This is a genomic window from Ruegeria sp. BHSC037 (genome assembly GCF_059613045.1).
Genome location: NZ_JBXWRT010000009.1, coordinates 1 through 53,725, shown reverse-complemented (window position 1 = coordinate 53,725; position 53,725 = coordinate 1). Strand labels below are relative to the sequence as shown.

Here is a 53,725-nt window from a genome sequence, read left to right as displayed (position 1 = left end):
CAAAAACCTTCTTCCGGTAAGAAAACCCTTTAATTTTGCCCGTTGGACACCCCTATAACGATCCAATCGTAGTCAGACGGGACAGTTTCGATGAACATTCACGAATATCAGGCCAAGGCCCTTCTTCGCAGCTATGGCGCGCCGGTTTCGGACGGTCGCGCGGTACTGCGTGCGGAAGAGGCGAAAACCGCAGCCGGTGAACTGGACGGCCCGCTTTGGGTGGTCAAGGCGCAGATCCATGCCGGGGGCCGCGGCAAGGGTCACTTCAAGGAACCCGACGCCGGCGACAAGGGCGGCGTGCGTCTGACCAAATCGGTAGAGGAAGCCGCCGAAGAAGCCAAGAAGATGCTGGGCCGCACGCTGGTCACGCACCAGACCGGCCCCGAAGGTAAGCAGGTCAACCGCGTGTATATCGAGGCCGGATCGGGCATCGAGCGCGAGCTGTACCTAGCCCTGCTGGTCGATCGCCAGACCAGCCGCATCTCGTTCGTGTGCTCGACCGAAGGCGGCATGGACATCGAGGAAGTGGCCGCCGCGACGCCCGAGAAAATCCTGTCCTTCTCGGTTGACCCGGCCACCGGCTATCAGCCGTTCCACGGCCGCCGCATCGCTTTCTCGCTGGGTCTGGAAGGCGGGCAGGTCAAGCAGTGCGTGCGCCTGATGGGCATCCTGTACAAAGCCTTCGTCGAGAAGGACATGGAGATGCTGGAAATCAATCCGCTGATCGTGGCCGAGGGCGGCGACCTCAAGGTGCTGGACGCCAAGCTGAGCTTTGACGGCAACGCGATCTATCGCCACCCCGACATCGCCGAACTGCGCGACACCACCGAGGAAGACCCCAAGGAGTTGGAAGCCAGCAAATACGACCTGAACTACATCGCGCTGGATGGCGAGATCGGCTGCATGGTCAACGGCGCGGGCCTGGCCATGGCCACGATGGACATCATCAAGCTTTACGGAGCCGAGCCGGCCAACTTCCTGGACGTGGGCGGCGGCGCCACCAAAGAGAAAGTGACCGAGGCGTTCAAGATCATCACCAGCGACCCGAATGTCAAAGGCATCCTGGTCAACATCTTCGGCGGCATCATGCGCTGCGACGTCATCGCCGAAGGCGTCGTCGCCGCGGTGAAAGAGGTGGGCCTGAAGGTTCCGCTGGTGGTGCGTCTGGAAGGCACCAATGTCGAGAAGGGCAAGGAGATCATCAACACCTCTGGCCTGGACGTGATCGCCGCAGACAACCTGGACGACGCCGCGCAGAAGATCGTGAAGGCGGTCAAGGGCTGAACCCGTTAACGCAGGGCGGGTCACGGCCCGCCATTCCGATGAATGCTGGCGGGTCGGACCCCGCCGAAAACAGGAGAACGCCAAATGGCAGTCCTCATCGACGAAAATACCAAAGTGATCTGTCAGGGCTTTACCGGCTCGCAGGGCACGTTCCACTCTGAACAGGCCATCGCCTATGGCACCAAGATGGTCGGCGGTGTGACGCCGGGCAAAGGCGGCATGACCCATCTGGGTCTGCCCGTGTTCAACTCGGTCCACGAGGCCAAGCACCAGACCGAGGCCAACGCCACCGTGATCTACGTGCCGCCGCCCTTTGCCGCGGATTCGATCCTCGAGGCGATCGACGCCGAGATGGAAGTGATCGTCTGCATCACCGAAGGCATTCCGGTGCTGGACATGATGAAGGTGAAGCGCGCGCTGGAAGGCAGCAAATCGCGCCTGATCGGCCCGAACTGCCCCGGTGTCATCACGCCCGACGCCTGCAAGATCGGCATCATGCCCGGCCACATCCACAAGCGTGGCTCGGTCGGCGTCGTGTCGCGTTCCGGCACGCTGACCTACGAGGCGGTCAAGCAGACCACCGATGTGGGTCTGGGCCAGTCCACCTGCGTGGGCATCGGCGGCGACCCGATCAAGGGCACCGAGCATATCGACGTGCTGGAGTGGTTCCTAGCCGATGACGAGACCGAGTCGATCATCATGATCGGCGAGATCGGCGGCTCGGCCGAGGAAGAAGCCGCGCAGTTCCTGGCGGATGAGGCCAAGAAAGGCCGCAAGAAGCCGGTCGCCGGGTTCATCGCTGGCCGCACGGCGCCTCCGGGCCGCCGCATGGGTCACGCGGGCGCCATCGTCGCCGGCGGCAAGGGCGGTGCCGAAGACAAGATCGAAGCCATGCGCAGCGCCGGCATCGTCGTGGCCGAAAGCCCCGCCAAGCTGGGCGAGGCCGTGCTGGAAGCGATCGGCAAGTAACCTGCCGGCCCGACTTGCGGGCCGGCCCCAGCGGAGCGAAACACATGACCTTCACCGAAGCCGTCAGAACGTGTTTCTCCAAGTATTTCACCTTCTCGGGGCGGGCCTCTCGCCCCGAGTATTGGTATTTTTTGCTGTTCATCGTGATCTGGAACGCGATCGCCGCGGTCATCGACTGGCAGTTCTTCACCCAGGTTACGACCATCCAGACCGAGGCCGGAACCTCGGTCACCGCGGTATCCAGCCAGCCGGTTCAGACGATTGTCGGCCTGATCGTGTTTTTCCCGCATCTGGCCGTGGCCTGGCGGCGGATGCACGATACCGGGCGCAGTGGGCTTTATGCCCTGCTACCGGTCCTTCTGATCCTTGGGGCTGCGGCCGTTCTGGTCTTTGGCATCGGCCTCGCCTCGAGCTTCCAGCATGGCGGAAACCTCGACATCCTGTTTACCCGCGCCACGCTGCTGATCGTGATCCCGACGCTGCTGGTTCTTTTCGTGTCGCCCCTGCTGGTGCTGTGGTGGCTGTCCCGCCCCAGCCAGCCGGGCACCAACAAATACGGTCCCAACCCATATGAGGTAGCCCAATGACCGAACACTCGCCCAATTCCGCCTTCCATGCCTCGAGCTTCATGCAGGGGCACAATGCCGAGTATCTGGAGCAGCTTTACGCCCAGTACACCAAGGACCCCGGCGCCATCGACGCGGCCTGGGCCGAGTTCTTCCGGCAGATGGGAGACGCAGCACCCGACGTCCAGAAAGAGGCGCAGGGCCCCTCCTGGGCGCGCCCCGACTGGCCGCCGATGCCCAATGATGACCTGACCGGCGCCCTGACCGGCGAATGGGCCGAGACCGATGCCAAGGCGGCCGGCGACAAGATCAAGGAAAAGGCCGCCAAGGCGGGCGTCGAGGTCAGCGACGAGCAGGTCAAGCGCGCAGTGCTGGACTCGATCCGCGCTCTGATGCTGATCCGGGCCTACCGCATCCGCGGGCACCTGGTTGCCGATCTCGACCCGCTCGGCATGCGCTCGACCGAGCCCCACCCCGAGCTGGACCCCAAGACCTATGGCTTCACAGACGCCGACATGGACCGGCCGATCTTCATCGACAACGTGCTGGGTCTGCAAGTCGCCAGCATGCGCCAGATCGTCGAGATCGTGAAGCGTACCTATTGCGGCACCTTCGCACTGCAGTACATGCATATTTCCGACCCGGAACAGGCCGCCTGGCTGAAGGAACGGATCGAGGGCTACGGCAAGGAAATCGCCTTTACCAAGGAAGGCCGCAAGGCGATCCTGAACAAGATGGTCGAGGCCGAAGGCTTCGAGAAGTTCCTGCACGTGAAATACATGGGCACCAAGCGGTTCGGCCTGGACGGGGGCGAGGCGCTGATCCCGGCGATGGAGCAGATCATCAAGCGCGGTGGCGCGCTGGGTCTGAAGGAAATCGTCATCGGCATGCCGCACCGCGGCCGTCTGAACATCCTGGCCAACGTGATGGGCAAGCCTTACCGCGCCATCTTCAACGAATTCCAGGGCGGCAGCTTCAAGCCCGAGGACGTGGACGGCTCGGGCGACGTGAAATACCACCTGGGCGCCTCGAGCGACCGCGAGTTCGACGGCAACACCGTGCACCTGTCGCTGACGGCGAACCCCTCGCACCTGGAGGCGGTGAACCCGGTTGTTCTGGGCAAGGTCCGCGCCAAGCAGGACCAGCACAGCGACACCGAGCGCACCCAGGTCATGGGCGTTCTGCTGCACGGAGACGCGGCCTTTGCCGGTCAGGGCGTGGTGGCCGAGGGCTTTGGCCTGTCGGGTCTGCGCGGCCACCGCACCGGCGGCACCATGCATATCGTGGTGAACAACCAGATCGGCTTTACCACCGCGCCGCATTTCTCGCGTTCGAGCCCCTATCCGACCGACATCGCGCTGATGGTCGAGGCTCCGATCTTCCACGTCAACGGCGACGACCCCGAGGCGGTGGTGCATGCGGCCAAGGTGGCGACCGAGTTCCGGCAGAAGTTCCACAAGGACGTGGTCATCGACATGTTCTGCTATCGCCGGTTCGGTCACAACGAGGGCGACGAGCCCATGTTCACCAACCCGATCATGTACAAGAAGATCAAGACCCACAAGACCACGCTGTCGCTGTACACCGAGCGGCTGGTCAAGGACGGACTGATCCCCGAGGGCGAGATCGAGGACATGAAGGCCGCGTTCCAGGCGCATCTGAACGACGAGTTCGAGGCCGCCAAGGAATACAAGCCCAACAAGGCCGACTGGCTGGACGGGCGCTGGTCGCATCTGGACAAGAACAAGGAAGAATATGTCCGCGGCGAAACCGCGATTTCGCCCGACACCCTGGCCGAGGTCGGCAAGGCGCTGGTGAAGGTGCCCGAAGGCTTTGCCCTGCACAAGACGGTGGGCCGCCTGCTGGAACACAAGAAGCAGATGTTCGAAACCGGTCAGGGCTTTGACTGGGCCACCGGCGAGGCGCTGGCCTTCGGGTCGCTGCTGACCGAGGGCTACCCGGTGCGCCTGTCGGGGCAGGACGCTACCCGCGGCACCTTCAGCCAGCGCCATTCGGGCTTTATCAACCAGGAAACCGAAGAGCGCTACTATCCCCTGAACCACATCCGCTCCGGACAGGCCCAGTACGAGGTAATCGACTCGATGCTGTCGGAATACGCGGTTCTGGGCTTCGAATACGGCTATTCGCTGGCCGAGCCCAACGCGCTGGTTCTGTGGGAGGCCCAGTTCGGCGATTTCGCCAATGGCGCGCAGATCATGTTCGACCAGTTCATCAGCTCGGGCGAAAGCAAATGGCTGCGCATGTCCGGCCTTGTCTGCCTGCTGCCGCACGGGTTCGAGGGGCAAGGCCCCGAGCACTCGTCGGCGCGACTGGAGCGGTTCCTGCAGATGTGCGGCCAGGACAACTGGATCGTGGCCAACTGCACCACGCCCGCGAACTATTTCCACATCCTGCGCCGTCAGCTGCACCGCACCTTCCGCAAGCCGCTGATCCTGATGACGCCGAAATCGCTGCTGCGCCACAAGCTGGCGATCAGCAATGCCGAGGACTTCACCACCGGGTCCAGCTTCCACCGGGTGCTGTGGGACGACGCGCAAAAGGGCAATTCGGACACGCAACTGGTGCCCGACGACAAGATCAAGCGCGTGGTGATGTGTTCGGGCAAGGTCTACTACGACCTGCTCGAGGAGCGCGACGCGCGCGGGATCGACGACATCTATCTGCTGCGGATCGAGCAATACTATCCGTTCCCGGCCCATTCGCTGATCAACGAGCTTGAGCGGTTCAAACAGGCCGAGATGGTCTGGTGCCAGGAAGAGCCCAAGAACCAGGGCGCCTGGAGCTTCATCGAACCCAACATCGAATGGGTCCTGACCCGGATCGGCGCCAAGCATACCCGGCCCAGCTATGTGGGCCGCGCCACCTCGGCCTCGCCCGCGACGGGTCTGGCCAGCCAACACAAAGCCCAACAAGAGGCGCTCGTGAACGAAGCGCTGAGCATTGAAGGATAAGAAACGATGACGATTGAAGTTCGTGTTCCAACGCTTGGCGAGTCGGTGACCGAAGCCACCGTTGCGACCTGGTTCAAGAAGCCCGGCGACACCGTGGCGGTCGATGAAATGCTGTGCGAGCTCGAGACCGACAAGGTCACGGTCGAGGTGCCTTCGCCCGCCGCCGGCGTGCTGGGCGAGATCGTCGCGGCCGAAGGCGAGACCGTGGGTGTCGATGCGCTGCTGGCCACGATCCAGGCCGGCGAGGGTGCCGCCCCCGCCCCGGCCAAGGCCGAAGCCGCCCCGGCGGCTGCCCCTGCGGCCTCGGGCGGCAGCGTTGACGTGATGGTGCCCACGCTGGGCGAATCCGTGACCGAAGCCACCGTTTCGACCTGGTTCAAGAAGGTGGGCGACACCGTCGCGCAGGACGAAATGCTGTGCGAGCTGGAGACCGACAAGGTCTCGGTCGAGGTTCCCGCCCCCGCCGCCGGCGTTCTGGCCGAAATCCTGGCCCCCGAAGGCGCAACCGTCGAGGCCAACGGCAAACTGGCGGTGATCTCGGGCGCTGAAGCAGGCGCCGCACCTGCTGCACCGGCCGCGGCTGCCCCTGCCCCTGCAGCAGCCGCCACCGGCAAGGACGTGGCCAATGCGCCGTCGGCCGAAAAGGCCATGGCCGAGGCCGGCCTGTCGGCCGATCAGGTCACCGGCACTGGCCGCGATGGCCGCATCATGAAGGAAGACGTGGCCCGCGCCGTCGCAACCGCCGCAGCCCCTGCCGCGGCCGCCCCGGCACCGGCCGCAGCCCCGCGCGCACCCGTGGCCGCCGAGGATGCCGCGCGCGAGGAACGCGTGCGCATGACGCGCCTGCGCCAGACCATCGCCAAGCGCCTGAAGGACGCGCAGAACACCGCCGCGATCCTGACCACCTACAACGAGGTGGATATGACCGAGGTGATGGCCATCCGCAACCAGTACAAGGACCAGTTCGAGAAGAAGCACGGCGTGCGCCTGGGCTTCATGTCCTTCTTCACCAAGGCCTGCTGCCACGCTTTGAAAGAAGTGCCCGAGGTCAATGCCGAGATCGACGGCAATGACATCGTCTACAAGAACTACGTCCACATGGGCGTGGCCGCCGGCACCCCGCAGGGTCTGGTGGTTCCGGTGATCCGCGACGCCGACCGGATGTCGTTCGCCGAGATCGAGAAGGCCATCGCCGAGAAGGGCAAGCGCGCCCGCGAAGGCAAGCTGAGCATGGCCGAGATGCAGGGCGGCACCTTCACCATCTCCAACGGTGGCGTTTACGGCTCGCTGATGTCCTCGCCGATCCTGAACCCCCCGCAGTCGGGCATTCTGGGCATGCACAAGATCCAGGAACGCCCGATGGTCATCAATGGAGAGATCAAGATTCGCCCGATGATGTATCTGGCCCTGTCCTATGACCACCGGATCGTCGACGGCAAGGGCGCCGTCACCTTCCTGGTGCGCGTGAAAGAGGCGCTGGAAGATCCGCGCCGCCTGCTGATGGACCTGTAATCGCATGGCAACGCACGTACTCTGGCAGGCCGACGTGGCCGATTTCGACGCCTGGCTGAAGGTGTTCCGCGAGGATCAGCCCATGCGCAAGGCGGCCGGGATCGTCGACCTGCATGTGTGGAAAGACCCCGATCAGCGTGACCAAGCGGTGGCGCTGTTCGCAGTCGCCGACCTGGACAAGGCCCGGGCGTTCTTCGACTCGGAAGAACTGGCCATGCATCACGAACGCGGTGGCGTGGCACATATCCAGGTCAAGCTGCTGACACCGGTCTAGGCCGAAACACCGGCGGCCCGCACTTCGGGTCGCCGTTCAAAATACACTCCGCGGATTTGGGAGAACAAAATGGCTAACTATGACGTCATCGTAATCGGCGCCGGTCCCGGCGGCTATGTCTGCGCCATCCGCTGCGCGCAGCTGGGCCTGAAAACCGCCGTCGTCGAAGGGCGCGAGACGCTGGGCGGCACCTGTCTGAACGTGGGCTGCATCCCCTCGAAGGCGCTGTTGCATGCCAGCCACCAACTGCACGAGGCCGAGCACAACTTTGCCAAGATGGGCCTCAAGGGCAAAAGCCCCTCGGTCGACTGGAAACAGATGCAGGCCTACAAGCAGGACGTGATCGACACCAACACCAAGGGCGTCGAGTTCCTGTTCAAGAAGAACAAGATCGACTGGCTCAAGGGCTGGGGCTCGATCCCCGCGCCCGGCAAGGTCAAGGTCGGTGACGACGTGCACGAGGCCAAGAACATCATCATCGCCACCGGGTCCGAGGCGGCCTCGCTGCCCGGCGTCGAGGTGGACGAGAAGGTCGTCGTAACCTCGACCGGCGCGCTGGAATTGGGCAAGATCCCGAAAAAGCTGGTGGTGATCGGCGCAGGCGTGATCGGGCTGGAACTGGGCTCGGTCTATCAGCGTCTGGGCGCCGAGGTGACGGTGATCGAGTACTTGGACGTCATCACCCCGGGCATGGACCCCGAGGTGCAGAAGACCTTCCAGCGCATCCTGAAAAAACAGGGCCTGAACTTCGTCATGGGCGCCGCGGTGCAAAAGACCGAGGCGACCAAGACCAAGGCCAAGGTGACCTACAAGCTGCGCAAGGATGACAGCGAGCACGTGATCGAGGCCGATACCGTTCTGGTCGCCACCGGGCGCAAGCCGTTCCATGACGGTCTGGGGCTGGATGCGCTGGGGGTCGAGCTGACCCCGCGCGGCCAGATCAAGGTGGGCAAGGACTGGCAGACCAACGTGCCGGGCATCTACGCCATCGGCGACGTGATCGAAGGCCCGATGCTGGCTCACAAGGCCGAGGACGAAGGCATGGCCGCCGCCGAAGTGGTCGCGGGCAAGCATGGCCATGTGAATTATGGCGTCATTCCGGGCGTGATCTACACCTGGCCCGAGGTTGCCAATGTCGGCGAGACCGAAGCCACCCTCAAGGAGCAGGGCCGCGCCTACAAGGTCGGCAAGTTCAGCTTCATGGGCAATGGCCGCGCCAAGGCGAATTTTGCCGCCGACGGGTTCGTCAAGATCCTGGCCGACAAAGAGACCGACCGTATCCTGGGCTGCCACATCATCGGCCCCGGTGCGGGCGATCTGATCCACGAGGTCTGCGTGGCGATGGAATTCGGCGCCTCGGCCGAGGATCTGGCCCTGACCTGCCACGCGCACCCGACCTATTCCGAGGCCGTGCGCGAGGCCGCGCTGGCCTGCGGCGACGGTCCGATCCACGCCTGATGAGTTCGGCTCCGGCGGTCAGGCCGCCGGAGTCAGCCACGCCCGCAGATAGGTTTCCAGCCGGTCGGTGAATGTCGTCGCCGAATGCAGGGCGCAGAATTTCAGTGACATGGCCTGGATGGCAAAGGCCTGCACGCCCTCGGCCAGCAGGTCGGTCGACACGTCCTGTCGGACCTCGGCCCGATCCAGCCAAATCATCACGATCCGAAAGTATTTCTCGAAGCAATAGGCGATCGGCCCGATTTCAGAGATCGCGGCGGCACCGGAATAACGGATCAGCAGGTCGAACACATAGCGTTCCGACATCATAAAATCATGCACCGGGGCCAGGGCATCGATGATCTGGGGCACGGTGTTCGGCGGTTCCGCCGCCTGCGCCTGATCCAGACAAGCGTCCAGTTTTTCGCCGATCAGGATCTCCATCAGCGCGTCCTTGTCGTGGAAATGGGCAAAGAAGGTGCCCTTGGCCACGCCGGCGGCCTGCACCACCTCTTCCACGCGCAATGCCTGGTATCCGTTCTTTTGCACCACATCCGCCGCCGCCTGCAGCAGCTTGGCGCGGGTTTTCAGGGTTCGTTTCTGAATTGTCTTTTGCATGAGGCTTGTTCGCATGTTTTTTGACCGTGGTCAAATTTTATATTGACCGTGGTCATTTTTTGATTCTATAAAATGACCATGGTCAATTTTAGGAGAGCTCCGATGCAACCCAAGAAAATTCTCATTCTCGACGGTCACCCCGCCGAAAGCAGCCTGTCGCGCACCTTTGCCGACACCTATGCCCAAGCCGCCCGCGCAAAAGGTCATGACGTGAAAACCGTTCACCTCAGCGATCTGGAGTTCGATTTCGATTTCGGACAGGGCAACTATCATGATTTCAAACCGCTGGAGCCGGTTCTGGAACAGGTTCTGCAGGATTTCGAATGGAGCGATCACCTGGTACTGACGATGCCCATGTGGTGGGGCGGCCTGCCTGCCAAGCTCAAGGGGCTGATCGACCGGATGTTCATCCCGGGCCGCACGTTCGACACCCGCAATCCCAACAAGCTGGGGCTGCCGGCGCCGATGCTGGGCGGGCGGACCGCGCGGGTCATCATCACCTCGGACACGCCGAGCTGGTTCATGCGGCTGGCTTATCGCCGGGCGCTGATTCACCAGATTCGTGGTCAGGTTCTGGGATTTGTCGGATTCAAGCCGACACGGTTCACCTGGTTTTCCGGTGCAAGCTATCCCAAGCAGGACAGCGTCCAGAAATGGATCGCGCGGGTCACCCGGCTGGGCGCAGCGGCAGCGTGATCACCACATCGTCTTTGCGGCGCGCGCACCCCATTCCCGGTCGTAGCGTGCGCCGCCTTCCTCGCCCTGCGACACCTCGGCCAGGATCTCGCCCACTGTCGGCAATCCGGCACTGCGATCGCCGCCGGTCCAGGTTTCGGCCCGCATCAGCGCGCGGGCGCATTGCGTGTAGATTTCCCCGATTTCGATAACGATCACGGTGGCCGGTTGCTTGCCCTTTTTCTCGAACCGGGCGCGCAGGTCGGAATCGGCCGTCAACCGGGCAGTGCCATTCACCCGCACCACGTTGTTCGAGCCGGGCACCATGAACATCAGCGCCACACGCGGATCGCGCACGATGTTGCGCAGGCTGTCCAGGCGGTTGTTGCCGCGCCAGTCGGGTAAGGCAAGGGTGCCGGGGTCAAGTTCCGTGACTACCGGGCCGTCATCACCCCGGGGGCTGCCATCCACCCCTTCTGGCCCCACCGTGGACAGCACGCACAGACGCGACGCCATAATCCATTTACGGTAAAGCGGCGTCAGCTGCCGCGCGACCTTGCGTAACGAGGCCGCCCCGGGGGTGCCGTACAACGTCTCGAGCGCGGTGATGTCATTGATGTACCGCATCCGGATCAAACCCAACTTCGCGCATCAATTTGTTCGAGCGCGTCTCGATCACTTCTTCCAGCCTGGCCAGAAAGTTTTCGCGATCGACACCCGGTTCGATCGGGTCGAGGAACTCGACGATTGCATGGCCGGGTTTACGCAGAATTCCCGACCGGGGCCAGAATACTCCCACATTGGTGGCCGCCGGCACGCAGGGGAAGCCCAGCCCCTCGTACAGAACGGCGGAGCCGACCTTGTAGGGCTTGTAGACCCCCGGCGCCACGCGGGTGCCCTGCGGATAGATCACCAGCTGTCCGGGTTCGGTAAACTCCTTGGCGACGTCCTTGACCATCTTGGCCACCGCGGCGCCGCGTTTGCCTCGATCGACCGGTATACAACCCAGTCGACGTGCGTACATACCGATGATTGGAGTCCACAGCAGTTCGCGCTTCATGATGAACTTGCCGTGGGGAACCGCGTCAAAGATCAGGATGATGTCGAAGAATGACTGATGCTTTGCGGCGATCACCACCTCGCCCGTGGGCACGTTGCCGCGCACCTCGCCGCGAATGCCCACCATCCAGCGCGCCAGCCAAATAGTGGTGCGCGCATAGATCTTGCAGGCGCGCAAGGCCCCGCGCTTGGAGAACAGCGCATAGGGCGCGAAGACCAGGCCCAGAACCGCCATCCATGCGTAGATCGTGACCATGAAGATCAGCGAGCGCACCCATTGGAACGCCATTGCCATCACGAAAGCTCCTTCAATTTGCGACGGGCCGCCGACCATGTCGCGGCAAAGGCCACTGCCGCGCCCAGAATGGGGATTACGGCAGGCAGTAGCCAATCGAATCCCTGAAACCCAAGGCCGGTCAGGAAACCGCCCGCGTCCGAGGCCTCGGGCAGCAGCAGCACCCCGGTCAGGCCCAGAACCGCCCCCACCACGGCACCGAAAAACGCGCGCCAGGTAAACCGCCGCACGAAAGCGCCGGCGATGAAACGGTCGCGCGCGCCGACCTGACGCAACACCTCGATGATCTGGGCGTTGGCCGCAAGCGAGGCATTGGCCGCAAGCGTGATCATCGCCGCCGTGGCCCCACCGATCAGCAAGATCGAGATCCAGCCCAACCGCCGCAACGAGGTAGCCGCATCGACCAGCGGCTCGCGCCAGCGGGAATGGTCATCCAGAACGGCTCCGGGCACCTCGGCCGCCAGCCGCAGGCGCAGGCCCATCGTGTCCAGCCCTGGCTCGCCCTCGATGATTTCGATCAGCTGCGGCACCGGCAGCGTGTCCAGCGGCAGGTCTGGTCCAAACCAGGGGACCAGCAGCGCGGCCTGCTCCTCGGCGCTGATCGCGCGGGCCGAGGCCACGCCGGGGGTCTGTTTCAGAACCTCCAACGCCGCCTGCGTCTGCGCGGCGCGCTGTTCAGCGGGCGCATTGATCCGCAGAGTGGCCGCTCCGGCCAGCTCCGAAGCCCAGCGATCGGCCAACCGGCCTGCGGCCAGCGACAGCGCGAGCGCGAACACGGCCAGAAACGCCATCGCGCCCGAGACGAACAGGGTCAGATGTGCGGTGAAGCCGGTGGGCGGCACCACGCGGTCGGCCCTTGTGTCGCGGCGCAACAGTGTGCGGATGTCCTGCCCGATCATAGGTCTGCCCCTGCCAGATGCAGCCGCCGCCGCGAGATCCGCAGCACCCGCGCCTGCACATGGCTTTTGGCCGCCCGGATCAGGCTCAGGTCATGGGTGGCGATCACCACCGTCTTGCCCATGCGGTTCAGCTCGATCAACAGCTGCATCAGCCGCTGCGACATCTCCCAATCTACGTTTCCGGTGGGCTCATCCGCCAGCACCACGTCGGGCGACAGGATCACCGCGCGGGCCAGCGCAGCCCGTTGCCGCTCGCCGCCCGACAGTTCGGGCGGCAGGGCGTCCATGCGGCTGCCGAGGCCGACCCATGCCAGCAATTCGGCAAGATCGGCACCGTGGGACTCCTCCGCGCGGCCTGACACCATCAACGGCAGGGCCACGTTCTCGGCCAGGGTCATGTGATCCAGAAACCGGCAATCCTGATGCACCACCCCGATCCGGCGCCGCAGCAGGGCCATCTGATCGCGGTCCAGCCGGGCGATGTCCTCATCAAAGGCACTGATCCGCCCCGAACTGGCCAGCAGCGCCCCGTAGCACAGTTTCAGCAGCGTGGTCTTGCCAGCCCCCGACGGCCCGGTGAGGAAATGGAAAGACCCCGGCTGCAACTGAACCGAGACATCGCTCAGCAGCTCACCGCCACCATAGCCGTAGCTGACATTTTCCAGCTCGATCACGCCTGCCCCCATTTTCGGTTGCGCCCTTCTTGCCCGAGCCCGCCCCCGGTTTCAATGCCCGCACCGGGTCCATTTGGCGACACTTGGCACGACCTGCGGAAATCGCGCTTTGCTGATATGTCTTAACGGACTATCATCCTTGGAAAAATGACGAACTGGCCCATGCCGGCCGCGGAGGCTGTATGCGACTAACATGCCCGAACTGTAACGCCCAGTACGAAGTGCCGGACGATGTCATTCCGGAAACCGGTCGGGACGTGCAATGTTCCAATTGTGAACAGACATGGTTCCAACCCAAGCATCCCGAAAAGGACGGTCAGACGGATGTGGCCGAAAATGAGCCCGCACCGACCTCGACCCAGACGCCACCTGAAGACCCAGACGAGCCTACCGCGCCCAAGCCGGAAGACACGGCCAGACCTGCGCCCGGATCCGAAGCCCCGAAACCGGAGCCGCGCAGCAGCGTGGACCCCACAGTCGCCAGCATTCTCCAGGAGGAGGCCGCCCGCGAGGCGGAATTGCGCGCCAAGGAAGGCACCAGCCTTGAAAGCCAGCCGGATCTGGGCTTGGACACTCCGCCCAAACCGGCGCCCGCCACCAAGCCGCCCGCTGCCACCGAAATCGCAGGCAACGCCGCGCAGCCTGGCGCCTTGCCGGACGTGGACAGCATCAATTCCAGCCTGCGCGGGGATGCGGCGGCAGACGCCGCCCCTGCAACCGAGGCGGCACCGCGCCGCTCGGGCGGGTTCATGCGCGGGTTTGCCCTGATGCTGATCATCGGCGTGGTGCTGTTTCTGATCTACGGAAATGCCCGCCAGATCAGCGAGGCGGTACCGCAGGCCGAACCGGTCCTTCAGTCTTATGTGAACCTAGTCGATCAGGCCCGCGTCTGGCTGGAAACGCAGGCGGGTTCGGCAGCCGAATAGGCCGCTTCAGAACCGTTCGAGCAACCGCTTGAGATATTCGAGTTCGATCTTCGGGCGGTCTGTTTCGCCGGTGCGACGGCGGATTTCATCCAACAGCTCGCGCGCCCGACGATAGACGTCTTCGCCCTGCAGCAGGTTCTCGTCCGTCGAGATCGACCCCGCCGCGCCCGGATTCCGGCCCAGCGGATCGCGATTGTTGGCCTGCATGTCGCCATCCTGCGTGCCCTGACCCGGCTGGTTCTGCTGATTCTGGGCCATGGCTTCGCCCAGTGACCGCATGCCCTCGCGCAAGGCCTCCATCGCTTCGGACTGACGGTCGATGGCCTCGGCCAGATCCTGATCGCGTAGGGCCTGTTCGGCCTCGTCCATGGCCCGCCCGGCGCGGCCCAGCGATTCCCGTGCCGCGTCGCCTTCGGGCGTTCCGGCCCCCGGCAAGTTCTGTTGCTGGCGTCGCAATTCTTCCCGCAGCGCCTGCTGGCGATCCGCCAGCATCCCTTCACCGCTCTGGCCTTCGCCGGATTGGTCCGAGCCCTGCCCGCCTTGACCCTCGTGGCTCTGGCCCCGGCCCTGCCCGCCGGACTGGCCCTCGTTGCCCTGGCTTTCACCGGCCCGAGCCCCCGGGTTGAACTGTTCCTGCAGGTCGCGGAAGGCCTCGTCGCTCAGGCCCTGTTGTTCGCGCAGGGTTTCGGCCAAGCCTTCCATGGCTTGTTGCCCTTCCGACTGGCCGCCCTGACCCTGACCTTGGGTCACGCGCATGTTTTCCATCATCTGCTGGAATTCCTCCAGCGCCTGCTGCGCCTCGGCCATGCGGCCCTGTTCCATCAGTTCCTGAATGCGGTCCATCATGCGCTGCAGGTCATCCTGCGTCATCTGCATGGTCTCGCCGTTCTGGTTCTGCTGACCCTGCTGGCCGCCCTGATTCTCTTGCGCCAATCGCTGCAGTTGGCGCAGATATTCGTCGGTCGCCTCGCGCAGTTCTTGCATCAGATCGGCGATCTCCTCGTCGCTGGCGCCGTTCTTCATCGCCTCGGTCAGCCGTTCCTGCGCCCGGCGCATCCGTTCCAGCGCATCCGCCAGCGTGCCTTCCTCGATCAACAGGGCCAGATCCCACAGCGCCTGGGCGATTTCCTCCTGCTGTTCCGGTTTCAGACCGAACTCGGTGAAGGTTTCCAGCCGGCGCAGGATGAAGCGCAGGCGTAGATAGGCGGTTTCCGAGCGGAAGATGTCTTCGGGACGGTGCGACACGGCGCGCAGCACCTGCGCCACGCGCGGCGCGTTGGCCCGCGCCCACAACAGATCGCGCCGCTGTTCGATCACCGCCGCAGCGAGCGGGTCAAAGAACCGACGCGCGGGCAGCGCGGTTTGATAGGGTTCGGCATCCGAAGTCTGATCAGCGGCATCCTGCGCCGACAGGGTTATCCTGACCGGCAGATGCGCCCAGGGGTGCTGCGAGAAATCCTCGATAAGGTCCTCGGTGAAATCGCTGCGGTCGCCGGCGATCGGCATCGGCAGAGGAACGGTGATGGCCTCGCGCGGGTCGGGCACCGTGGCCAGGCCGTAACGGCGGTCGACCGCGGCAAGGTCCAGCTCAATCCGGGCCTCGCCCGAAACCACGCCGTAGTCGTCGCGTGCCGCAAAGGGAAGTTTCATCTGCCCCCCCGCCTCGGCGGTCGGCGGCGCCGCCACGTCGATCTGCGGCCGCGTGTCGGCGATAATCTGGACCGACCAGTCGCGCCCGGCCGGACCTTCGATCGACAGTCGGCCGGATTGCTCGGCGATGAAATCCTGTTCCGGCTCCGTTGCGGCCTCAGCCCCGCCGCGCGAGGTTGTTTCCGTCAGGCTGTGCGCCCCGACCGCACCGTAGAATCGCAGGGTAACATGGCTGCCTTGCGGAATAGACAGGGTCGAGCCGGACTGATCGGCCAGATACAGGGTCGGCAAGCCGGTATAGCGGGGCGGCTCGACCCAGCCTTCCCAGCTGGGACCCTGACCCGCCGTCGCGGCACCCGGCGTCATTTCCGTCACCGACCCGATACGCCAGAACGAGCCGAACACCAGCCCCACCACCAGCGCCAGCATGGCGACGAAGCGCAGACCAAAGGGATCTCTCCGGTTCAGGTCCAGATCCGGTCGGACCGGCCCGGCCTGGGCCGCTCGCGCGGCCATACGCGCCTGATGCGCTCGCCACAGCGCCACCGAATCCGGGTCCATCGCGCCGATGGCCTGATCGTCCATCAAAGCCTGGATAGGTCGTCCGGGCAGGGTTTCGTCCAACCGGACCAGTGCCTGCGCCCGGGTTGGCAGGTGAAACCTGCGCGCGCCCCAAATCAACGTCGCACACAGCGCCACGGCGGCCATCCCGCCCGCGATCCAGACCGTTTCGACGCCGACCATGTCCTGAACGCCCAGCATCAGCAGGCCCAGAACAAGCATCAGCAATGACAGGAAAGGCCAAAAGGCCCGCAACGCCTGCTCGGCCAGCATCCCGCCATGGGTCAGCCACAGGGACGCCTTGGGAATGGGCAGGTTCGATCTGTCGGTCACGGCGGGCCTCCGGGTCAGGCCCGCGCGGTCATCGCGTCAGAGCCATTCCGGTATGGTATCGCGGTTTATGATTTCGTCAAAGGTGGGCCGTTCACGAATAACCGCAAATTGATCGCCATTCACCAGAACCTCGGGGATCAGCGGGCGGGTGTTGTATTCGCTGGCCATCACCGCGCCATAGGCACCGGCGCTGCGAAATGCGACCAGATCGCCGGGGGTCAGCGGCGGCATGTTGCGCTGCTTGGCAAAGGTGTCGCCGGTTTCGCAGACCGGGCCGACGATGTCATAGGGGCGCTGCTCGACCCCCGGTGCGGGTTCGATGACGGGGACGATGTCATGATAGGCATCGTACATGGCCGGACGGATCAGATCGTTCATCGCCCCGTCCAGGATCAGGAAATCGCGCCCTTCGCCCGACTTTACATAGATCACCTTCGACACCATCAGCCCTGCGTTACCCGCGATCAGGCGGCCCGGCTCGATCTCGATCTCGCAGCCCAGATGGCCCAGCGTTTCCTTGATCATCGCGCCGTATTCGACCGGCAGCGGCGGCGCCTCGTTCGAACGCGCATAGGGGATGCCCAACCCGCCACCCAGGTCCAGGCGGTGAATGTCGTGGCCTTGTGCGCGCAGCTGTTCGGTTAGCTCGGCCACCTTGGAGTATGCCAGGCGGAATGGCTCAAGATCGGTCAGTTGCGAGCCGATATGAACGTCGATGCCCACCACCTTCAGCCCCGGCAAGTTGGCGGCATGGGTATAGACCTCGGGTGCACGGGCGATCGGGATACCGAATTTGTTTTCGGATTTACCTGTGGCGATTTTGGCATGTGTCTTGGCATCAACGTCCGGATTCACGCGAACGGTGATCGGCGCGATCACGCCCAGTTCCTGCGCGACGGCGTTGATCACCTCCATCTCGGGTTCCGATTCGACGTTGAATTGGCGAATACCACCTGTCAGCGCGGTGCGGATCTCCTCGGCCGTCTTGCCGACGCCTGAGAACACGATCTTTTCGCCCGGCACACCCGCTGCCTTGGCCCGCAGGTACTCGCCGCCCGAAACCACGTCCATTCCAGCGCCCGCCTGCGCCAGCGTTTTCAGGATGGCCTGGTTGCTGGCCGCCTTCATCGCATAGCAGACCAGATGGTCGGTGCCCGCCAGGGCGTCGTCGAACAGGCGAAAGTGCCGCAGCAGCGTGGCCGTGGAATAGACATAGAACGGCGTTCCGACCGCCTCGGCGATGTGGGCGATCGGGACATCTTCGGCGTGCAGCGCGCCGTCGCGGTACAGAAAATGATCCATGTCTGCGCGCTTAGACCATAACGGCCCCGCGGATCAACGGGGTTTGCGGCGCGGGCAGGCAAACAGGGCCTAGCCCGGTGGCGCCACGCCGCCCCTCAGGCCGGTCTCGAGCAGGGCCAACGTGGCATCGCGCCGGGCCTCAAAGACATCTTCCTCGACCCCGAAGATCGCCAGATGGATCACCAGCCCGTCCAGCATCGCCGTCACCGCCTGCGCCGCGGCCTGCGCACTCAGGTCGCTGCGGATTTCACCCGCGCGGATCAAGGGGGCCAACTGATCCGCATAGTGATCGGCCAGCCAGGCGAAGAACCCGCCGATGATCTCGGCCGCGCGCGGGTCCTGGAAACCGGGGCCCAGCACGTCAAAGAACAGCCGCGTCGCCGCCAGGCGGTCGGCAGGCATGGACAGACGCAGCCCGGTCATGAACTGGTCCAGCGTCTGCGGGGCCGGGATGTCGCTGATGCGAGCGCGGATATCCTCGAAATACCGCCGCAGCAACGCCAGAAGCAAAGCCTCCTTGCTTTGGAAATACAGATACAGTGTGCCCTTGGCCATCGCGGCCTGGCGGGCCAAGTCCTGCATCTTTGTGGCGTGATAGCCCTGATCCAGAAAGCATGCCATGGCCGCATCCAATATGCGCCCCTGCATCTCTTCTCGATCGACGATCTTCGGCATCTTGCCCCTCAATTTTCTTACGGCTTTCTTACGGCGCGCCCCTCTTGACGCAGACTGGACGCAGCGTCACGCAATTTCAATTTTTTGATGACTACCGGGTCATTAAAGCCGTCTCCATTTATGACCCACCAGTCATTAATAGGGTCCTGTCATGGCGCACTCGTCACAAATCAACGCCGGCCCAACGCGGCCTGTGGCGTCCCAACACACGGCCACAGCCGCCAAACTGATGCTTCTCCTCGTCGCCAGCTTTGTCACGCTGGTCCCCGGTGGCCCGATCGAGACCCGGGACTTTTCCGGGCTGGGCGAAACAGTATTCTGGGGTTTCAACGCCTTTCTGATCGCGCTTGCTCTGCTGGCCGTGGGGTCGGCGGTGGCCATGCTGCGCGGCTCGGCCGTCGCAAGCTGGGGCGCCATCGTGGCGGCCTAGGGATACATCTTCGTGGTCCTGCTGGACCTGGGTCATGTGTTCCCGACATCACCCGACCCGATCCCGCTGATGCTGGGGCTGGTCGAGATCCTGGATTTCATCCTGGCCGTCTATGTCCTGGCGCTGGCCCATCGCGGCCTGGGCCATTTCTGAACCCGCCTCACACACCCGAACCAGAGCTTGGGCCACGCCACGACAGGCGCGGCACCGACGCCTGTTGAACATCCCAAACGAAAGGAAAATTCATGTTGTTCACGGAACAATTCAAAGTGGCGGCCTTGCCGCTGGCCCTGATCACGGCCACCTGCAGCGGCACCGGGCGCAACACCAACCCGTTCTGGCAGCCGAGCCGGGCCCGGCTTATGCCGCTGATCTGGACCAGTGCCGCGCCCTGGCCAAGTCCCAGAACCTGTGGAACCCGGAAACTCGGTAACAGGCCCTGATCGAGGCCGGAGTCGGCGCTCTGGCCGGTCTGTCGGACGATACGGTCGGCAACGCCGAAGGCGCTTTGGCCGGTGCGGCCGTGGGATCGGCGGCGGGGGCCGTCGCTGGCGCGGCCGAAATGCGCAATACCCGGCGCGACATCTTGATCGAGTGTCTGCGCCAGCGCGGACACTCCGTGGCCGGCTGACAAACGCAGGCAACCGATCAGAAGGTCTTTGAAATCCCTGACCGCGCGTAACCAGAAACGGACACTCCAGCCCCTGAGCGCGCGGGCTCTTCCACAGGCTGCGATCGCTGTGCGCTCGTGGACTCGCAGGCCGCCAGTACAGCAAGCGACAAGATCAGGCCGATCAGTTTCATATCTATGCCTTTTCCTCGGGTCACATGCGACATGGTGGCTGGCGCGCCGCTTTCAAGCAGATTGCGGGATCAAATCCCGAAAAACACGCTGATCGGCCCCTTGTGCAAGCCAACCCCGCCACCGACATAAGCGCCGCTGCTCGACACGCCCACATTGGCGTTCAAGGTCGGCTGAACGGGCTCTCCGTCGGCGCCGCAGGCTGCCAAAGCCAAGGCGGCCGCGATCAGGGCAATCACGCGCAAGGTTGTCATTTCAGCAACTCCTTCCAACGGGCGATCTGAGCCCGGACCTGGTCCGGGGCCGTACCACCATAGGACTGGCGCGAGTTTACCGAATTATCCACGCCAAGGACAGAATAGACATCCTGCGTGATGCCCGCGTGGACCGATTGCATGTCCTCGAGCGTCAGATCGGGCAGGTCGCAGCCCTTCTTCTCGGCCATGGCGACCAGCGATCCGGTGACGTGGTGCGCATCACGGAAGGGCAGGCCCAGCACACGCACCAGCCAGTCGGCCAGATCGGTCGCGGTGGAAAAGCCCGAGCCGGCGGCAGCGGCCAGGCTGTCGCGGTTGGCGGTCATGTCCTTGACCATGCCTTCCATTGCGGCCAGCGCCAGCATCCAGTTGTCGGCGGCGTCAAAGACCTGTTCCTTGTCTTCCTGCATGTCCTTGGAATAGGCCAGCGGCAGGCCCTTCATCACCATCATCAGCGCCGTGTTGGCACCAAAGATCCGGCCCACCTTGGCGCGGATTAGTTCAGCGGCGTCGGGGTTCTTTTTCTGAGGCATGATCGACGAGCCGGTCGAGAACCGGTCGGACAGGGTGACGAAACGGAACTGGGCCGAGGACCAGATCACCAGTTCCTCGGCAAAGCGCGACAGGTGCACCGCGCAGATCGAGGCCACCGACAAAAATTCCAGCGCGAAGTCCCGGTCGCTGACCGCATCCAGCGAGTTGGCGGCGGGCCGGTCAAAGCCCAGCGCCTGCGCCGTCATGTGCCGGTCGATCGGGAAAGACGTGCCGGCCAGCGCCGCAGCACCCAGCGGGCATTCGTTCATCCGGGCGCGCGCATCCCGCACGCGGCTGAGGTCGCGGCCGAACATCTCGACATAGGCCATCATGTGGTGGCCCCAGGTCACCGGCTGCGCGGTCTGCAGGTGGGTGAAGCCGGGCATGACCCAATCGGCCCCGGCCTCGGCCTGCGCCAAAAGCGCGCGGATCAGGGCCAGCAGGCCGGATTCGGCGGCGTCCAGCTGATCGCGGACCCACAGTTTGAAATCGGTCGCCACCTGGTCATTGCGGCTGCGGCCCGTGTGCAGGCGGCCTGCGGGCTCGCCGATGATCTCTTTCAGCCGCGCCTCGACATTCATGTGGATGTCTTCCAGCGCAGTCGAAAACTGGAACTCACCGCGTTCGATCTCTGACAAAACGGTGAGCAGCCCTTCCCGAATGGCCTCGGCATCACTATCACTTATGACGCCCGTGGCGGCCAGCATGGCGGCATGGGCACGCGAGCCCGCGATGTCCTGGGCCGCCATCCGTCGGTCGAACCCGATCGAGGCATTGATCGCCTCCATGATCGCGTCTGGTCCGGCGGCAAAGCGGCCGCCCCACATCTGGTTCGAGGATTGTTCGGTCATGCTGGAAAACCCGGAGTTGATATGCGCCTGTTTCGTCTGATCCCCCTTTATATGGCCCTTGCGCTGGGTGCAAATGCCGCTTTGGCCGCCGACACGCAGGCCTTGGCCGACCTGCGCGAGGGCAGTCTGAAACGCCTGATCCTGCATTCCGAGCCGAAACCGGTCTCGGACGCGGAGTTTCTGCTGGAAGATGACGGCGGCACGGCCACACTGGCGGACTATCGCGGCAAATACGTTCTGCTGAACTTTTGGGCCACTTGGTGCGCACCCTGCCGCAAGGAGATGCCCCAGATCGCCGAGTTGCAGGAGGAATTCGGCGGAGACCAGTTCGAGGTTCTGACACTGGCCACCGGCCGCAACTCGCCCGCGGGGATCAAGAAGTTCTTTGACGAAAACGGCATCACCAACCTGCCCCGCCACCAGGACCCGAAACAGGCCGTCGCGCGTGAGATGGGCATCGTCGGCCTGCCGATCACCGTGATCATCGACGCCGAAGGCCGGGAAATTGCGCGGCTGATCGGCGATGCCGAATGGAACTCGGACAGCGCCAAGGCGATCATCGCGGCCCTGCTGCACCCCGAAAGCTGACCGCCTGACGGGCCTTTTGTGCTAGACTGGAACCGGCCTGAACAGGGCCGGTTTTTCATTGGAAACAGACAGGAGGCTGAGATGAAACCGGTGGTTTTGCTGATCGGCCGGCTACCCAACGTGATCGGCGACGTGGCGCGGCAACTGGACCACCTTCCGATCCGGTGGCTGGGCGCGCATGATCCGGACGAGGTGCGGCGGCAACTGGACGCCGAACCGCGCATCGCCTGCGCGATCATGGGCGCGGGCCTCGATGACAAGGTGCGCGGCGAACTGTTGGGTATCATCGCGGCGCGGCGGCCGGATATCTGCATTCACCTCAAGGATCGCGCCTCAGGGCCCGAGGGGCTGGTGCCCTTCGTCGAGCGCGTTGTCCGACACGAACTGCTGGAGCCGCACGACGGCACCTGACGCAACGCCACCTTTGACAGGGCCTGACCCCGCTTGCACTCTGCCTGCGGGAGGACATCATGCCGCTGGAAATCCTGCTGGTTCTGGTGGTCGGTGGCATTGCCGGCATCACCGCACTGCTGCATCTGACAGGCAAATCGCGCCTACGCGTGCTGAGCGCAGATACCGCGCGCGCCGAATGGGTGCGCCATTTTCCCGACGACACCATCATCGACGTCACCCTGACCCATGACGGCCACGCGGCGCTGGTGCGCACCGAGACCGGGCCGGGCCTGTTGTGGTCCTTTGGCGCCGACACGGTGGCCCGCCACCTGCGCGATTTCGACTGGATCGACCACCCCGAGGGCATCGAGGTCCAGTTCCACGACTTCGCCACCCCCGGCGTCACCGTCCGCCTTGACGAAACCGAGCGCCGCCACTGGCGCCACCTGCTGGAGCCCGCATGACCGACCAGATCAGTTTTCCCGATGTCGTCCAATGGGCAGTCCCGTTCTTCATCGCCGCCATCCTGGCCGAATTTCTATGGATCGCCATGAAGGGCCGTGGCGGCCGGTATGAAACCCGCGACGCCGTGACCTCGCTGATTATGGGGGCAGGCAACATCGCGTCCGGGTTCCTGCTGGGCTTCATCGCCTATGGATTCTTCATGTGGCTGTGGAAGATCACGCCCTTGGATCTGGGCACATCGATTCCGGTGATCATCCTGTGCTTTGTGCTGGATGACCTGCGATATTACTGGGTGCACCGGTTCGGGCACCGCATCCGCTGGGTCTGGGCCAGCCATGTGAACCACCACAGCTCGCAACACTACAACCTGACCACCGCCCTGCGGCAGACCTGGACCTATACCTTCACCTTCATGATGGTCGTGCGTGCGCCGCTGATCCTGCTGGGGTTCCACCCGGCGATGGTGCTGTTCTGCGGCGGCCTGAACCTGATCTACCAGTTCTGGATCCACACCGAGGCCATCGGCAAGATGCCGCGCTGGTTCGAGGCGGTCATGAACACTCCCAGCCACCACCGCGCCCACCACGGCCGCAACGCGCGCTATCTGGATTGCAACTATGCCGGAGTGTTCATCATCTGGGACAAGCTGTTCGGCACATTCGTCCCCGAGCAGGAGCACGACCGGGTCGATTATGGCTTGGTGCATAATATCGGCACCTTCAACCCGCTGCGCGTGGCCTTTCACGAATGGGTGGCCATTTGGCGTGACGCGACCCAACCGGGCCTGACCCTGAAACAGCGGCTGGCCTATTGTTTTGCCCCGCCGGGCTACAGCCATGACGGCAGCCGCGACAGCTCCGAGCAGATCAAGGCCAAGCACCTGGCCCGCCACCCCGAAGATCGCGGAACACCCGGTTTCGAACAATTCGATAAAAATCTGCCCAACCAACAAGCGGAACGGGCCTGATCACGCGGTGGTGATAGCAGGCCGGCCTTGAAACTCCGCCCCCCGGAACCACGTCTCCTTGGGTAAATTTGCCCAACCCGGAGGTCCCGATGACACGATTCACAGTTTGTTCGACCATCGTCGGTCTGTTGGGTCTGGCCACCGCAATGCTCAGCGCACTGGCCGCGCAACCGCTGTCGGGGCTTCTCGTTCTGGGTCTGGCCGGTATGGGGTTCGGGATGCTGGGCGCTGTCATCGGCGCCGTCGTGGCAATGCAGCCAATCACCTCGTCCACCCGCTGAAGCGGCCCGCCCTTAACCGCAAATTCACCTGTTGCACGCGAAACTGAGAGGGAACCGATTTCGGTGTCTCAGAAGGATTCGGCGCGATGGGGAAAAAGGATTTGTCAGATCTGCCGGAAGGCGCGGACAGCCCGCTGAATTCGGCCGTCTCTGCGCGCGACAGATCGGCCGTACAAATGGCGACCGAGGCGGTCAGGCACAGGCAATGCCACCTGGCCTATCAACCGGTGATGCAAGCCCGGCCGCCCCACGGGGTCGCCTTCTACGAAGGGTTCATCCGCGTTCTGGATGAAACCGGCCGGGTGATTCCCGCGCGGGAATTCATGCCGCAGGTCGAAAACACCCCGATCGGGCGCGATCTGGATTGCGTGGCGCTGGAAAAAGGCTTGCGGGCAATGGCCCGCAACCCCGAAATCCGACTGGCCATCAACATGTCCGCACGCTCGATCGGCTATGCGCGCTGGTCGCGCGTGTTGGAGCGGTTTTTGAAACGCGACCCCACCATCGGCGAACGGTTGATCCTGGAAATCTCCGAGGATTCCGCCATGCAGGTGCCGGAACTGGTGATCGACTTCATGGACCGACTGCAGGACAAGGGGGTCGCCTTCACGCTGGATGATTTCGGAGCCAGCAACTTCAGCTTCCGCCATTTCCGCGAGTTCTTTTTCGACGCCGCCAAGATCGACGGACAATTCGTGCGCGGCATCAGCACCAACCCCGACAATCAGGCGCTGGTCCGCGCCCTGATCGCCGTGGCCCGCGAATTCGAAATCCTGGTGATCGCCGAATCGGTCGAGACCCGGGAGGACGCCGAGTTCCTTATGGCCAGCGGCGTGGATTGCCTTCAGGGATTTCTGTTCGGCGCCCCGTCGGTCAAACCACCGTGGGAACAGAAAAGCGCCGAGAAAACCGCAAGTTGAGCGCCTCATGACCGCGCTACCCCGTCCCCCGGTCGCCGTCTGAGACAAGCTGTCCGTTGCTGCACATGCAGCGTTGCGCTATTGCAGAGGGGCTGGAGCGGGGGATCACGAGGCGCTCTTGCATCGTCAGAGAGGCTCTCTGCGACCTGCGCCGTCAGATTTCCCATTAGGACCATGACGGTAAAGGAATGACTCAATGACAAACGTTGTAATCGCATCCGCCGCGCGTACGGGCGTCGGCAGTTTTGGCGGTTCGTTCGCGAACACCCCCGCACATGATCTGGGCGCGGCCGTTCTGGAAGCCGTCGTCGAACGCGCCGGGATCGATAAGGCTGAGGTGAGCGAGACCATCATGGGCCAGGTCCTGACCGCGGCACAGGGCCAGAACCCCGCCCGTCAGGCCCACATCAACGCCGGCTTGCCCACGGAAAGCGCGGCTTGGGGCATCAACCAGGTCTGCGGCTCGGGGCTGCGCGCCGTCGCACTGGGCGCTCAGCACATCCAGCTGGGCGATGCCGAGATCGTCTGCGCCGGCGGACAGGAAAACATGACCCTGTCGCCCCATGCGGCATCGCTGCGCGCAGGCCACAAGATGGGCGACATGACCTATATCGACACGATGATCCGCGACGGTCTGTGGGATGCGTTCAACGGCTACCACATGGGTCAGACCGCCGAGAACGTGGCCGAGAAGTGGCAGATCAGCCGCGACATGCAGGACGAATTCGCCGTGGCCAGCCAGAACAAGGCCGAGGCCGCGCAGAAGGCCGGCAAGTTCAAGGACGAGATCGTGCCCTTCACCATCAAGACGCGCAAGGGCGACATCGTGATGGACAGCGACGAATACATCCGCCACGGCGCCACCATCGAAGCCATGCAGAAGCTGCGCCCGGCCTTCACCAAGGACGGAACCGTGACGGCGGCAAACGCGTCCGGCCTCAATGATGGCGCAGCGGCGACCCTGCTGATGTCCGCCGACAACGCGGAAAAGCGCGGGATCGAGCCGCTGGCCCGCATCGCGTCCTACGCAACCGCCGGGCTGGACCCGTCGATCATGGGCGTCGGGCCGATCTATGCCTCGCGCAAAGCGTTGGAAAAGGCCGGCTGGTCGGTTGACGACTTGGATCTGGTCGAGGCCAACGAGGCCTTTGCCGCACAGGCCTGCGCCGTGAACAAGGACATGGGCTGGGATCCCTCGATCGTAAACGTCAACGGCGGCGCCATCGCCATCGGCCACCCGATCGGTGCGTCGGGCTGCCGGGTTCTGAACACCCTGCTGTTCGAAATGAAGCGCCGGAACGCCAAAAAGGGCCTAGCAACCTTGTGCATCGGCGGCGGCATGGGCGTTGCCATGTGCGTGGAGCGTCTCTGAGGCCGAAGCCGGGTAGCCGGCCCCGCCGTACCGCCTTTGGGGTGGCCCTTGCGATCCAACGCGCAAGGGCCACAAGGATGACGCAACCCGGCAACTCTTCTGCGGCGCGGCAATTTTCCGGAGAAAGATTATTGCGTAGCTGTAGCGGTTTTTGTAGCAACATTATCAAGCCATATTTTCAATGGAGGAGTCCTAAATGGCACGAACAGCTCTCGTAACTGGCGGCACCCGCGGCATCGGCGCGGCGATTTCCAAGGCGCTGAAGGCCGAAGGATACAATGTCGCCGCCTCGTATGCGGGGAATGACGAGGCCGCGGCCAAGTTCACCGAAGAAACCGGCATCCCCACCTACAAATGGAACGTCGCGGACTATGACGAGTCCAAGGCCGGGATCGCAAAGGTCGAAGCGGATCTGGGGCCGATCGACATCGTGGTCGCCAATGCCGGCATCACCCGCGACGCGCCGTTCCACAAGATGACCCCCGAACAGTGGCACCAGGTGATCGACACCAACCTGACGGGCGTGTTCAACACCGTCCACCCTGTCTGGCCAGGAATGCGTGAGCGCAAGTTCGGCCGGGTGATCGTAATCAGTTCGATCAACGGTCAGAAGGGCCAGTTCGCCCAAGTGAATTACGCCGCCACCAAGGCGGGCGATCTGGGCATCGTCAAGTCGCTGGCCCAAGAGGGCGCTCGGGCGGGCATCACGGCCAACGCGATCTGCCCCGGCTACATCGCGACCGAGATGGTCATGGCCGTTCCGGAAAAGGTACGCGAGGCCATCATCGGCCAGATCCCAGCCGGTCGCCTGGGCGAACCGGAAGAAATCGCCCGCTGCGTGGTGTTCCTTGCTTCCGACGATTCGCAATTCATCAACGGTTCGACTATTTCGGCCAACGGGGCGCAGTTCTTCGTCTGATCGCGCTTGAAAAACGAAATCGGGCCGACCCCTTGGGCCGGCCCTTCTTATATCCCGTAAGAACGCGCGCGCTGCGCTCAGCGGGAACCCGTGACCCATTTCCAGAAACTCCGGACCAGCGCGCCACGCTCTTGATGAGCGCGTAGAATCGCCTTTTGCGCGGCGGGGTTTGTCGTCATCTCGATCATGGCGGTCCCTTTCTGATTAAATTGAACTTGACTTGCACTAAATATGACTTTTGCTCTTAAAGGGCGCAAACGAGAGTTTTTCCCATATCGCATAAGAATTTCTGAATCGAAATGAGTGATCGCCTTCCCCCGCTGACCGCCCTGCGCGCCTTTGACGCCGCTGCCCGACACATGTCCTTTGCCAAGGCCGCGGACGAGTTGAACGTCACGCCGGCAGCCTTGTCGTTTCAGATCAAGTCGCTGGAGGAACACCTGGGCCAGCCGCTGTTCCGCCGCCTGAACCGCGCGGTCGAACTGACCGAGGCCGGGCGGACTCTCGCCCCCGGCGCGGCCGAGGGCTTTGCCCGGCTGCAAGCCGCCTGGGCCGCGACGCGCCGGTTGCAGGACAACACGTCACTGACGATCACTGCGGGTCCGGCCCTGACGGCCAAGTGGCTGGCGCCGCGCCTTTATGAATTCGCCCGTGCACATCCCGAGATCGACCTGCGGTTCTCGGCCACCTTGCGCAACCTGGATTTCGACCGCGACGACGTGGATGTGGCGATCCGGTTCGGCTATGGGCAGGATGACGGACTGTATTCGGTTCCGGTGCGGCCCGAGTGGTTGACCCCGGTCATGACACCCGAACTGGCCGAGCGGTATCCGACGCCGCAAAGCCTGACCGAGGCGCCCCTGATCCATGACGACTCGATCGGTTTCCTGAACCCGCCCTGTGACTGGCCCGCGTGGTTCCGTGCGGTCGGGGTGGACTTCACGCCGACCCATGGCACGCATTTTTCAAACGCCGACCATGCCATCGACGCGGCGGTGGCGGGGATGGGCGTTGCGCTTGGGCGGCGGCCCATGATCATGAAGGACGTGATCGAGGGCCGACTGGTCACCCCGTTCAGGATCGCTATCGAAACCAAGGCCCGGTTCCGGTTCCTGTGCCGCAAGGGCGAAGAGACCCGTCCTCAGATCGCAGCCTTTCGCGATTGGTTCCTTGCGGAAATCGAAAAAACTGCGCACATATCCGACGGTTTCACAATCATCCCGGTCGAGGACATTTCCCCCGCATGACCAAGACCCGTGCCACCGCCGTCGGTTTTGTCGCCGTATTGTTGTGGGCCTTGCTGGCCCTGTTCACCGTTGGCTCGGCCCCAACTCCGCCGCTGTTGCTGAACGCGATCTGTTTCAGCATCGGCGGCACGCTGGGGCTGATCTGGACATGGCGCAGCGGCGGGTTGACCCAGTTGCGTCAGATCAGCTGGAAGGTGTTCACCTTCGGCACCTTGGGGTTGTTCGGGTATCACGCGCTGTATTTCTCGGCCCTGCGCATGGCGCCTGCAGCTGAGGCAGGTTTGATCGCCTATCTCTGGCCGCTGCTGATTGTGCTGTTTTCGGGACTGCTGCCCGGAGAAACCCTGCGCGTGGGGCATCTGCTGGGGGCCTGTCTGGGCTTTTCCGGCGCCGCGCTCATCATCACCGGCGGCGGCAGCACCGGATTTCGGGCGGAATACCTGCCCGGCTATGCTCTAGCGCTGCTGTGCGCGCTGACATGGTCGGGGTATTCCGTGCTCTCGCGGCGGTTGGGCCAGACACCCACCAGCTCGGTCGCGGTATTCTGCGTGTTGACCGCGCTTGCCTCGTGGGCGCTGCATTTCGTCCTCGAGCACACAGTTTGGCCGCAAGGCACATTGGGCTGGGCCTCGACCGTCGCGCTGGGGCTGGGGCCGGTGGGGCTGGCCTTCTATGTCTGGGATATCGGAGTCAAGCAGGGAGACATCCAAATGCTTGGCACCAGTTCTTACGCGGCGCCACTGCTGTCGACCCTAGTGCTGGTTGTGGCCGGGATCGCCGCGCCCTCTTGGACGCTGGCGATCGCGGCCGTTTTGATAACCGGCGGCGCCGCGATTGCGGCGCGGGCCAGCCTCAGGCGCTGACGGAGAGACGCTCGATCTCTTCCTTCAGCTTCAGCTTCTGTTTCTTCAGTTGGGCAATGTGGAGATCGTCAATCCCGGGCGCGCGCTGGGCTTCTTCGACCTGGAGACTGAGGCTTGCGTGCTTCTTCTTCAGTTCACTCAGATGTGCGCTAACGCTCATGGCGATCCTCCTTCTCTGTTGATCTATCTGACATGGGAAGTTGACCACAACATTTCCACCCTGTCACGCTGCAGACGCACAGAATCTGTCACAAATCCGACAATTTCGGCTGGTCTTTGCCTAAAGCTGCCCGGGCCAGCGCAGCGGCCGCCCGTGTCGCAGGACATCGGACACCGCGGGCGCATAGCTGTCCTCGTCGCGCTCATGGCGGTCGCCTTGATGCAGAATCAGCGGCGCATGCAGGCGAAACGCAGCCCGCCCGCCTTTGCGCGCGCGCAAGATCACCAATTCGGCGGCTCGTCCTCGGCGCGGCGCCAGGGGCAGGATTTCGAGCGACCCCAGCCGATCCGTGCAGGCGGCCATAAGGTCCGGCAGGCGGTCGGCGCGTTGTATCATGTGCAGATAGCCGCGCGGCGCCAGACGACGGGCCGCGGCCTCGACCCATGCGACCAGCGGGGTTTGTTCACCCAGCGCGATGCGCCGACCGGCATCCGCGGCGGCGCTGTGCGCACCGGCACGGTAATAGGGCGGGTTCGCGATGACGTGATCGAACTGAAGCTGGCGCAGCTCGGACGGCAACTGGGCCAGATCAGCGGCGTAGGCCGACAGGGCAATGCCGTTTTCGCGTGCGTTCCGCCGGGCCAGATCCGCATAGGCCGGCTGCAATTCCACACCATTCAGGCGTAGATCAGGAACCCGGGCACCGAGGCAAAGAACCGCAGCTCCGGCCCCGCACCCCAGTTCCAGCACGGACTGGCCGGGGCTGGCCGGAACCGCCGCGGCAAGCAGAACCGGATCGACCCCGGCCCGATATCCGTCGCGCGGCTGCAAAAGGCGCAGGCGCCCGCCCAGAAAATCGTTGCAGGTCAGATCGGTATCGGCAAACGCGGTCATCGCCCCAAGGGAATGTCGTTGTCGCGCATTACGCGCTGCGCGCGCGAGAGATCTTCGGTCCGGACCATCAGCCTGCGGGGGAAGATGCCGATGCCGCCTTCGAGCACGCTCATATTTACGTCCATCTCAAAGCAGTCTATATCCTCGCCCTCAAGGAGAGCGGACGCAAAGGCCATGACGGTCGGATCGGTGCTGCGCAGAAGTTCTTTCATGGGGATGGATGTAAGGGCAAGGCGGGGCGAAAGTCGAGCCTTGTGACAGGAGTGTGATGGACATCGGCACGATCTCGAAACCGCATGAGCGACTGGCCGAGCTGCTGGCCGGCGAAATGGACGCGGTGAACACGTTGATCCGCACCCGCATGGCCTCGGAGCACGCGCCCCGCATCCCCGAGGTGACCGCGCATCTGGTTGAAGCGGGCGGCAAGCGCCTGCGCCCGATGCTGACCTTGGCTGCCGCGCGGCTGTTCGGCTATGGCGGCGATCATCACATCCGCCTGGCCGCCACGGTCGAATTCATCCACACCGCCACGCTTTTGCATGACGACGTCGTGGACGAGAGCGCCCAGCGGCGCGGCCGGCCCACCGCCAACCTGCTGTGGGACAACAAGTCCAGCGTGCTGGTCGGCGACTACCTGTTTTCGCGCAGCTTCCAGTTGATGGTGGAAACCGGGTCTTTGCGGGTTCTGGACATTCTGGCCAATGCCTCGGCCACCATTGCCGAAGGCGAGGTGCTGCAGATGACCGCTGCCACCGACCTGCGCACCGACGAGAGCGTGTATCTGCAGGTCGTGCGCGGCAAGACCGCGGCGCTGTTTTCCGCGGCGACCGAGGTGGGCGGCGTGATCGCCGGCGCCTCCGAGGAGCAGGTCCGGGCGCTGTTCGCCTATGGCGACGCGCTGGGCATCGCCTTCCAGATCGCCGACGACCTGCTGGACTATCAGGGCGACAGCGAGGCCACCGGCAAGAACGTGGGCGACGATTTCCGCGAGCGCAAACTGACCCTGCCCGTCATCAAGGCGGTTGCGCAGGCCACCCCCGAGGAACGCGCCTTTTGGGAGCGCACCATCGAAAAAGGCCGCCAGCAGGATGGCGACCTGCAACACGCGCTGGGCCTGATGCACAAATACCGCACGCTGGACGCCACCCGCGCCGATGCGCTGGGCTGGGCCGCCAAGGCCAAGGCGGTGCTGGCGGTTCTGCCCGACCATGAAATCCGCGACCTGTTGCGGGATATGGCCGACTATGTCGTGGCGCGCCTCAACTGAGCGTCACCGCCCGGCACCACCAATCCGCCTGCGCAACACCGATCTCGTAAGCTGCGAAATGCGCGGCCTTCATCGTTGGGTACAGCGCGAAACAGGTCGACCCCGACCCGGACATCCGCGCTAGCAGCACATCCCGCGTACCTGACAACGCATCCAGTACATCCGCGATTTCCGGAGCAAGACCAATCGCTGCGGGCTGCAGGTCGTTGCGCTGCCCGCGCAGCCAGTCGGCACAGTGTTCCGGCCCGTCAAACGCCGGCAGGTCGGCCGGCATTGCAGGATTGTCGTGCGCGGCCAAGGCCTTGAACACCGGCCCAGTGGGCACCGGCACACCGGGATTGACCAACAAGGCGGGAAGCGGCGGCAAAGCGACCGGGCTGATCCGGTCCCCGATGCCCTGCATCCGCGCCGCGCGGCCCAAGGTGCAAACCGGAACATCGGCGCCCAGGGCCAGCGCAATGTCCAGCGGGATCTCGGCGCCTTCGGGTGACAGAAGCCGCAAGGTGGCCGCCGCATCCGACGACCCGCCGCCAATTCCGCCCCCGTGCGGCAGCACCTTGTCCAGATGAACCCGCCCCCGCCAGCCCATCGCCTGCGCCGCCTTCCAGACCAGGTTTCGCGCGTCGGTCGGCACGCCTTCGGCATGTTCGCCAGTCACTAGGATTGAAAGATCGGGGCCTGGCTCCAGGGTCAGCCTGTCGCCCAGATCGGCGAAAGCCGTCAGCGAATCCAGCAGGTGATAGCCATCGGCGCGTCGGCCGGTCACATGCAGGGTCAGGTTGATCTTGGCGGGTGCGAAACCCTCAATTGCCATTGGCGACCTTCAGCGGTTCGGCCCCCTCTTCGGCCAGCACAGCGTCGAGGCCGATCTCGAGCTTGCGGCGGATGCGGTCCGGGTCCGCCTCGCCATCGGTGTCTTCGGGGTCGATGAAGGACAGGGCGCGCTTCCATTGGGTCTCGGCCTCACGCAGGCGTCCGACGGCCCAGTAGACATCGCCCAGATGGTCGTTCACTACCGGATCCACCGGCATCAGCTCGACCGCGCGTTCCATGTGTCCGACCGCCTCGTCATAGCGGCCCAGCCGGAACAGCACCCAGCCCAGACTGTCGACGATATAACCGCTGTCGGGTTGGGCCGCCACGGCGCGTTGGATCATCTCAAGCGCCTCGTCCAGCTTTTCCCGCCGCTCGACCAGCGAATAGCCGAGGTAGTTCAGAACCTGCGGCTGATCCGGGTTCAGTTCAAGCGCCTTGCGGAAATCGGCCTCGGCCTTGTCCCAGTTCTTCAGTCGCTCGTGGCTGATGCCGCGCGCATAGTACAGAAACCAGTTGCCGTCGGAGTTCGCCTCGGTCAGCTCGATTGCGCGGTCATAGGCGGTGACGGCCGCGGCATAGTTCTCCTGCCGCCGCTGAAGGTCGGCCAGCGCGACGTGAACACCGGGCAGGTCGGGCTGCCGCGCGGCAAGGTTTTCCAGCACTTCGGCGGCGGCGTCGGTCTTGCCCATCCGGGCAAGGACATCCGCCCGGCCCAGTTCGGCAACATGGAAATCACTGCTGGAGGGCGGCACCATCCGATAGGCGGCAACCGCCAGATCATGCTGCTCCAACTCCTCCAGCAACTCGGCGCTGAGGAGAATGGCGTCGATGTGATCGGGCCGCAGATAGGTCGCCACGCGGGAATACAAAAGGACATAATCATGCGCCGCCTCGGTGTTCAGCGCCGCGCCGACGGTAAAAAAGACCTCGGCCACGCCGTCCTGCGCCGACCGGACATGCGTGAAAGGCAGGGTTTCCTCGGCCTGCAACCGGGCTGTATAGGCCTCGATGGTCGGATCGCTGCCCGAAGCAAAGACCGTTTCAAGGAATTGCAGCGCGTCGGCGTTGCGGTCCAGTTGCGACAGAATCTCGACTCGCGCCAGTGCCGCCCGGCGCGAGAACCGCGCGACGCGCCCCTCATCGGCGCCGAAAATCGCTTCGGCGCCTTCGAAATCACCCACCGAGGCAAGCGCCAGCGCCTTGTGATACAACGCAAATTCTCGCAGCCCGTCCTGCGCGGCGACGGTATCGAACTGCTCCATGGCCTTGGTCATCTCGCCCTGGCCGATATGCGCCCAGGCCAGCATCAGCCCGTCAACCAACGGGCCCACGCCCTGGCTCTCGGGGTCGCGGGCCATAAGTTCGGCGAATTGCCCGCGTTGCACCAGATTGGCGGCGATGACCATGCGCGCAGCCTGATTGACGAAACCGTCGGCCTCCATCTCTTGCGCCAGGGGCAGGGCCCGTTCGATTTCGCCCAGGGCCACGCGGGCCAACAGGACGCTTTCCATCAAACGCTGATTCTGGGGATCGAATGCCAGCGCCCTGGTGTAGTATCTTTCGGCGGCGGCATAATCGCTTTCATAAATCGCCTGCCGGCCGGCCAGATAAGCCCCTGCACCGGTGTCCGCCACCGCCGAAACACTCAGAGACATTCCGAGAACCGCGGCCCATGCCGCACGATGCACCAGAGAAACCACCAAGAACCTGCCTTGTCTGCCTGTACCTGCAGCACAAGCTAGGGCCTTGGCCGACCAGAGGCAATGGCCCAGCGGTCACGGCTGTGCCATTGCCCCGTTTCCTGCCTACATGTTGGGATAGTTCGGACCGTCCCCACCCTGCGGCGTGGTCCAGTTGATGTTCTGGCTGGGATCCTTGATGTCGCAGGTCTTGCAGTGCACGCAGTTCTGGAAGTTGATCACGAAACGCGGCTGATCCTCGTCGCGCACGATCTCGTAGACGCCCGCCGGGCAGTACCGCTGAGCGGGTTCGTCATATTTCGGCAGGTTCACTTTCACCGGGATCTGGGGGTCGGCCAGCTTGAGGTGGCAGGGCTGGCTTTCCTCGTGGTTGGTGAAGGAAAACGCCACATTGGTCAGCCGGTCGAAGGACAGGGTGCCGTCGGGTTTCGGATAGTCGATGGGCTGATGCTTGCTGGCTTCTTCGGTGGCTTCGGCATCGGTCTTGCCGTGACCTAGCGTGCCGAACAGCGAAAAGCCCAGTGTGTTGGTCCACATGTCCAGACCACCCAGAGCCAGCGAGGCGGTCAGGCCCCATTTCGACCACATCGGCTTAACGTTGCGGACCTTTTTCAGATCGGCGCCGATGGCACCGTTGCGCACTTCGGTCTCGTAATCGGTCAACTCGTCGCCACCGCGGCCGGCCTTGATGGCCTCGAACGCGGCCTCGGCGGCTGCCTTGCCCGACAGCATCGCGTTGTGGTTGCCCTTGATCCGAGGCACGTTGACCATGCCCGCCGAACAGCCCAGCAGAGCCACGCCCGGCGCCACCAGCTTCGGCATCGACTGGTACCCGCCCTCGGTGATCGCGCGGGCGCCATAGGCCACGCGCTTGCCGCCTTTCAGCAGGTCGGCCACCATCGGGTGATGCTTGAACCGCTGGAATTCCATGTAGGGGAACAGGTGCGGGTTCTTGTAGTTCAGGTGCACCACGAAGCCCACATAGACCTGGTTGTTTTCCAGGTGATAGATGAACGACCCGCCCCCGGCATTGCCGCCCAGCGGCCAGCCCATCGTGTGGGTGACGCTGCCTTCCTTGTGCTTGGCGGGGTCGATCTCCCAGATCTCTTTCATGCCGATGCCGTATTTCTGCGGCTCTTTCCCGGCCTGCAGGTCATATTTGGCGATCACTTCCTTGGACAGCGACCCACGCACCCCTTCCGAGAGGAAGACGTATTTTCCGTGCAGTTCCATCCCCGGTTCGGTGTTGGGGCCATAAGATCCGTCAGGCTCCAGCCCGAACACGCCGGCCACGACACCCTTGACCTCGCCATTGTCGCCATAGACCAATTCTGAACAGGCCATGCCGGGGAAGATCTCGACGCCCAGCGCCTCGGCCTGTTCGGCCATCCATCGGCAGACATTGCCCATCGAGACGATGTAGTTGCCGTGATTGTTCATCAGCGGCGGCATCGGCCAGTTCGGGATGCGCAGCTGGCCGGCCTCGCCCAACATATAGAAATTGTCTTCGCGCACAGGCACGTTCAGAGGCGCGCCCTTTTCCTTCCAGTCGGGGATCAGCGCATCCAGGCCGCACGGGTCCAGCACCGCGCCCGACAGGATATGCGCGCCAACCTCGGACCCCTTTTCCAGCACCACGACGTTCAGATCTGCGTCGAGCTGTTTCAGACGGATGGCCGCAGACAGGCCCGCGGGGCCTGCGCCCACGATCACCACGTCGTATTCCATCGCTTCGCGTTCAATTTCGGCCATCGTGGGCTCCTCCGCTAACTATCCGAATTGGCGCCTGGGGCGCGGGCTCGGCGAAATTTTGTTTCCCGGCTGATTACCTGCTGGAAAAGACCTTGGTCAATCAAAACACGGCGTAACATTGCTGCAATGCGGCAGATCAGCCCTCGGGCGCGTCACCCATCAGGTACCTGGGACCGCTACCATAGGTTTTTGCCCGGTCGTCGGGGTTGTAGAGTGCGCATTTCGGCAGGCTCAGGCAGCCGCAGCCGATGCAGCCGTCCAGATTGTCACGCAGACGCAGCAGAGTGTCGATTCGCTGATCCAGATGCGCGCGCAGGCCAAGGCTGATCTTTTTCCAATCCGCAGGTGTAGGCGTGCGGTTGTCGGGCAGCCCGGCCAGAACCTCGCGGATTTCAGGCAGGGTCAGGCCGAACTGCTGGGCGATCATCACGAAACTCAGCCGACGGATGTCGGCGCGCTGGTACCTCCGCTGACCGCCCGGATTGCGCCACGGGGAAATCAGCCCCTGCGCCTCGTAATAGCGGATGGCGGATACCGCCAACCCCGTGCGACGCGCCAGCGCGCCGATGGAAAGGCCCTCGGATGCGGGCATGATCTCCTCCCGAAAAAAATCTCTTGAGCTAAAGTTAGGTTTAGGAATTACGGTGAGTCGAAACAAGCCTGAACATGAAAAGGAGACCCCATGATGGCGACGCTGGAACACACGAACTTCACCGTCCGCAACCCGCAGGCGACCGCCGTCTGGATGCAGGACGTATTCGGATGGAAAACCCGCTGGGAAGGCCCGGCCATCGCGGGCGGCTATACCGTGCATGTGGGCAGCGCGCATACCTATCTGGCGCTTTACGCCCCGGCCGACCCGAAACCGTCGGGCGAAAGCAGCTATGACACCATCGGCGGGCTGAACCATGTGGGCGTGCTGGTCGAGGACATCGACGCAACCGAAGCCAAGGTCCGCGCCGCGGGCTTCGAGCCGCACAACCACGCCGATTATGAACCCGGTCGCCGGTTCTATTTCGACGACGACAACGGCATTGAATTCGAGGTCGTTCAATATGATTGAGATGCTCTGGTTCGGCGCCGAGGCGCATCGTTGGAAACGCGGTGATCTGCTGGGGCATCGGCACAATCGGAAACCCCCACCACCCCGACGGCGTTAAGTTGCGGATTGCAGGGACCAAACCCCTTGGCCTCTTGCATTTCACGCCATATTTGGGTCAGGTAATTGCCAACCGATCTTTCGCCCCGACGCTGGTCTCATGCGGCGGGGCGACTCAATTTGTGCGTGGAAAAAAGAAGATATGGAAAAGATCCCGATGACGCCCGCGGGCTTTGCCGCGCTCGAGGCAGAGCTCAAACAACTCAAGTCCGTTGAACGCCCCGCGATCATCGAGGCCATCGCCTCGGCGCGCGAACTGGGCGACCTGAAGGAAAACGCAGAATACCACTCGGCCCGCGAAAAACAGGGCTTCATCGAAGGCCGCATCAAGGAACTGGAAGGCGTTCTGTCGCTGGCGGACGTGATCGATCCGACCAAACTGTCGGGCGCGATCAAGTTCGGCGCCAAGGTCACGCTGGTGGACGAGGACACCAACGAGGAAAAGACCTGGCAGATCGTGGGAGAGCATGAGGCCAATATCGAAAAGGGCCTGCTGAACATCAAATCGCCCATCGCCCGTGCCCTGATCGGCAAGGAAGAAGGCGACAGCGTCGAAGTGCGCACCCCCGGCGGCGTGCGCTCGTACGAAGTGCTGAGCATCCACTACGCCTGATCGGAGCGCGCCATGTCGGGCCAAGACCCTGATCCGGACAGCAAACGGCCCACCTGGCTGGGCATCTATGACCGTCCGGGCCGCCCCAGCGTCACCGGGATCGAGATTGCGGCCGCGGCCCTCAGCCTGATCTGGCTGGTGGTGGCCGTGGTCTTTCTGGTGCTGCCCGAGCAGACGCAGGCCGGCAGTTTCATCGTGATGCTGCTGGCGGTGTTCATGCCGGTGGCGATGATCTGGGTCGGGGCGCTGGCCATGCGCGCCAGCCGCATCATGCGCGAAGAAAGCGCCCGGCTGCAGACCGCGATCGACGCGATCCGCCAAGCTTATGTATCGCAGCAACAGCGGTCGGCCAGCACCTACGAACCCGCGGTGGCCCGGAAACTGGATGAAATCGCTGCGGCTGCCCGGCACACCCAAAGCACGCTGGCCACGTTCTCCAGCAAGCGGCGGGATCTTGCGCCGCAGGCAAGACCTGCTGCGCCCTCGGGCCAGACCTCGTTGGAACTGGGCACCCCGGTCGAAGAGTTAGCGACTCCTCTGCCCACCGACATTTTCATCCGCGCGCTGAACTTTCCCGAAACCGCCGAGGACACCGAAGGCTTCAACGCCCTGCGCCGCGCCATGAAAGACCGCAAGACCGCGCAACTGGTGCAGGCCGCCGAGGACGTGCTGACCCTGCTCAGCCAGGAAGGCATCTACATGGACGACCTGCGCCCCGACATGGCCCGCCCCGAGGTCTGGCGGCAGTTCGCCAAGGGCGAACGGGGACGTGCGGTCGCCGCGTTGGGCGGTATCCGCGACCGGTCGTGCCTGGCGCTGACCTCGGCGCGGATGAAGCAGGACCCGATCTTTCGCGATGCGGTGCATCACTTCCTGCGCCGCTTCGACACCATGATCGTCGAGTTCGAACCTCAGGCCAGCGACGCCGACCTGACCGCTTTGGGCGACACGCGCACGGCGCGCGCCTTCATGCTGCTGGGCCGGGTGGCCGGAACCTTCGACTAGCCACCGTCCGGCACCACCCACCGCATTTTCGTGGCCGAACTGAAGCCGAACAGGTGTTTGAACGGGCCGGTACGGTCCTGCCCGATCTCCTAAAACCCTTCGCGCTTGTACAGGATACGCGCGCGCGGGTTGGTGTCGATCACGTCCAGTTGCACCTCGTGCATGCCCAACCCCTGTGCCTCGTCCTTGATCGCCCGCAGTAATAGGGTCCCGACACCCTGCCCGCGCGCCTCGGTCGCTACGCATATGCCATCCAACTGGAACACGCCCGGCTTCAGGTCGCGCTCCAGAACGCTCAGGATCAGGCCGCGCCATAGGGCGCCGAACCAGCCATAGACCCGGGCCAGATCCGCCGGCCCGCCCCCAGCCCGCCCTGCGTCAGCCCGCCGTCGCGGGTCTTTTGCCCCGCCAACCCCGGCATCCGACCATCCGCATCCCGCGCCACCAGAGCGAAATCGGGGTTCAGCGCCCGTTCGAAAAAAGGCCATGCCGCGCGCGTCCGGCCTTATGACGCGCGACAGTTTGCCCAAAAACGCCTGCCAGAACCGCTCAGCCGCCCGCGCGGGCGCATCGGGGGAAAACCCGCGAGAGACCGAAACCGTCACAGGCCGAAACTGCCATAGGGTATGAAGCGAATCGGGTCTCCGGGCTGGATGTCCAGCGGGCCGTCCGGCAGTTCGACCAGCCCTTCGGCCCAGCTGAGCCCGCTGATGCGACCCGACCCTTCCGAGTGGAACACTTCGACCCGACCGTCGCGGACCCGGGCGCGCAGGTATTCACGGCGGCCCGGTTTCTTGCGCTTGGCGAACGCGGCGGGCAAGTCAAAGCCCTGCGGCTGCTGCCAACCCTCTCCCGCCATCAGGCCCAGCGCGGGCCGGGCAAAGATCAGAGTGCAGATCATCGCCGCCACCGGATTGCCCGGCAGGCCGAACACCGGCGTGCCCCGCCACAGGCCCAGCGCCAGCGGGCGGCCCGGCTTCAGCGCGATGCGCCATTCCTGCAAGGCCCCCGCCGCCCGCAACAGGGCCGAGACATGATCCTCGTCCCCCGCCGAAGCGCCGCCGCTGGTCAGGATCGCGTCGGTCTGTTGCGGGGCCTGGTCCAGCCGGTCTCGCAGCACGGTCCGGTCGTCACCCACGCGGCCCAGATCGACCGGCACAAAGCCCATCCGTTGCAGCATCGCCAACAGCATCGGGCGGTTCGCATCATAGATCTGACCCGGCCCCGCGGCCTGGCCCGGATCACGCAATTCATCGCCGGTGGACATAACCCCCACGCGCAAGGGGGTGCGGACCGGGACCTCGGCCACGCCCACCGCCGACAGCAGCGCCAGATCGGCGGGTGTCAGGCGTCGCCCGGCAGGCAGAACCAAGGCTCCAGCCTGCACGTCTTCGCCCGCCTTGCGCGTGTTGGCACCGGCCTTCAAAGGCCCATTGAAGGCGATGTGGCCGTCCTGCACGGCCACATCTTCTTCGAGAATGACGGTGTCCACCCCCTCGGGCAGCGGTGCGCCGGTCAGAACGCGCAGCGCCTGACCCGCCGGCACAATCCCCGCGAAAGGCACACCCGCCGCCGCGCGCCCCTCGGTCAGCAGCAAGACATGCGGGCCCTCGGGCCGACCACCGGCAAAGCCGTACCCGTCCACCGCCGTGTTGGGCAGCGGCGGATTCGACCGTTGTGCGATCACGTCCTGCGCTAGAACGCGCCCGCAGGCTTGACCAACGGGCAGGGTCTCGACATTGGCAACCGGGTGCAACCGGTCGCGCAACAGGGCCAGCGCGTCATCGACCGGGGTCCATTCGACCCCCGGCGGCAGGGCGAAACAGTCGTTTTTCAGCGGTGGAGGCGCAATCTTCGGCATGATCCGGTCCTCGGGCATGGTCAGGGGCTGGGCCGCGGCCCCAAGCCGACCTCGGCTAGGATGAAATCGGCAATGGCCGGCGTGTCGTTCAGATCAAAGACCGGACGGTCCAAATCCAGCGGCGTGTCGCTGGCCACCGCGCGGATCGTCGGATCGTCGGCGGCGATCAGCGGGTTTCCGGGCTGGGCGCGAAAGGCCTCGACCTTGGGGTGGCGCGCGTGCTTGTAACCCTCGACCAACACCAGATCGACCGGGGACAGACGCACTAGAAGGTCGTCCAACGGCGGCTCGGGCGCGCCGCGCAGCTCTTGCATCAAGGCGATGCGGCGGCTGGATGCCAGCAGGACCTCGGACGCCCCGGCGGTTCGGTGACGGTGGCTGTCGGTGCCCGGCTGGTCCACGTCAACCGCGTGGTGAGCGTGTTTGACGGTCGAGACACTGAACCCGCGTCCAGTGATCTCAGCCACTAGCCGCTCCATCAATCCGGTCTTGCCCGCATTCTTCCAGCCGGTAACGCCATAGACCTTCATGCCCGCTCCAACAGTTGCTGCGCCCGGATCAGATCTTGTGGCGTGTTGACGTTGAAGAACGGATCGAAAGGATCGGCCGGAAACAGCGCCTCGCGCCCGTCATGGTGGTCGGTCCACAGAACCACCTTGCGCAACCCGTCCGTCAGGGCCGCGCGCAGGTCGTCGCGCAGAGCCACCGGCCACAGGCCAAAGGTCGGGTGCCGGTTGATCCGGCGGCCACCGCCGGATTTCAGCGCCTCGTCACCGGTGCGCGGCGTGGTGGCCAGAACCAGCGGATGAGCCTGCCCCTGCGCCGCCAGCACTAGCCGGTCGACCAGATCGCGCGGGAAGAACGGCGTGTCGGCGGCAGCGGTGACGATACAATCAGCGCCCTGCCCCGCCGCCCAATCCAACCCGGCCAGCACACCCGCCAAGGGACCAGCGTAACCCGCGATGCTGTCCGGCAGGACCGGCAGGCCAAGATCAGCAAAGCGTGCCGGATCGCCATTGGCGTTCAGCGCCAGCCCGGCCACCTGCGGCACCAGCCGGTCGATCACATGCGCCAACAAGCTTTGCCCACCCAGTTGCAACAACCCCTTGTCGCCGCCGCCCATCCGCGTGGCCAGACCTCCGGCCAGTATGACGCCGAGGGGGCGTGATGTTTCAACTCCCATCGGCACTTTTCCTTCGGTGCTTCCGGTCCTCGACCGGCACGCTGGCCGGGTCCGCGTCGCGCAGCAGCCGGTCCTCGCCCGACAGGCACACAAAGCGCTGGCCGCGCATCCGGCCGATCAGGGTCAGGCCGACCTCGCGCGCGATTTCGACGCCCCAGGCCGTAAAGCCCGATCGCGAGGCCAGAACCGGGATGCCCATCATCGCCGTCTTGATCACCATCTCCGAGGTCAGCCGCCCGGTGGTGTACAGGATCTTGTCGCCGGCCGCCTCGCCTTCGGACAGCATCCAGCCGGCGATCTTGTCCACCGCGTTGTGGCGGCCCACGTCCTCCATATAGACCAGCGGGCGACTCTCGCGACACAGAACCGTGCCGTGGATCGCCCCGGCCTGCAGGTACAGCGATGGCGTGCGGTTGATCTTGGCCGCCAGATCATACAGCCACGAGGTGCGCACCTGAACCTGCGGCAGGCGCACGCCTTCCAGCCCCTCCATCATGTCGCCGAACACCGTGCCCACCGCGCAGCCGCTGGTGCGGGTCTTTTTCTTCAGCTTGTCCTCGTACGAGGTTTCGCGGGCGGTGCGCACCACCACGGTCTCCAGATCGTCATCGTAATCGACGCGCGTGATCTCGTCATCGGGGCGCAACATGCCCTGGTTGCGCAAAAATCCCAGAGCCAGATATTCGGGGTAATCGCCGATGGTCATTGCGGTCACGATCTCTTGCGAATTGAGGAAGATCGTCAGCGGGCGCTCTTCGACGACCGAGATACGGCTGACCTCGCCATTCTGGTCCACCCCCTCGACCGCGCGGGTCAACCGCGCCGCGCCCGGATCGGGGGCGATGATGTATTCCGACAGATCGACTTCAGTGGCCAATTGCAACCCTCTCTCTGACCCGCTACTGCTGCGCAGACCACCATAGGATCTAGCCATGGCAACCTCCACATCCAAGTCATACTATTGGCAGGGTTTTCGCGACGGGACCCCGTTCGTCTTCGTGGCGGTGCCCTTCGGCACTCTGTTCGGCGTCTTCGCGACCGAGGCCGGGCTGAACATCGTGCAGACCATGGCCTTTACTTCAACCGTGTTCGCGGGGGCCGCGCAGTTCGCCGCCCTGCAACTGCTGCAGGACGGAACGCCCACCGCGATCATCCTGATCTCGGCCCTGGCGGTGAATCTGCGGATGGCGATGTACTCGGCCTCGCTGACGCCCTATCTGGGCGCGGCGCCGCTGTGGCAACGCGCCTTCGCCGCCTATCTGACGGTGGACCAGTCCTATGCCTGCTCGATCGTGCAGTTCGAGAAGGAACCAGGCATGACCGTCGCCCAGCGCATGGCGTATTTCGTCGGCTCGGTCACGCCGATCACGCCGCTTTGGATACTGGCCACCTATCTGGGCGCGGTTCTGGGCACGCGAATTCCCGAAAGCTGGGCGCTGGATTTCGCTCTGCCGATCACCTTTCTGGCGATGATCGGCCCGATGATGCGCACCCCGGCTCATGTGATCGCCGCGCTGGTGGCCATCATCGTGTCGCTGCTGTGCGCAGGGGTGCCGTACAATCTGGGCCTGCTGATCGCAGGCTGCGCGGGCATGGTGGCCGGGGCGCAGGCGGAGGTGATGCTGGAACGTAGAAAGGCCCTGCCATGAGCGCGCCCGATCCGATCACCATCTGGACCATCATCCTCGGGCTGGCGATCGGCAGCTACGGCTTGCGTTTCGTCTTCATCGGCCTGATCGGAGACCGGCCGATGCCGCCTTGGCTGCTGCGGCATCTGCGCTATACCGCGGCGGCAATTCTGCCGGCGCTGATTGCGCCGCTGGTGGTCTGGCCGACCGCAACGGGTGGCCAGCCCGACCTGCCCCGTATGTCGGCCGCGGTGGTCGCGCTGAGCGTGGGCCTGATCACCCGAAACGTGCTGGCCGCGATCTTTGCCGGGGCCGGCACGCTGTACGGGATGCTCTACCTACTGGGCTGAGGCCGTCTCAAGCTGGTTGAGCAGCGCATTGTTCGCGGCCAACCCGGCCTGCAGATCGGCGCTGTCATTTTCCCGGTATTCCGTCGTGACGACCCCTGGAATCTGTCCGAACTGATCGGACAGCTTGACCGGATAGAAAGTGGTCTTGATCTGTTCGAACCCCGGCACCTGCTGCAGCAGCCGCGCGGCCGAGTGGGCGCAGTAGGCCCCCGGAACCGGGCCCAACTGTTTGGCCACTTGATAGGCGATCTCGGCCTGCTGGGGCGTCACCTGGATGGTCTGGATGCGCGCATAATGCGTCTCACGCGCGTGCGAACTGCGATAGGCGCGCTCGACCGCGGGGGTGATGCCATAAAGAACGTCATCCTTGATCGGCACCACATCGGCACGGAATGACCCGGCCGGGTCGAAGATCACCCGCTCGCTAGCGCTGATCATCAGCGACGTGTGCGCTCCAGCCCCCGTGCGCGTGTTGATCATCGTGTAGAGGGTCAAGGTCGGCGGACCCGGATCGCGGTACGACCGCGCCACGATCTCGGCCGGATCGGCCTGAGGGCGTTGCGAGCCAGTACAGCCCGCCACCGCAACCGCCAGCAGGGAGGCGATCAGAATCCGCAACATGCCGATCTTTTCTGGATCAGGCCGCGAAGATCGCGAGGAACAGAAGAACGAAGAAGATCACCGCCACCGACCAGGTGGTGAACTTGACGAAACCGTTGAAAGTTTTGCTCTGTTCGGTGATGTCCATCTCGCCGTGCTTGTAGTCAGCCATGTGTCCAAGAATCCCAATTCGCGTGTTTGCCCGATTGGATAAATGATATTTTCGGCCGTGTCACGACGTCAATCGCGCGCAGTTAGACCATCTTGATCCTGCCCCGGCGGTTCTCCGGCAAATATCGAACAGTCCGGGTAGCCAAACCCCCAGCGCCACGGCAGTCCGGTGCAGGGCCCGCCGCCGAAACGCACCGCCATATACATCGCCTCGGCCGTGATCGACATGGCCGAAATCACCTGTTGGGGCGTCATGTCATAGCGGGCGGCATAGTCCTGGGCCTGATCGGCCCCGAAATCCTTGACGCATTGGCGCAAGGCCCGGTCGGCGGCGAGGCGCGCGTCATAGCTGGCCTCGGGCGTCACCGCTCCGCCCGCATCGTGATAGGCACGGTCATGTGTCACGCAGCAGGATTCCCACGGCGGGTGTGCCTCGTAGACCGCGGCGAAGCTGGGAAAAGTGTCCGCGACCAATCGCCAGCTGGCCGACATACCGCCCGAACAGCCGTCGCTTTCGAACGGCGTCAGCGAATGATCCACCGATTGAGAGATCAAGGCCCGGTGCGCCGGCAGTTCCACACTGCGCATCACGTCTTGCGCGGCAACGGGCAGAGCTAGGCAGGCCAGAAGCGGCCACAGCTTACGGGCTTTCATCGCGCATCGCCTCGGTATCGACCGACAGGCCAAAGGTCGTGGCCAACCACAGCAGCAGCCGCTCGCCAGGTTCCATTTCGGCGCGGACACGCAGCACCTCACGCGCCATGGCAGGGCGGTCGGTGATCAGACCATCGACTCCCATCGAGGCCATCGACGACATCTGCAGCGGGTCATTCACCGTCCAGACATATATATCCTTGCCTGCATCATGGACCGAGCGGATCAGCCCGGGCGTGACCATCCCGGCATTCACCGCGACGAAATCGCCCTCCAGCCCGGTCAGATCGCCCACCGCCGTGGCGGCCAGAACGCCGGCGCGCCAGTCCGGGCGCAGCGCCTTCATCTTCTGCACCGCCGGGTATTTGAGCGACATGGTGGCGATGTCCTGCTCCATCCCAAATTCTTCGACGATGGCGGCCACGCGGTTTTCCAGGTCCACGTCATGGCCATAGTATTTCAGTTCGATGATGACCTTGGATTTACCATTCGCAGCTTGAAGAACCTCGCGCAGGGTCGGAGTGCGCTGATCGGCATATTCAGGCCCGAACCAACTGCCGATGTCGATCTGCGCCACATCCTCTATCGTGGCATCCCAGACCTTCAGATTGACCCCGCCCAGCTTCATGAAGTCGCTGTCATGGGCCACGATCACCTCGCCGTCGGCGCTTTCCTGCACGTCGATCTCGACCCAGTCGGCCCCGTCTTCGATAGCCTTCAGGACCGAGGCCATCGTGTTTTCCGGCCGCAGCGCCGCCGCGCCCCGGTGGCCGATCACGTCGGCATGATCGGGCGCCGATACCCGGTCCAGCACGTCCTGGCTGAACCAGATACCGGCCAGCAGGGCGGCGACGGCGGCGGTGACGGTCACCAAAACCGGGGCACGCAGGTTTCCGGCTTCGGGATGAGGAAGCTCTGCCGCCCGCGGTTCAAAAAACGCATCCAGCAGAACCGCCAGCGCGCCCAGCGCCACCGCCGCCAGCACCAATCCGGCCAGAGACCACAGCCCGGCCACCAGCAGGCTGAGCGTCAGGGCAAACCGCAGGTTCGTGCCCTGTTCGAGAGGTACAAGGTGGAACAACAGGCTGGCCGCGGCGGCAATCAGCGCGGCGATCGCCAAACGTACGACCAGCCACAGCGCCAGGTCGATCTTCAACCGGCCGCGCTTGCCCTCCATTCGCCGGGCACTTTCGGCAAAGGCCCCTGAAGGGGCAACGCCCTCGAACAGCACCAGATGCAGGGCCAGCGCCCAGGCCGACAGGCGGCGGATCAGCACCCAAGCCAACGCCAGCACCACGAGTCCGATCAGCGAGACGGCCACCCGGAAAGCGGGCGGGTGAAAGGTCAAGTAATAGTTGATGTCGTATTCGGTCAGCGTCCACCACGCGATCAGGCCCGCGACCGCCACGAAGGGCACCGCCAGGACAAGAACGCGCAGAATGAAGCGCACCGCGAAGGAAAACAGCGACGGCAGGCGCGACAGGATCAACCGCAAGGCCGACCCGCCCGCCCGCCATGGGTCACTGTCGCCGATCCTGAGCGATCCGGCCATGACCGAAAAGACGAACACCTCGGCCAGCAGGAACAGGCCCAGAATGACCACCGCCGCCACGAAACCAACCGGCGACAGGATGAACATCGCGATGTCCTGATCGGTCAGCGCTGTTTGATCGGACATCATCACCGCCAGGTTCACGGTGAAAGCGACACCGGGTGCGATCAGCGCGATCAGCAGCAGCCGCACCGCCAGATAGATGGGGACAAAGGTCCGGCGCCGGGCCCACGCCCCGCGATAGGCTTCTGTTACGGTTGAGAAATGTGACACGCCGGCCCCCTTCGAATGCTGAATTCATTCAAGGCCGCGCAGATGCGAATTGCAAGCGTGACGCTCAGCCTTCCTCGAGCTTGGCCGCTAGGCGGAAGCCGATGCGGGTGGCGGGCTTGTCCTCGACCGTTTTGGGCAGGGCGCGCAGCATGACGTTCAGCTGGCTGACATGCTGCACCAGCTGGGTGCGTGCGCCCGAACCGTCCGAGCCGTAGAAAGTGATCACGTCGGGGTCGAAATATCCCATCCCCTCGATCCGCATCACACCGGCGTCACCGCCGGTAAAGCCCATGGCGACCTCGTGATCGGCATCCAGCGTTTCTTCGAAATTCTGGATGTACAGGATCAGCCGCTCATACGCCCATTGGGCGGGGCTTTTGCTGTTGACCGGCTGGCGCAGGGGTTCGGGCAGATCCTTGGTGCCCGACGTGCTGTCCGGGTCGGCATGCACCTCATAAAACCGGGGCAGAGCCGCCGCTTCGGCGGCCTCGGCCGAGGTTTCGATCTTGTCCTGCATCGTCTCAACCTTTGCGCTGATACACCCATGCGCCGTCCTCACGGCGCGCCCGGGTCACGGCTCCAGTGTGATAAAGATGGTTCAGATGCGCAACCGCCTCGACCAGAGCAAGACCGTATTCACCTTCACGGATGGAACGTTTGAACAGGGGCACAAAACAGTCCGACGCCGCCTTGGGCGCGTTCAGATCGTCCAGCAGGCGTGCAAGAGCGCTGTGATGGTTCTCGATTAGTTGTTTCATGCGGATCGGCAGGCCGACAAAGGGCAGCTTGTGCCCCGGCAACACCAACTGATCGGGCCGCGCCAACTGTTGCAGGCGCTCGCAGGCTTCCAGCCAGTCAGCCACCGGGTCGGCCATCGGTTCGGTGGCATAGACGCCCAGGTTCGGGCTAATCGAGCTGAGGATCTGGTCGCCCGAGATCACCAGATTGTCGTCGCGGCTCCAGAACGTGGCGTGTTCGGGGGCATGACCATTGCCCATATGCACGTCCCAATCACGCCCGCCCATGCGGATCACGTCGCCCTGCTTGATGCGGACAAAGCCCAGAGGCATCGGATAAACCGTGTCGGCAAAATTGAAGGGCCGCTCGGACATGCGCTTGGCCAGGATCTCGGGGGCCATGCCGGCGCTGCGGTAGAACTCCAGCGTCTCTTCCGGCCAGTTCTCCTGCACGTCCAGCGTCAGCATTCGCGCGAACAGCCATGCGGTACGGCTCGAAACCAGATCGGCGCCACGCTCCGACTGGAACCATCCGGCATTTCCGACGTGGTCAGGGTGGTGATGCGTAACCACCACCCGGATCACCGGCTTGCCCGCAAGCGGCCCGGCCATAAGGTCGGACCACAGGCCGCGCGTCTTTTTCGATGAAATCCCGGTGTCGATCACCGTCCAGCCATCGCCGTCATCAAGCGCGTAGACGTTAACGTGGTCCAGCGCCATCGGCAGCGGCAGGCGCATCCACAGCACGCCCTCGGCGATTTCGGTGGCCTGTCCGGGCGCGGGCGGCTCGGGCCAGGGATGGCGAAACGCCGGAGGCCGCGCGCCGTCCATCACGCGGCCAGTTCGTCGGCGCTGAGCGCGAACAGGTCTTTGGCCCCGATCTGCACCTGATCCAGCAGGCCCGCGTATTCCGGCAGGCGCGCGGCGATGTAGTACCGCGCCAGCTTGGCGCGCGGACCATCCGGATCGGCCAAAGCGGCGATCAGGTGGTAATGCGCGCCCAGCACGCGAGCAAAGGCGTTCAGATAGGCCACGGCCCCGGCAAAGCGGTTGTTCATGTCCTCTTGCGCCACCAGCCACTCGGTCGCCTCGCGCAGGGATTCGGTCGCCTCCCATACCGGGCCGGCCAGCTCGGGCACGGTGGCGCGGGCGCGCTCGGCGTGATCTTCGATCTCGTCCAGCAGGCGGGCGGCGGCTTCGCCCCCGTCCATCATCTTGCGGCCAACAAGGTCCATGGCCTGAATGCCGTTGGTACCCTCGTAGATCGCGGTCACGCGGACATCGCGGTAGTACTGCGCGGCGCCGGTTTCCTCGATATATCCCATGCCGCCATGCACCTGAACGCCGGATTCTGCCACGCGCATGCCGGTCTGGGTGCCGAACGCTTTGCAGATCGGGGTCAGCAGGGCCGCCCGCGCGGCCCAGTCGGCGTTGCCGGTGGCCTTGGCCATGTCGATGGCCGCGGCATTTGCCAGCATGATCGCACGGGCGGCGAACAGGTCGGCCCGCATGTCCATCAGCATCCGGCGCACATCGGCATGATCGATGATCGTGCCCGAAGGCGTCTTGCCCTGCTTGCGTTCCAGAGCATAGGCCAGCGCGTGCTGATAGGCGCCCTCGGCCGCGCCCACGCCCTGACCGCCGACGCCGAGGCGCGCGTTGTTCATCATCGTGAACATGGCGGCCATGCCCTTGTGTTCCTGGCCCACCAGCCAGCCCTTGGCGCCGTCATACTGCATCACGCAGGTGGGCGAGCCATGCAGGCCCATCTTGTGTTCCAGCGACACCACCTTCAGGTCATTGGCCACGCCCGGATTGCCGTTATCATCGGGGATGAACTTGGGCACCAGGAACAGGGAAATCCCCTTGGTCCCCGGCGCGCCATCGGGCAGACGGGCCAGAACCAAGTGGCAGACATTCTCGCAGAAGTCATTGTCGCCCCAGGAGATGTAGATCTTCTGCCCGGTCACCGAATAGGTGCCATCGCCGTTGGGTTCGGCCCTGGAGGTCAGCGCGCCCACATCCGACCCGGCCTGCGGTTCGGTCAGGTTCATCGTACCCGACCATTCGCCCGACATCAGCTTGGGCAGGTACAGCGCCTTGAGTTCCTCGCTGGCGTGGTGTTCCAGCGCCTCAATCTGACCCTGACTCATCAGCGGGGCCAGTTGCAGCGACAGGCAGGCGGCGCTCATCATCTCGTTCACCGCGGTGGTCACGGTCATGGGCAGGCCCATGCCGCCGTATTCCGGATCACCGCTCATGCCGATCCAACCACCCTCGGCGATGGCTTTCCAGCCATCGGCATAGCCCGGCGAGGTCCGCAGAACCCCGTTTTCCAGCCGCGCGGGGTGCAGATCGCCGGGGCGCTGCAGCGGGGCCATCACCTCTTCGCACATCTTGCCGGCCTCGGTCAGGATGGCGCTGACCACGTCCGGGGTGGCCTCGGCGAATTTCTCGGTCGCGGCGACGTCCTTGAAGCCCACGACGTGGCCCAAAAGAAACTCGTAATCGGAAATAGGCGCGCGATATGGCATGGTTTCCCCCGGAAATCCTGTGTTGGTCGCATTGTCGGGCTTGGCTTCTACGGCCCGCGTCGGTATTCATCCAAGCTTGTTCGATTACCTATCCGTCCGCCTGTTGCAAGCAACCAAAACGCCGCGTCACCAGCCATGAGCTTCCAGAACACGCAGAGTCTGACCGCCGATGCCGCCGGAATCGCCGACGCTGCCGAGTTGCTGCGCCAGGGCCGGCTGGTCGCCTTTCCGACCGAGACGGTCTATGGGCTGGGCGCCGATGCCCGCAACGGCAACGCGGTCGCGGCGATCTATGCCGCCAAGGGCCGGCCCAGCTTCAACCCGCTGATCGCCCATGTCGCCTCGGTCGAGGCGGCGCAGCGCCACGTGGAGTGGTCGGATCAGGCCCAGCAGCTTGTGGATGCCTTCTGGCCCGGCCCACTGACGCTGGTGCTGCCGCTGCGGGCGGGGCACGGGGTGTCGTCGCTGGTGACGGCGGGGCTGGACACGCTGGCCGTTCGGGTGCCGGCCCACCCCACCGCACAGGCGCTGCTGCGCGCGGTCGACGGACCCGTGGCTGCGCCGTCGGCCAACCCATCGGGGCGGATCAGCCCCACCACCGCGGCCCATGTACGCGAAGGTCTGGACGGGCGCATTGCCGCGATCCTGGATGATGGTCCCTGTGCCGTAGGCCTGGAATCGACCATCGTCGGGCTGGCTGGCGCACCGGCCCTGCTGCGCCCGGGCGGTGTCGCCGCCGAGCAGATCGAAGCCGCTCTGGGCACGAAGCTGAGCCATCACAAGCCCGGTGACCTGCTGACCGCGCCGGGGCAGTTGCAGTCGCACTACGCCCCGGACGCCCCTGTTCGACTGAACGCCGAACAGCGCCGGGGGGACGAGGTGCTGCTGGGCTTCGGGCCGGTGGCCTGCGATCTGAACCTGTCGGAACGGGGCGACCTGCTCGAGGCTGCTGCGAACCTGTTCGCCTATCTGCACAAACTGGACAAATCCGGGCGTCCGATCGCGGTCAGCCCGATCCCCGGCCACGGCTTGGGCGCCGCAATCAACGACCGCCTGCGCCGCGCCGCCGCCCCGCGCAATTCCTGATCAGGCCCGCCCGGCGCTGGCCGACAGAGTCAGCGGATCCACCCCCAGCGTAGCCAGAGCGGCCTCCCACTTGTCATCGTCGGGCAGATCAAAGACCAGTTTCGAGGTCGCCTCGGCGGTCAGCCAGCCATTCAGGCCGATCTCTTCTTCCAGCTGCCCCGGCCCCCAGCCGGAATAGCCCAGCATCAGCATCGCGTTCAGCGGCCCCTTGCCCGCGGCGATATCCTCGAGCACGTCCAGCGTGGCGGTCATGCTGAAATCGCCGGCCACATGCAGCGAATGCAGGTTCGCGTCATAGTCGGAACTGTGCAGAACGAACCCGCGCGACAGCTCGACCGGGCCGCCGAAATGCACCAGGCGCTCGCCCACGATCGGGATCTGACAGGGGATGTTCAATTGGCCCAGCAACGTCTTGACCCGCAGGTCCGACGGCTTGTTCACGATCAGACCCATCGCGCCATCCTCGCCATGGCTGCAGATGTAGACCACCGAGTGGTCAAAGCGGGGATCGCCCATTCCGGGCATCGCGATCAACAGTTTTCCGGTCAGATCCATCGGTTGAAGACTCTTTCTTCGTATTCCCCCACAATGGCCCCGCGTGCCCCGGATTGGCAAGGGATCACGCCAGATTTCGCAGCTTTGCCGCAGGTGACCGGAACGTGACTTGGCAAACCGGGCCACAACACGCATGTATGAACCATGACCAGCATGTTCAAATCCCTTGCCACGATCCTGTCGACCTGCCTTTTTCTGGCCGCGCCGGTCCGGGCGCAGGGCGTGGACGACATCGTGCAACTCGACATCCTGGATGGAGGGTTGTCGCAGGACGGCACCTATCTGGGCGCTCTGCGCCTGCGGCTCGAGGATGGCTGGAAGACCTATTGGCGCGCGCCCGGCGATTCCGGCATTCCCCCTCAGTTCGACTGGGGCCGGTCCGACAATGTCGGCGCGGTGTCCGTCATCTGGCCCGCACCCGAGGTATTCGACCAGAACGGCCTGAAATCGATCGGCTACGCCAGGCAGGTCGTGCTGCCGATCAAGATCACGCCCAAGACCGCCGGCCAGCCGGTTCGGCTGAGGGGCGAGGTCGATCTGGGCGTCTGCAAGGACGTGTGCATTCCGGCCACGCTGGGCTTTGACCACGCGCTGGACGCGGGCGCGCCTCGCAATCCCGCCATTGCCGCGGCATTGGCACAGAGGCCCTATTCCGAGCGCGAAGCCGGCGTATCATCCGCCACCTGCCACCTGAAACCCACGGCGGATGGCCTGTCGGTGCAGGTCAGGATCTCGATGCCGCCGGCCGGCGGTGCGGAAGTGGCGGTGATCGAACCGGGCAACCCCGCGCTGTGGGTATCACCGGCCGAAACCACCCGGCAGGGCGGCACCCTGATTGCCTCGGCCGAGGTGGTCAGCGCCGACGGCGGGCCCTTTGCTCTGGACCGGTCCAACCTGCGGATCACGGTTCTGGGCGCGCGCCACGCAGTCGACATCCGCGGCTGCAGCGCCGGTTGACCCTATGAGCCGGTTCCCCCGAATCGGCGCCCTGGCCGTGGTGGTGCAGGACGGGCAGGTGCTGCTGGTACAGCGCAGCAAGACCCCAGATGCGGGGCTTTGGGGATTTCCCGGTGGGCATGTGGAGTGGGGCGAGACCGTCCTGCAGGCCGCAGCCCGCGAGTTGCTAGAGGAAACCGGCGTGACCGCCAGCCCGCAGCACTATCTGGGCAACCTGGACCTGTTGCACCGAGACGAGACCGGGCAAGTCCGCGCGCACTACCTGCTGGTGGGGGTGGCCTGCCGGTTCGAGTCGGGCACGCCCAAGGCCGGCGACGACGCGCTCGACGCGGCCTGGTTTCCCACCGAACGTATCCTAAGCGGCGCCCTGCCGATGAGCGCGCGCGTGCCGGAACTGCTGATTCAGGCCCTAGCCCGGGCCGAGAACCGCGCGTAGAGCAGGCTCGACACCAGCATCCCGACGACCAGAATGACCACGGCTCCTGCCGCAAAGGCACCCAGCCCCATGCGCAGGATCGCAGGCCCGTCAGGCCCGCCGTAAAAGCCCGCGACAACCCCGGCCGGGGCGCCCGCAACCAACGGCCAGACCATCGTGACCATCATCCACATCAGCATCGCGGCACCGGTACCCATGGCCGAGGCGCGCAC

60 protein-coding genes and 1 pseudogene are annotated in these 53,725 nt (G+C 64.4%); 29 read left to right on the top strand and 32 right to left on the bottom strand.

Features of this window, described 5'->3' with window-relative positions; all coding sequences use genetic code 11:
- Positions 1 to 90: 90 nt before the first annotated feature.
- From sucC to lpdA, 7 genes are all read left to right on the top strand, one after another.
- Positions 91 to 1,284: an ADP-forming succinate--CoA ligase subunit beta gene (sucC, locus tag AC2FMN_RS10510; protein ID WP_496688061.1), complete on the top strand. Its 1,194-nt coding sequence runs from the start codon at positions 91 to 93 to the stop codon at positions 1,282 to 1,284.
- An 84-nt stretch (positions 1,285 to 1,368) separates the two neighbouring features.
- On the top strand, positions 1,369 to 2,253 hold the full coding sequence (gene sucD / locus AC2FMN_RS10505) for a succinate--CoA ligase subunit alpha (protein ID WP_496683228.1): 885 nt from the start codon (positions 1,369 to 1,371) through the stop codon (positions 2,251 to 2,253).
- 44 nt (positions 2,254 to 2,297) lie between these two features.
- Positions 2,298 to 2,840, top strand: coding sequence for a DUF805 domain-containing protein (locus AC2FMN_RS10500; protein WP_496688058.1), 543 nt, complete (start codon positions 2,298 to 2,300; stop codon positions 2,838 to 2,840).
- The gene (locus tag AC2FMN_RS10495) at positions 2,837 to 5,791 is read left to right on the top strand and encodes a 2-oxoglutarate dehydrogenase E1 component (protein ID WP_496688056.1); all 2,955 of its coding nucleotides are present in this window, start codon (positions 2,837 to 2,839) and stop codon (positions 5,789 to 5,791) included. The genes AC2FMN_RS10500 and AC2FMN_RS10495 overlap by 4 nt, the downstream gene beginning before the upstream one ends.
- A gap of 6 nt (positions 5,792 to 5,797) precedes the next feature.
- Positions 5,798 to 7,303, top strand: coding sequence for a 2-oxoglutarate dehydrogenase complex dihydrolipoyllysine-residue succinyltransferase (gene odhB / locus AC2FMN_RS10490; protein WP_496688053.1), 1,506 nt, complete (start codon positions 5,798 to 5,800; stop codon positions 7,301 to 7,303).
- A gap of 4 nt (positions 7,304 to 7,307) precedes the next feature.
- A complete protein-coding gene (locus tag AC2FMN_RS10485) occupies positions 7,308 to 7,577 on the top strand; it encodes a hypothetical protein (RefSeq protein WP_496688050.1) in 270 nt (89 codons plus the stop codon).
- Positions 7,578 to 7,646: 69 nt separating this feature from the next.
- Positions 7,647 to 9,035: a dihydrolipoyl dehydrogenase gene (gene lpdA / locus AC2FMN_RS10480; RefSeq protein WP_496688049.1), complete on the top strand. Its 1,389-nt coding sequence runs from the start codon at positions 7,647 to 7,649 to the stop codon at positions 9,033 to 9,035.
- Positions 9,036 to 9,053: 18 nt separating this feature from the next.
- Here lpdA and AC2FMN_RS10475 read toward each other — a convergent pair whose 3' ends face one another.
- Positions 9,054 to 9,632, bottom strand: coding sequence for a TetR/AcrR family transcriptional regulator (locus AC2FMN_RS10475; RefSeq protein WP_496688046.1), 579 nt, complete (start codon positions 9,630 to 9,632; stop codon positions 9,054 to 9,056).
- A 102-nt stretch (positions 9,633 to 9,734) separates the two neighbouring features.
- On the opposite strand from AC2FMN_RS10475, the gene AC2FMN_RS10470 reads away from it, so the two are divergent.
- Positions 9,735 to 10,328, top strand: a complete 594-nt coding sequence (locus AC2FMN_RS10470; protein WP_496688044.1) for an NAD(P)H-dependent oxidoreductase — start codon at positions 9,735 to 9,737, stop codon at positions 10,326 to 10,328.
- Here AC2FMN_RS10470 and AC2FMN_RS10465 read toward each other — a convergent pair whose 3' ends face one another.
- The 4 genes from AC2FMN_RS10465 to AC2FMN_RS10450 are packed head-to-tail and all read right to left on the bottom strand — an operon-like array spanning position 10,329 to position 13,234.
- Positions 10,329 to 10,934, bottom strand: coding sequence for a pyridoxamine 5'-phosphate oxidase family protein (locus tag AC2FMN_RS10465; RefSeq protein WP_496688041.1), 606 nt, complete (start codon positions 10,932 to 10,934; stop codon positions 10,329 to 10,331).
- Positions 10,918 to 11,661 (bottom strand): lysophospholipid acyltransferase family protein, encoded by a 744-nt coding sequence (locus AC2FMN_RS10460; protein ID WP_496688039.1) that lies wholly within the window; start codon positions 11,659 to 11,661, stop codon positions 10,918 to 10,920. The genes AC2FMN_RS10465 and AC2FMN_RS10460 overlap by 17 nt, the downstream gene beginning before the upstream one ends.
- Positions 11,661 to 12,560, bottom strand: a complete 900-nt coding sequence (locus AC2FMN_RS10455) for a cell division protein FtsX (protein ID WP_496688036.1) — start codon at positions 12,558 to 12,560, stop codon at positions 11,661 to 11,663. The genes AC2FMN_RS10460 and AC2FMN_RS10455 overlap by 1 nt, the downstream gene beginning before the upstream one ends.
- Positions 12,557 to 13,234, bottom strand: coding sequence for a cell division ATP-binding protein FtsE (locus tag AC2FMN_RS10450; protein ID WP_496688034.1), 678 nt, complete (start codon positions 13,232 to 13,234; stop codon positions 12,557 to 12,559). The genes AC2FMN_RS10455 and AC2FMN_RS10450 overlap by 4 nt, the downstream gene beginning before the upstream one ends.
- Before the next feature lie 182 nt (positions 13,235 to 13,416).
- On the opposite strand from AC2FMN_RS10450, the gene AC2FMN_RS10445 reads away from it, so the two are divergent.
- A complete protein-coding gene (locus AC2FMN_RS10445) occupies positions 13,417 to 14,160 on the top strand; it encodes a zinc-ribbon domain-containing protein (protein ID WP_496688031.1) in 744 nt (247 codons plus the stop codon).
- A 6-nt stretch (positions 14,161 to 14,166) separates the two neighbouring features.
- On the opposite strand, the gene AC2FMN_RS10440 is transcribed toward AC2FMN_RS10445, so the two are convergent.
- The 3 genes from AC2FMN_RS10440 to AC2FMN_RS10430 all read right to left on the bottom strand — a co-directional run bounded on the left by AC2FMN_RS10440 (position 14,167) and on the right by AC2FMN_RS10430 (position 18,681).
- The gene (locus tag AC2FMN_RS10440; RefSeq protein WP_496683255.1) at positions 14,167 to 16,704 is read right to left on the bottom strand and encodes a TIGR02302 family protein; all 2,538 of its coding nucleotides are present in this window, start codon (positions 16,702 to 16,704) and stop codon (positions 14,167 to 14,169) included.
- Positions 16,705 to 16,740: 36 nt separating this feature from the next.
- Positions 16,741 to 18,006: a diaminopimelate decarboxylase gene (lysA, locus tag AC2FMN_RS10435; RefSeq protein ID WP_496688028.1), complete on the bottom strand. Its 1,266-nt coding sequence runs from the start codon at positions 18,004 to 18,006 to the stop codon at positions 16,741 to 16,743.
- 69 nt (positions 18,007 to 18,075) lie between these two features.
- The gene (locus AC2FMN_RS10430) at positions 18,076 to 18,681 is read right to left on the bottom strand and encodes a TetR/AcrR family transcriptional regulator (protein ID WP_496688025.1); all 606 of its coding nucleotides are present in this window, start codon (positions 18,679 to 18,681) and stop codon (positions 18,076 to 18,078) included.
- 151 nt (positions 18,682 to 18,832) lie between these two features.
- Here AC2FMN_RS10430 and AC2FMN_RS10425 point away from each other — a divergent pair.
- Positions 18,833 to 19,264: pseudogene (locus tag AC2FMN_RS10425) on the top strand (DUF8051 family protein).
- Positions 19,265 to 19,271: 7 nt separating this feature from the next.
- Here the strand turns inward: AC2FMN_RS10425 and AC2FMN_RS10420 are convergent.
- From AC2FMN_RS10420 to argH, 3 genes are all read right to left on the bottom strand, one after another.
- Positions 19,272 to 19,727 (bottom strand): hypothetical protein, encoded by a 456-nt coding sequence (locus AC2FMN_RS10420; RefSeq protein WP_496688023.1) that lies wholly within the window; start codon positions 19,725 to 19,727, stop codon positions 19,272 to 19,274.
- 257 nt (positions 19,728 to 19,984) lie between these two features.
- Positions 19,985 to 20,167, bottom strand: a complete 183-nt coding sequence (locus tag AC2FMN_RS10415) for a hypothetical protein (RefSeq protein ID WP_496682971.1) — start codon at positions 20,165 to 20,167, stop codon at positions 19,985 to 19,987.
- On the bottom strand, positions 20,164 to 21,555 hold the full coding sequence (argH, locus tag AC2FMN_RS10410; RefSeq protein ID WP_496688020.1) for an argininosuccinate lyase: 1,392 nt from the start codon (positions 21,553 to 21,555) through the stop codon (positions 20,164 to 20,166). Before argH ends, AC2FMN_RS10415 begins: the two co-directional genes overlap by 4 nt.
- A 21-nt stretch (positions 21,556 to 21,576) precedes the next feature.
- On the opposite strand from argH, the gene AC2FMN_RS10405 reads away from it, so the two are divergent.
- The 10 genes from AC2FMN_RS10405 to yddG all read left to right on the top strand — a co-directional run bounded on the left by AC2FMN_RS10405 (position 21,577) and on the right by yddG (position 29,570).
- Entirely contained in the window at positions 21,577 to 22,143 is a 567-nt protein-coding gene (locus AC2FMN_RS10405; protein WP_496688019.1) for a TlpA disulfide reductase family protein, read from the top strand.
- 81 nt (positions 22,144 to 22,224) lie between these two features.
- Complete coding sequence (locus AC2FMN_RS10400; protein ID WP_496688017.1) at positions 22,225 to 22,554, top strand: hypothetical protein; 330 nt, start codon at positions 22,225 to 22,227, stop codon at positions 22,552 to 22,554.
- Between the two features lie 59 nt (positions 22,555 to 22,613).
- Positions 22,614 to 23,000, top strand: a complete 387-nt coding sequence (locus AC2FMN_RS10395; RefSeq protein ID WP_496682978.1) for a hypothetical protein — start codon at positions 22,614 to 22,616, stop codon at positions 22,998 to 23,000.
- Positions 22,997 to 23,968, top strand: coding sequence for a sterol desaturase family protein (locus AC2FMN_RS10390; protein WP_496688014.1), 972 nt, complete (start codon positions 22,997 to 22,999; stop codon positions 23,966 to 23,968). The genes AC2FMN_RS10395 and AC2FMN_RS10390 overlap by 4 nt, the downstream gene beginning before the upstream one ends.
- Positions 23,969 to 24,057: 89 nt before the next feature.
- The gene (locus AC2FMN_RS10385) at positions 24,058 to 24,249 is read left to right on the top strand and encodes a hypothetical protein (RefSeq protein WP_496682982.1); all 192 of its coding nucleotides are present in this window, start codon (positions 24,058 to 24,060) and stop codon (positions 24,247 to 24,249) included.
- 86 nt (positions 24,250 to 24,335) lie between these two features.
- On the top strand, positions 24,336 to 25,169 hold the full coding sequence (locus tag AC2FMN_RS10380) for an EAL domain-containing protein (protein WP_496688011.1): 834 nt from the start codon (positions 24,336 to 24,338) through the stop codon (positions 25,167 to 25,169).
- A gap of 196 nt (positions 25,170 to 25,365) precedes the next feature.
- On the top strand, positions 25,366 to 26,541 hold the full coding sequence (locus AC2FMN_RS10375) for an acetyl-CoA C-acetyltransferase (RefSeq protein ID WP_496682987.1): 1,176 nt from the start codon (positions 25,366 to 25,368) through the stop codon (positions 26,539 to 26,541).
- A gap of 196 nt (positions 26,542 to 26,737) precedes the next feature.
- Positions 26,738 to 27,460 (top strand): acetoacetyl-CoA reductase, encoded by a 723-nt coding sequence (phbB, locus tag AC2FMN_RS10370; RefSeq protein ID WP_496682989.1) that lies wholly within the window; start codon positions 26,738 to 26,740, stop codon positions 27,458 to 27,460.
- A gap of 299 nt (positions 27,461 to 27,759) precedes the next feature.
- The gene (locus AC2FMN_RS10365) at positions 27,760 to 28,707 is read left to right on the top strand and encodes a transcriptional regulator GcvA (RefSeq protein ID WP_496688009.1); all 948 of its coding nucleotides are present in this window, start codon (positions 27,760 to 27,762) and stop codon (positions 28,705 to 28,707) included.
- Positions 28,704 to 29,570 carry an aromatic amino acid exporter YddG gene (yddG, locus tag AC2FMN_RS10360; RefSeq protein WP_496688007.1) on the top strand — a complete coding sequence of 289 codons (867 nt, stop codon included), beginning with the start codon at positions 28,704 to 28,706 and terminating at the stop codon, positions 29,568 to 29,570. Before AC2FMN_RS10365 ends, yddG begins: the two co-directional genes overlap by 4 nt.
- Here the strand turns inward: yddG and AC2FMN_RS10355 are convergent.
- The 3 genes from AC2FMN_RS10355 to AC2FMN_RS10345 form a co-directional block, all read right to left on the bottom strand.
- A complete protein-coding gene (locus AC2FMN_RS10355) occupies positions 29,560 to 29,730 on the bottom strand; it encodes a YdcH family protein (protein WP_496682994.1) in 171 nt (56 codons plus the stop codon). The two genes, yddG and AC2FMN_RS10355, sit on opposite strands and share 11 nt — an antisense overlap.
- A gap of 120 nt (positions 29,731 to 29,850) precedes the next feature.
- Entirely contained in the window at positions 29,851 to 30,624 is a 774-nt protein-coding gene (locus AC2FMN_RS10350; protein ID WP_496688005.1) for a tRNA1(Val) (adenine(37)-N6)-methyltransferase, read from the bottom strand.
- Positions 30,621 to 30,836: a putative signal transducing protein gene (locus AC2FMN_RS10345; protein ID WP_496683000.1), complete on the bottom strand. Its 216-nt coding sequence runs from the start codon at positions 30,834 to 30,836 to the stop codon at positions 30,621 to 30,623. Before AC2FMN_RS10345 ends, AC2FMN_RS10350 begins: the two co-directional genes overlap by 4 nt.
- A 56-nt stretch (positions 30,837 to 30,892) precedes the next feature.
- Between AC2FMN_RS10345 and AC2FMN_RS10340 the strand changes: the two genes are divergently transcribed.
- A complete protein-coding gene (locus tag AC2FMN_RS10340; protein ID WP_496688003.1) occupies positions 30,893 to 31,891 on the top strand; it encodes a polyprenyl synthetase family protein in 999 nt (332 codons plus the stop codon).
- On the opposite strand, the gene AC2FMN_RS10335 is transcribed toward AC2FMN_RS10340, so the two are convergent.
- The 4 genes from AC2FMN_RS10335 to soxR all read right to left on the bottom strand — a co-directional run bounded on the left by AC2FMN_RS10335 (position 31,884) and on the right by soxR (position 36,751).
- Positions 31,884 to 32,705, bottom strand: a complete 822-nt coding sequence (locus AC2FMN_RS10335) for a 4-(cytidine 5'-diphospho)-2-C-methyl-D-erythritol kinase (protein WP_496688001.1) — start codon at positions 32,703 to 32,705, stop codon at positions 31,884 to 31,886. The two genes, AC2FMN_RS10340 and AC2FMN_RS10335, sit on opposite strands and share 8 nt — an antisense overlap.
- Positions 32,695 to 34,362 (bottom strand): tetratricopeptide repeat protein, encoded by a 1,668-nt coding sequence (locus tag AC2FMN_RS10330; protein WP_496687998.1) that lies wholly within the window; start codon positions 34,360 to 34,362, stop codon positions 32,695 to 32,697. Before AC2FMN_RS10330 ends, AC2FMN_RS10335 begins: the two co-directional genes overlap by 11 nt.
- Before the next feature lie 150 nt (positions 34,363 to 34,512).
- Complete coding sequence (locus AC2FMN_RS10325) at positions 34,513 to 36,159, bottom strand: electron transfer flavoprotein-ubiquinone oxidoreductase (RefSeq protein ID WP_496687996.1); 1,647 nt, start codon at positions 36,157 to 36,159, stop codon at positions 34,513 to 34,515.
- Positions 36,160 to 36,295: 136 nt separating this feature from the next.
- Positions 36,296 to 36,751 carry a redox-sensitive transcriptional activator SoxR gene (gene soxR, locus AC2FMN_RS10320; protein WP_496683011.1) on the bottom strand — a complete coding sequence of 152 codons (456 nt, stop codon included), beginning with the start codon at positions 36,749 to 36,751 and terminating at the stop codon, positions 36,296 to 36,298.
- Positions 36,752 to 36,841: 90 nt separating this feature from the next.
- On the opposite strand from soxR, the gene AC2FMN_RS10315 reads away from it, so the two are divergent.
- The 3 genes from AC2FMN_RS10315 (at position 36,842) to AC2FMN_RS10305 (ending at position 38,936) form a co-directional block, all read left to right on the top strand.
- Positions 36,842 to 37,222, top strand: a complete 381-nt coding sequence (locus tag AC2FMN_RS10315) for a VOC family protein (protein WP_496687993.1) — start codon at positions 36,842 to 36,844, stop codon at positions 37,220 to 37,222.
- Positions 37,223 to 37,460: 238 nt separating this feature from the next.
- Positions 37,461 to 37,931, top strand: coding sequence for a transcription elongation factor GreA (gene greA / locus AC2FMN_RS10310; protein WP_496687990.1), 471 nt, complete (start codon positions 37,461 to 37,463; stop codon positions 37,929 to 37,931).
- 12 nt (positions 37,932 to 37,943) lie between these two features.
- Complete coding sequence (locus AC2FMN_RS10305; protein WP_496687987.1) at positions 37,944 to 38,936, top strand: hypothetical protein; 993 nt, start codon at positions 37,944 to 37,946, stop codon at positions 38,934 to 38,936.
- Between the two features lie 89 nt (positions 38,937 to 39,025).
- Here AC2FMN_RS10305 and AC2FMN_RS10300 read toward each other — a convergent pair whose 3' ends face one another.
- The 5 genes from AC2FMN_RS10300 to AC2FMN_RS10280 all read right to left on the bottom strand — a co-directional run bounded on the left by AC2FMN_RS10300 (position 39,026) and on the right by AC2FMN_RS10280 (position 42,914).
- Complete coding sequence (locus AC2FMN_RS10300; protein WP_496687984.1) at positions 39,026 to 39,424, bottom strand: GNAT family N-acetyltransferase; 399 nt, start codon at positions 39,422 to 39,424, stop codon at positions 39,026 to 39,028.
- Between the two features lie 113 nt (positions 39,425 to 39,537).
- Positions 39,538 to 40,797 carry a molybdopterin-binding protein gene (locus tag AC2FMN_RS10295; protein ID WP_496687981.1) on the bottom strand — a complete coding sequence of 420 codons (1,260 nt, stop codon included), beginning with the start codon at positions 40,795 to 40,797 and terminating at the stop codon, positions 39,538 to 39,540.
- A 20-nt stretch (positions 40,798 to 40,817) separates the two neighbouring features.
- Positions 40,818 to 41,327, bottom strand: coding sequence for a molybdopterin-guanine dinucleotide biosynthesis protein B (gene mobB, locus AC2FMN_RS10290; protein WP_496687978.1), 510 nt, complete (start codon positions 41,325 to 41,327; stop codon positions 40,818 to 40,820).
- Positions 41,324 to 41,980: a molybdenum cofactor guanylyltransferase MobA gene (mobA, locus tag AC2FMN_RS10285; protein WP_496687975.1), complete on the bottom strand. Its 657-nt coding sequence runs from the start codon at positions 41,978 to 41,980 to the stop codon at positions 41,324 to 41,326. The genes mobB and mobA overlap by 4 nt, the downstream gene beginning before the upstream one ends.
- Positions 41,970 to 42,914: a formate dehydrogenase accessory sulfurtransferase FdhD gene (locus tag AC2FMN_RS10280; protein ID WP_496687973.1), complete on the bottom strand. Its 945-nt coding sequence runs from the start codon at positions 42,912 to 42,914 to the stop codon at positions 41,970 to 41,972. Before AC2FMN_RS10280 ends, mobA begins: the two co-directional genes overlap by 11 nt.
- Between AC2FMN_RS10280 and AC2FMN_RS10275 the strand changes: the two genes are divergently transcribed.
- On the top strand, positions 42,913 to 43,629 hold the full coding sequence (locus AC2FMN_RS10275; RefSeq protein ID WP_496687970.1) for an AzlC family ABC transporter permease: 717 nt from the start codon (positions 42,913 to 42,915) through the stop codon (positions 43,627 to 43,629). The two genes, AC2FMN_RS10280 and AC2FMN_RS10275, sit on opposite strands and share 2 nt — an antisense overlap.
- A complete protein-coding gene (locus tag AC2FMN_RS10270; protein WP_496683035.1) occupies positions 43,626 to 43,958 on the top strand; it encodes an AzlD domain-containing protein in 333 nt (110 codons plus the stop codon). The genes AC2FMN_RS10275 and AC2FMN_RS10270 overlap by 4 nt, the downstream gene beginning before the upstream one ends.
- On the opposite strand, the gene AC2FMN_RS10265 is transcribed toward AC2FMN_RS10270, so the two are convergent.
- The 7 genes from AC2FMN_RS10265 to AC2FMN_RS10235 form a co-directional block, all read right to left on the bottom strand.
- The gene (locus AC2FMN_RS10265; RefSeq protein ID WP_496687967.1) at positions 43,947 to 44,579 is read right to left on the bottom strand and encodes a hypothetical protein; all 633 of its coding nucleotides are present in this window, start codon (positions 44,577 to 44,579) and stop codon (positions 43,947 to 43,949) included. The genes AC2FMN_RS10270 and AC2FMN_RS10265 overlap by 12 nt on opposite strands.
- A 16-nt stretch (positions 44,580 to 44,595) precedes the next feature.
- Entirely contained in the window at positions 44,596 to 44,730 is a 135-nt protein-coding gene (locus tag AC2FMN_RS10260; RefSeq protein WP_496683040.1) for an aa3-type cytochrome c oxidase subunit IV, read from the bottom strand.
- 68 nt (positions 44,731 to 44,798) lie between these two features.
- Entirely contained in the window at positions 44,799 to 45,383 is a 585-nt protein-coding gene (locus AC2FMN_RS10255) for a hypothetical protein (protein WP_496687965.1), read from the bottom strand.
- Complete coding sequence (locus AC2FMN_RS10250; RefSeq protein WP_496687963.1) at positions 45,370 to 47,208, bottom strand: glycerophosphodiester phosphodiesterase family protein; 1,839 nt, start codon at positions 47,206 to 47,208, stop codon at positions 45,370 to 45,372. Before AC2FMN_RS10250 ends, AC2FMN_RS10255 begins: the two co-directional genes overlap by 14 nt.
- 64 nt (positions 47,209 to 47,272) lie before the next feature.
- Positions 47,273 to 47,725 (bottom strand): DUF6173 family protein, encoded by a 453-nt coding sequence (locus AC2FMN_RS10245; protein ID WP_496683048.1) that lies wholly within the window; start codon positions 47,723 to 47,725, stop codon positions 47,273 to 47,275.
- Between the two features lie 4 nt (positions 47,726 to 47,729).
- Positions 47,730 to 48,776 carry an MBL fold metallo-hydrolase gene (locus AC2FMN_RS10240; protein WP_496687960.1) on the bottom strand — a complete coding sequence of 349 codons (1,047 nt, stop codon included), beginning with the start codon at positions 48,774 to 48,776 and terminating at the stop codon, positions 47,730 to 47,732.
- Positions 48,776 to 50,479 (bottom strand): acyl-CoA dehydrogenase, encoded by a 1,704-nt coding sequence (locus AC2FMN_RS10235; protein ID WP_496687957.1) that lies wholly within the window; start codon positions 50,477 to 50,479, stop codon positions 48,776 to 48,778. The genes AC2FMN_RS10240 and AC2FMN_RS10235 overlap by 1 nt, the downstream gene beginning before the upstream one ends.
- A gap of 135 nt (positions 50,480 to 50,614) precedes the next feature.
- Here AC2FMN_RS10235 and AC2FMN_RS10230 point away from each other — a divergent pair, with 135 nt between their 5' ends.
- Positions 50,615 to 51,565: an L-threonylcarbamoyladenylate synthase gene (locus AC2FMN_RS10230; RefSeq protein ID WP_496687955.1), complete on the top strand. Its 951-nt coding sequence runs from the start codon at positions 50,615 to 50,617 to the stop codon at positions 51,563 to 51,565.
- On the opposite strand, the gene AC2FMN_RS10225 is transcribed toward AC2FMN_RS10230, so the two are convergent.
- Positions 51,566 to 52,120 carry a YqgE/AlgH family protein gene (locus tag AC2FMN_RS10225; RefSeq protein ID WP_490359821.1) on the bottom strand — a complete coding sequence of 185 codons (555 nt, stop codon included), beginning with the start codon at positions 52,118 to 52,120 and terminating at the stop codon, positions 51,566 to 51,568.
- Positions 52,121 to 52,264: 144 nt separating this feature from the next.
- On the opposite strand from AC2FMN_RS10225, the gene AC2FMN_RS10220 reads away from it, so the two are divergent.
- Together AC2FMN_RS10220 and AC2FMN_RS10215 are read left to right on the top strand one after the other, a co-directional pair.
- Positions 52,265 to 53,077 (top strand): protein-disulfide reductase DsbD domain-containing protein, encoded by an 813-nt coding sequence (locus AC2FMN_RS10220; RefSeq protein ID WP_496687953.1) that lies wholly within the window; start codon positions 52,265 to 52,267, stop codon positions 53,075 to 53,077.
- Positions 53,078 to 53,081: 4 nt separating this feature from the next.
- On the top strand, positions 53,082 to 53,513 hold the full coding sequence (locus tag AC2FMN_RS10215; protein ID WP_496683059.1) for an NUDIX hydrolase: 432 nt from the start codon (positions 53,082 to 53,084) through the stop codon (positions 53,511 to 53,513).
- On the opposite strand, the gene AC2FMN_RS10210 is transcribed toward AC2FMN_RS10215, so the two are convergent.
- The coding region (locus tag AC2FMN_RS10210) for a hypothetical protein (protein WP_496687951.1) at positions 53,480 to 53,725 on the bottom strand (246 nt) is incomplete at its 5' end. The genes AC2FMN_RS10215 and AC2FMN_RS10210 overlap by 34 nt on opposite strands.

Excerpts from the sequence above, each read along its gene's own strand:
- sucC (WP_496688061.1), top strand. The coding sequence starts at position 91 with ATGAACATTCACGAATATCAGGCCAAGGCCCTTCTTCGCAGCTATGGC.
- sucD (WP_496683228.1), top strand. The coding sequence starts at position 1,369 with ATGGCAGTCCTCATCGACGAAAATACCAAAGTGATCTGTCAGGGCTTT.
- AC2FMN_RS10500 (WP_496688058.1), top strand. The coding sequence starts at position 2,298 with ATGACCTTCACCGAAGCCGTCAGAACGTGTTTCTCCAAGTATTTCACC.
- AC2FMN_RS10495 (WP_496688056.1), top strand. The coding sequence starts at position 2,837 with ATGACCGAACACTCGCCCAATTCCGCCTTCCATGCCTCGAGCTTCATG.
- odhB (WP_496688053.1), top strand. The coding sequence starts at position 5,798 with ATGACGATTGAAGTTCGTGTTCCAACGCTTGGCGAGTCGGTGACCGAA.
- AC2FMN_RS10485 (WP_496688050.1), top strand. The coding sequence starts at position 7,308 with ATGGCAACGCACGTACTCTGGCAGGCCGACGTGGCCGATTTCGACGCC.
- lpdA (WP_496688049.1), top strand. The coding sequence starts at position 7,647 with ATGGCTAACTATGACGTCATCGTAATCGGCGCCGGTCCCGGCGGCTAT.
- AC2FMN_RS10475 (WP_496688046.1), bottom strand. The coding sequence starts at position 9,632 with ATGCAAAAGACAATTCAGAAACGAACCCTGAAAACCCGCGCCAAGCTG.
- AC2FMN_RS10470 (WP_496688044.1), top strand. The coding sequence starts at position 9,735 with ATGCAACCCAAGAAAATTCTCATTCTCGACGGTCACCCCGCCGAAAGC.
- AC2FMN_RS10465 (WP_496688041.1), bottom strand. The coding sequence starts at position 10,934 with ATGCGGTACATCAATGACATCACCGCGCTCGAGACGTTGTACGGCACC.
- AC2FMN_RS10460 (WP_496688039.1), bottom strand. The coding sequence starts at position 11,661 with ATGGCAATGGCGTTCCAATGGGTGCGCTCGCTGATCTTCATGGTCACG.
- AC2FMN_RS10455 (WP_496688036.1), bottom strand. The coding sequence starts at position 12,560 with ATGATCGGGCAGGACATCCGCACACTGTTGCGCCGCGACACAAGGGCC.
- AC2FMN_RS10445 (WP_496688031.1), top strand. The coding sequence starts at position 13,417 with ATGCGACTAACATGCCCGAACTGTAACGCCCAGTACGAAGTGCCGGAC.
- lysA (WP_496688028.1), bottom strand. The coding sequence starts at position 18,006 with ATGGATCATTTTCTGTACCGCGACGGCGCGCTGCACGCCGAAGATGTC.
- AC2FMN_RS10430 (WP_496688025.1), bottom strand. The coding sequence starts at position 18,681 with ATGCCGAAGATCGTCGATCGAGAAGAGATGCAGGGGCGCATATTGGAT.
- AC2FMN_RS10415 (WP_496682971.1), bottom strand. The coding sequence starts at position 20,167 with ATGACAACCTTGCGCGTGATTGCCCTGATCGCGGCCGCCTTGGCTTTG.
- argH (WP_496688020.1), bottom strand. The coding sequence starts at position 21,555 with ATGACCGAACAATCCTCGAACCAGATGTGGGGCGGCCGCTTTGCCGCC.
- AC2FMN_RS10405 (WP_496688019.1), top strand. The coding sequence starts at position 21,577 with ATGCGCCTGTTTCGTCTGATCCCCCTTTATATGGCCCTTGCGCTGGGT.
- AC2FMN_RS10400 (WP_496688017.1), top strand. The coding sequence starts at position 22,225 with ATGAAACCGGTGGTTTTGCTGATCGGCCGGCTACCCAACGTGATCGGC.
- AC2FMN_RS10395 (WP_496682978.1), top strand. The coding sequence starts at position 22,614 with ATGCCGCTGGAAATCCTGCTGGTTCTGGTGGTCGGTGGCATTGCCGGC.
- AC2FMN_RS10390 (WP_496688014.1), top strand. The coding sequence starts at position 22,997 with ATGACCGACCAGATCAGTTTTCCCGATGTCGTCCAATGGGCAGTCCCG.
- AC2FMN_RS10385 (WP_496682982.1), top strand. The coding sequence starts at position 24,058 with ATGACACGATTCACAGTTTGTTCGACCATCGTCGGTCTGTTGGGTCTG.
- AC2FMN_RS10380 (WP_496688011.1), top strand. The coding sequence starts at position 24,336 with ATGGGGAAAAAGGATTTGTCAGATCTGCCGGAAGGCGCGGACAGCCCG.
- AC2FMN_RS10375 (WP_496682987.1), top strand. The coding sequence starts at position 25,366 with ATGACAAACGTTGTAATCGCATCCGCCGCGCGTACGGGCGTCGGCAGT.
- phbB (WP_496682989.1), top strand. The coding sequence starts at position 26,738 with ATGGCACGAACAGCTCTCGTAACTGGCGGCACCCGCGGCATCGGCGCG.
- AC2FMN_RS10365 (WP_496688009.1), top strand. The coding sequence starts at position 27,760 with ATGAGTGATCGCCTTCCCCCGCTGACCGCCCTGCGCGCCTTTGACGCC.
- yddG (WP_496688007.1), top strand. The coding sequence starts at position 28,704 with ATGACCAAGACCCGTGCCACCGCCGTCGGTTTTGTCGCCGTATTGTTG.
- AC2FMN_RS10355 (WP_496682994.1), bottom strand. The coding sequence starts at position 29,730 with ATGAGCGTTAGCGCACATCTGAGTGAACTGAAGAAGAAGCACGCAAGC.
- AC2FMN_RS10350 (WP_496688005.1), bottom strand. The coding sequence starts at position 30,624 with ATGACCGCGTTTGCCGATACCGATCTGACCTGCAACGATTTTCTGGGC.
- AC2FMN_RS10345 (WP_496683000.1), bottom strand. The coding sequence starts at position 30,836 with ATGAAAGAACTTCTGCGCAGCACCGATCCGACCGTCATGGCCTTTGCG.
- AC2FMN_RS10340 (WP_496688003.1), top strand. The coding sequence starts at position 30,893 with ATGGACATCGGCACGATCTCGAAACCGCATGAGCGACTGGCCGAGCTG.
- AC2FMN_RS10335 (WP_496688001.1), bottom strand. The coding sequence starts at position 32,705 with ATGGCAATTGAGGGTTTCGCACCCGCCAAGATCAACCTGACCCTGCAT.
- AC2FMN_RS10330 (WP_496687998.1), bottom strand. The coding sequence starts at position 34,362 with ATGTCTCTGAGTGTTTCGGCGGTGGCGGACACCGGTGCAGGGGCTTAT.
- AC2FMN_RS10325 (WP_496687996.1), bottom strand. The coding sequence starts at position 36,159 with ATGGCCGAAATTGAACGCGAAGCGATGGAATACGACGTGGTGATCGTG.
- soxR (WP_496683011.1), bottom strand. The coding sequence starts at position 36,751 with ATGCCCGCATCCGAGGGCCTTTCCATCGGCGCGCTGGCGCGTCGCACG.
- AC2FMN_RS10315 (WP_496687993.1), top strand. The coding sequence starts at position 36,842 with ATGATGGCGACGCTGGAACACACGAACTTCACCGTCCGCAACCCGCAG.
- greA (WP_496687990.1), top strand. The coding sequence starts at position 37,461 with ATGGAAAAGATCCCGATGACGCCCGCGGGCTTTGCCGCGCTCGAGGCA.
- AC2FMN_RS10305 (WP_496687987.1), top strand. The coding sequence starts at position 37,944 with ATGTCGGGCCAAGACCCTGATCCGGACAGCAAACGGCCCACCTGGCTG.
- AC2FMN_RS10300 (WP_496687984.1), bottom strand. The coding sequence starts at position 39,424 with ATGGCCTTTTTTCGAACGGGCGCTGAACCCCGATTTCGCTCTGGTGGC.
- AC2FMN_RS10295 (WP_496687981.1), bottom strand. The coding sequence starts at position 40,797 with ATGCCGAAGATTGCGCCTCCACCGCTGAAAAACGACTGTTTCGCCCTG.
- mobB (WP_496687978.1), bottom strand. The coding sequence starts at position 41,327 with ATGAAGGTCTATGGCGTTACCGGCTGGAAGAATGCGGGCAAGACCGGA.
- mobA (WP_496687975.1), bottom strand. The coding sequence starts at position 41,980 with ATGGGAGTTGAAACATCACGCCCCCTCGGCGTCATACTGGCCGGAGGT.
- AC2FMN_RS10275 (WP_496687970.1), top strand. The coding sequence starts at position 42,913 with ATGGCAACCTCCACATCCAAGTCATACTATTGGCAGGGTTTTCGCGAC.
- AC2FMN_RS10280 (WP_496687973.1), bottom strand. The coding sequence starts at position 42,914 with ATGGCTAGATCCTATGGTGGTCTGCGCAGCAGTAGCGGGTCAGAGAGA.
- AC2FMN_RS10270 (WP_496683035.1), top strand. The coding sequence starts at position 43,626 with ATGAGCGCGCCCGATCCGATCACCATCTGGACCATCATCCTCGGGCTG.
- AC2FMN_RS10265 (WP_496687967.1), bottom strand. The coding sequence starts at position 44,579 with ATGTTGCGGATTCTGATCGCCTCCCTGCTGGCGGTTGCGGTGGCGGGC.
- AC2FMN_RS10260 (WP_496683040.1), bottom strand. The coding sequence starts at position 44,730 with ATGGCTGACTACAAGCACGGCGAGATGGACATCACCGAACAGAGCAAA.
- AC2FMN_RS10255 (WP_496687965.1), bottom strand. The coding sequence starts at position 45,383 with ATGAAAGCCCGTAAGCTGTGGCCGCTTCTGGCCTGCCTAGCTCTGCCC.
- AC2FMN_RS10245 (WP_496683048.1), bottom strand. The coding sequence starts at position 47,725 with ATGCAGGACAAGATCGAAACCTCGGCCGAGGCCGCCGAAGCGGCGGCT.
- AC2FMN_RS10240 (WP_496687960.1), bottom strand. The coding sequence starts at position 48,776 with ATGGACGGCGCGCGGCCTCCGGCGTTTCGCCATCCCTGGCCCGAGCCG.
- AC2FMN_RS10235 (WP_496687957.1), bottom strand. The coding sequence starts at position 50,479 with ATGCCATATCGCGCGCCTATTTCCGATTACGAGTTTCTTTTGGGCCAC.
- AC2FMN_RS10230 (WP_496687955.1), top strand. The coding sequence starts at position 50,615 with ATGAGCTTCCAGAACACGCAGAGTCTGACCGCCGATGCCGCCGGAATC.
- AC2FMN_RS10225 (WP_490359821.1), bottom strand. The coding sequence starts at position 52,120 with ATGGATCTGACCGGAAAACTGTTGATCGCGATGCCCGGAATGGGCGAT.
- AC2FMN_RS10220 (WP_496687953.1), top strand. The coding sequence starts at position 52,265 with ATGACCAGCATGTTCAAATCCCTTGCCACGATCCTGTCGACCTGCCTT.
- AC2FMN_RS10215 (WP_496683059.1), top strand. The coding sequence starts at position 53,082 with ATGAGCCGGTTCCCCCGAATCGGCGCCCTGGCCGTGGTGGTGCAGGAC.